The organism is Modestobacter sp. SYSU DS0657 (assembly GCF_054050925.1).
This window is the reverse complement of record NZ_JBJHAG010000032.1, coordinates 1-46,825: the sequence shown is the minus strand read 5'-3', so window position 1 is coordinate 46,825 and position 46,825 is coordinate 1. Positions and strand designations below refer to the sequence as shown.

39 protein-coding genes, 1 rRNA gene and 1 pseudogene are annotated in these 46,825 nt (G+C 74.2%); 9 read left to right on the top strand and 32 right to left on the bottom strand.

The features are described 5' to 3' along the window. Positions 1-161 precede the first annotated feature (161 nt). The 3 genes from ACI79A_RS17200 (at position 162) to ACI79A_RS17190 (ending at position 2,258) form a co-directional block, all read left to right on the top strand. Positions 162-815: an amino acid ABC transporter permease gene (locus ACI79A_RS17200; RefSeq protein WP_457084975.1), complete on the top strand. Its 654-nt coding sequence runs from the start codon at positions 162-164 to the stop codon at positions 813-815. Continuing rightward, on the top strand, positions 812-1,705 hold the full coding sequence (locus tag ACI79A_RS17195) for an amino acid ABC transporter permease (protein WP_457084974.1): 894 nt from the start codon (positions 812-814) through the stop codon (positions 1,703-1,705). The genes ACI79A_RS17200 and ACI79A_RS17195 overlap by 4 nt, the downstream gene beginning before the upstream one ends. 124 nt (positions 1,706-1,829) lie before the next feature. Continuing rightward, complete coding sequence (locus tag ACI79A_RS17190; RefSeq protein WP_457084973.1) at positions 1,830-2,258, top strand: hypothetical protein; 429 nt, start codon at positions 1,830-1,832, stop codon at positions 2,256-2,258. 126 nt (positions 2,259-2,384) lie between these two features. Here ACI79A_RS17190 and ACI79A_RS17185 read toward each other — a convergent pair whose 3' ends face one another. The 4 genes from ACI79A_RS17185 to ACI79A_RS17170 all read right to left on the bottom strand — a co-directional run bounded on the left by ACI79A_RS17185 (position 2,385) and on the right by ACI79A_RS17170 (position 5,143). Beyond that, complete coding sequence (locus ACI79A_RS17185; RefSeq protein WP_457084972.1) at positions 2,385-2,603, bottom strand: hypothetical protein; 219 nt, start codon at positions 2,601-2,603, stop codon at positions 2,385-2,387. A gap of 80 nt (positions 2,604-2,683) precedes the next feature. Next, positions 2,684-3,514 (bottom strand): regulatory protein RecX, encoded by an 831-nt coding sequence (locus tag ACI79A_RS17180; RefSeq protein ID WP_457084971.1) that lies wholly within the window; start codon positions 3,512-3,514, stop codon positions 2,684-2,686. Between the two features lie 8 nt (positions 3,515-3,522). Next, entirely contained in the window at positions 3,523-4,563 is a 1,041-nt protein-coding gene (gene recA, locus ACI79A_RS17175) for a recombinase RecA (RefSeq protein ID WP_457084970.1), read from the bottom strand. 193 nt (positions 4,564-4,756) lie between these two features. Next, on the bottom strand, positions 4,757-5,143 hold the full coding sequence (locus ACI79A_RS17170) for a winged helix-turn-helix transcriptional regulator (RefSeq protein ID WP_457084969.1): 387 nt from the start codon (positions 5,141-5,143) through the stop codon (positions 4,757-4,759). A 107-nt stretch (positions 5,144-5,250) separates the two neighbouring features. On the opposite strand from ACI79A_RS17170, the gene ACI79A_RS17165 reads away from it, so the two are divergent. Beyond that, complete coding sequence (locus tag ACI79A_RS17165; RefSeq protein WP_457084968.1) at positions 5,251-6,108, top strand: NmrA family NAD(P)-binding protein; 858 nt, start codon at positions 5,251-5,253, stop codon at positions 6,106-6,108. Positions 6,109-6,134: 26 nt separating this feature from the next. Here ACI79A_RS17165 and ACI79A_RS17160 read toward each other — a convergent pair whose 3' ends face one another. The 4 genes from ACI79A_RS17160 to ACI79A_RS17145 form a co-directional block, all read right to left on the bottom strand. Further along, the gene (locus tag ACI79A_RS17160) at positions 6,135-6,329 is read right to left on the bottom strand and encodes a DUF3046 domain-containing protein (protein ID WP_457076779.1); all 195 of its coding nucleotides are present in this window, start codon (positions 6,327-6,329) and stop codon (positions 6,135-6,137) included. Positions 6,330-6,469: 140 nt separating this feature from the next. Then, positions 6,470-7,735, bottom strand: a complete 1,266-nt coding sequence (locus tag ACI79A_RS17155) for an MFS transporter (RefSeq protein ID WP_457084967.1) — start codon at positions 7,733-7,735, stop codon at positions 6,470-6,472. Positions 7,736-7,799: 64 nt separating this feature from the next. Beyond that, the gene (locus ACI79A_RS17150; protein ID WP_457084966.1) at positions 7,800-10,358 is read right to left on the bottom strand and encodes a beta-glucosidase; all 2,559 of its coding nucleotides are present in this window, start codon (positions 10,356-10,358) and stop codon (positions 7,800-7,802) included. A gap of 182 nt (positions 10,359-10,540) precedes the next feature. Continuing rightward, entirely contained in the window at positions 10,541-10,762 is a 222-nt protein-coding gene (locus ACI79A_RS17145; RefSeq protein ID WP_457084965.1) for a KTSC domain-containing protein, read from the bottom strand. Positions 10,763-10,916: 154 nt separating this feature from the next. Here ACI79A_RS17145 and ACI79A_RS17140 point away from each other — a divergent pair, with 154 nt between their 5' ends. After that, entirely contained in the window at positions 10,917-15,506 is a 4,590-nt protein-coding gene (locus ACI79A_RS17140) for an ATP-dependent helicase (protein WP_457084964.1), read from the top strand. A 98-nt stretch (positions 15,507-15,604) separates the two neighbouring features. Here ACI79A_RS17140 and ACI79A_RS17135 read toward each other — a convergent pair whose 3' ends face one another. Beyond that, positions 15,605-16,186 carry an antibiotic biosynthesis monooxygenase gene (locus ACI79A_RS17135; RefSeq protein ID WP_457084963.1) on the bottom strand — a complete coding sequence of 194 codons (582 nt, stop codon included), beginning with the start codon at positions 16,184-16,186 and terminating at the stop codon, positions 15,605-15,607. 173 nt (positions 16,187-16,359) lie between these two features. Here ACI79A_RS17135 and ACI79A_RS17130 point away from each other — a divergent pair, with 173 nt between their 5' ends. Then, positions 16,360-17,211: an Fpg/Nei family DNA glycosylase gene (locus ACI79A_RS17130; protein ID WP_457084962.1), complete on the top strand. Its 852-nt coding sequence runs from the start codon at positions 16,360-16,362 to the stop codon at positions 17,209-17,211. Between the two features lie 64 nt (positions 17,212-17,275). On the opposite strand, the gene ACI79A_RS17125 is transcribed toward ACI79A_RS17130, so the two are convergent. The 13 genes from ACI79A_RS17125 to ACI79A_RS17065 form a co-directional block, all read right to left on the bottom strand. Beyond that, positions 17,276-18,133, bottom strand: coding sequence for a PspA/IM30 family protein (locus tag ACI79A_RS17125; protein WP_457084961.1), 858 nt, complete (start codon positions 18,131-18,133; stop codon positions 17,276-17,278). A 223-nt stretch (positions 18,134-18,356) separates the two neighbouring features. Beyond that, the gene (pgi, locus tag ACI79A_RS17120; protein ID WP_457084960.1) at positions 18,357-19,985 is read right to left on the bottom strand and encodes a glucose-6-phosphate isomerase; all 1,629 of its coding nucleotides are present in this window, start codon (positions 19,983-19,985) and stop codon (positions 18,357-18,359) included. Positions 19,986-20,119: 134 nt separating this feature from the next. After that, the gene (locus ACI79A_RS17115) at positions 20,120-21,382 is read right to left on the bottom strand and encodes an ABC transporter ATP-binding protein (protein ID WP_457084959.1); all 1,263 of its coding nucleotides are present in this window, start codon (positions 21,380-21,382) and stop codon (positions 20,120-20,122) included. Between the two features lie 75 nt (positions 21,383-21,457). Continuing rightward, a complete protein-coding gene (locus tag ACI79A_RS17110) occupies positions 21,458-22,291 on the bottom strand; it encodes a carbohydrate ABC transporter permease (protein WP_457084958.1) in 834 nt (277 codons plus the stop codon). Continuing rightward, entirely contained in the window at positions 22,291-23,250 is a 960-nt protein-coding gene (locus tag ACI79A_RS17105; RefSeq protein WP_457084957.1) for a carbohydrate ABC transporter permease, read from the bottom strand. Before ACI79A_RS17105 ends, ACI79A_RS17110 begins: the two co-directional genes overlap by 1 nt. Further along, a complete protein-coding gene (locus ACI79A_RS17100) occupies positions 23,247-24,500 on the bottom strand; it encodes an extracellular solute-binding protein (RefSeq protein ID WP_457084956.1) in 1,254 nt (417 codons plus the stop codon). Before ACI79A_RS17100 ends, ACI79A_RS17105 begins: the two co-directional genes overlap by 4 nt. A 184-nt stretch (positions 24,501-24,684) precedes the next feature. After that, a complete protein-coding gene (locus ACI79A_RS17095; RefSeq protein ID WP_457084955.1) occupies positions 24,685-25,956 on the bottom strand; it encodes a DUF4032 domain-containing protein in 1,272 nt (423 codons plus the stop codon). 194 nt (positions 25,957-26,150) lie between these two features. Beyond that, positions 26,151-26,867 (bottom strand): TetR/AcrR family transcriptional regulator, encoded by a 717-nt coding sequence (locus ACI79A_RS17090; RefSeq protein WP_457084954.1) that lies wholly within the window; start codon positions 26,865-26,867, stop codon positions 26,151-26,153. 257 nt (positions 26,868-27,124) lie between these two features. Continuing rightward, a complete protein-coding gene (locus ACI79A_RS17085; RefSeq protein ID WP_457084953.1) occupies positions 27,125-27,565 on the bottom strand; it encodes a helix-turn-helix domain-containing protein in 441 nt (146 codons plus the stop codon). Positions 27,566-27,673: 108 nt separating this feature from the next. Beyond that, complete coding sequence (locus ACI79A_RS17080) at positions 27,674-28,219, bottom strand: CinA family protein (RefSeq protein WP_457084952.1); 546 nt, start codon at positions 28,217-28,219, stop codon at positions 27,674-27,676. Next, positions 28,216-28,899, bottom strand: a complete 684-nt coding sequence (gene pgsA / locus ACI79A_RS17075) for a CDP-diacylglycerol--glycerol-3-phosphate 3-phosphatidyltransferase (RefSeq protein ID WP_457084951.1) — start codon at positions 28,897-28,899, stop codon at positions 28,216-28,218. Before pgsA ends, ACI79A_RS17080 begins: the two co-directional genes overlap by 4 nt. Before the next feature lie 4 nt (positions 28,900-28,903). Then, the gene (gene rimO / locus ACI79A_RS17070) at positions 28,904-30,448 is read right to left on the bottom strand and encodes a 30S ribosomal protein S12 methylthiotransferase RimO (protein WP_457084950.1); all 1,545 of its coding nucleotides are present in this window, start codon (positions 30,446-30,448) and stop codon (positions 28,904-28,906) included. A 206-nt stretch (positions 30,449-30,654) separates the two neighbouring features. Next, positions 30,655-33,171: a DNA translocase FtsK gene (locus tag ACI79A_RS17065; protein WP_457084949.1), complete on the bottom strand. Its 2,517-nt coding sequence runs from the start codon at positions 33,169-33,171 to the stop codon at positions 30,655-30,657. Positions 33,172-33,282: 111 nt separating this feature from the next. On the opposite strand from ACI79A_RS17065, the gene ACI79A_RS17060 reads away from it, so the two are divergent. Next, positions 33,283-35,235, top strand: coding sequence for a dipeptidyl-peptidase 5 (locus ACI79A_RS17060; protein WP_457084948.1), 1,953 nt, complete (start codon positions 33,283-33,285; stop codon positions 35,233-35,235). Positions 35,236-35,253: 18 nt separating this feature from the next. Here ACI79A_RS17060 and ACI79A_RS17055 read toward each other — a convergent pair whose 3' ends face one another. From ACI79A_RS17055 to ACI79A_RS17015, 9 genes and pseudogenes are all read right to left on the bottom strand, one after another. Continuing rightward, positions 35,254-36,693, bottom strand: coding sequence for a thioesterase domain-containing protein (locus ACI79A_RS17055; RefSeq protein WP_457084947.1), 1,440 nt, complete (start codon positions 36,691-36,693; stop codon positions 35,254-35,256). A 184-nt stretch (positions 36,694-36,877) separates the two neighbouring features. Then, positions 36,878-38,167, bottom strand: a pseudogene (locus tag ACI79A_RS17050) (AMP-binding protein); the annotation flags it as partial. Beyond that, entirely contained in the window at positions 38,164-38,928 is a 765-nt protein-coding gene (locus tag ACI79A_RS17045; protein WP_457084946.1) for a 4'-phosphopantetheinyl transferase family protein, read from the bottom strand. The pseudogene ACI79A_RS17050 and the gene ACI79A_RS17045, both read right to left, overlap by 4 nt. A gap of 42 nt (positions 38,929-38,970) precedes the next feature. Beyond that, on the bottom strand, positions 38,971-40,680 hold the full coding sequence (locus tag ACI79A_RS17040) for a ribonuclease J (RefSeq protein ID WP_457084976.1): 1,710 nt from the start codon (positions 40,678-40,680) through the stop codon (positions 38,971-38,973). Positions 40,681-40,685: 5 nt separating this feature from the next. Continuing rightward, positions 40,686-41,582 carry a 4-hydroxy-tetrahydrodipicolinate synthase gene (gene dapA / locus ACI79A_RS17035; RefSeq protein WP_457084945.1) on the bottom strand — a complete coding sequence of 299 codons (897 nt, stop codon included), beginning with the start codon at positions 41,580-41,582 and terminating at the stop codon, positions 40,686-40,688. A gap of 10 nt (positions 41,583-41,592) precedes the next feature. Continuing rightward, positions 41,593-42,198: a dihydrofolate reductase gene (locus tag ACI79A_RS17030; protein WP_457084944.1), complete on the bottom strand. Its 606-nt coding sequence runs from the start codon at positions 42,196-42,198 to the stop codon at positions 41,593-41,595. A 2-nt stretch (positions 42,199-42,200) separates the two neighbouring features. Further along, positions 42,201-43,055 carry a thymidylate synthase gene (locus ACI79A_RS17025; protein WP_457084943.1) on the bottom strand — a complete coding sequence of 285 codons (855 nt, stop codon included), beginning with the start codon at positions 43,053-43,055 and terminating at the stop codon, positions 42,201-42,203. A 33-nt stretch (positions 43,056-43,088) separates the two neighbouring features. After that, a complete protein-coding gene (gene thyX, locus ACI79A_RS17020) occupies positions 43,089-43,841 on the bottom strand; it encodes an FAD-dependent thymidylate synthase (protein ID WP_457084942.1) in 753 nt (250 codons plus the stop codon). Between the two features lie 27 nt (positions 43,842-43,868). After that, a complete protein-coding gene (locus tag ACI79A_RS17015; RefSeq protein ID WP_457084941.1) occupies positions 43,869-45,095 on the bottom strand; it encodes a winged helix-turn-helix domain-containing protein in 1,227 nt (408 codons plus the stop codon). Positions 45,096-45,167: 72 nt separating this feature from the next. On the opposite strand from ACI79A_RS17015, the gene ACI79A_RS17010 reads away from it, so the two are divergent. Next, positions 45,168-45,737, top strand: coding sequence for an N-acetyltransferase family protein (locus ACI79A_RS17010; RefSeq protein WP_457084940.1), 570 nt, complete (start codon positions 45,168-45,170; stop codon positions 45,735-45,737). Next, complete coding sequence (locus ACI79A_RS17005) at positions 45,734-46,411, top strand: DUF2461 domain-containing protein (protein WP_457084939.1); 678 nt, start codon at positions 45,734-45,736, stop codon at positions 46,409-46,411. Before ACI79A_RS17010 ends, ACI79A_RS17005 begins: the two co-directional genes overlap by 4 nt. Positions 46,412-46,737: 326 nt before the next feature. On the opposite strand, the gene rrf is transcribed toward ACI79A_RS17005, so the two are convergent. Further along, positions 46,738-46,825, bottom strand: a 5S ribosomal RNA gene (rrf, locus tag ACI79A_RS17000); the annotation flags it as partial.

Here is a 46,825-nt window from a genome sequence, read left to right as displayed (position 1 = left end):
CCCCCCCCCCCCCCCCCCCCCCCCCCCCCCCCCCCCCCCCCCCCCCCCCCCCCCCCCCCCCCCCCCCCCCCCCCCCCCCCCCCCCCCCCCCCCCCCCCCCCCCCCCCCCCCCCCCCCCCCCCCCGCCACTCCCACCACCCAGCTCCGGAGGACACCACCGCATGGGCGTCGTCGTCGCGAACTTCGACCTGTTCTGGTCGGGGTTCCTGCGCACCCTGCTGATGAGCGTGGTGGCTGGGGCCGTCGCGCTGCTGCTGGGCACCCTGCTCGCCGGGTTCCGGGTGTCCCCGGTGCCGCCGCTGCGAGCGCTGGGGACCGTGTACGTCAACGTCGTGCGCAACACCCCGCTGACGGCGGTGTTCGTGCTGGTGATCTTCGGGCTGCCGCAGGTCGACATCACCTTCGAGGACTACGTGCTCGCCGCCATCGTGGCGCTGTCGGTGTACACCTCGGCGTTCGTCTGCGAGGTGGTGCGGTCCGGCATCAACTCCGTCTCCGCCGGGCAGGCCGAGGCGGCCCGTGCGCTGGGCCTCACGTTCCGCCAGTCGCTGGGCACCGTGGTCCTGCCGCAGGCCTTCCGCACGGTCGTCCCCCCGCTGGGCAACGTCTGGATCGCCCTGGTGAAGAACACCTCGATCGCCGGCGGCGGCTTCGCCGTCGCCGACATCGCCTTCTACGGCCCCTCCATCATCCGGGACAACCCCGGCAGCGCCCTGTGGGTGTTCGCCGGCGTCGCCTTCTTCTACATGGTGATCACCGTGCCCTCGGCCTACGCCATCTCCGTCCTCGAACGCCGGACGGCGATCGTCCGATGAGCACCTCGACCACGGTCCTGTTCGACGACCTGGGCCCCCGGGGGCGCGCCCGTGTGCGCGCGGCCACCGTCGGCGGTTTCCTGCTGGTGGCCGCCGTCGTCGCCGTCGTGCTGTGGCGGCTGGGGGTCAACGGCCAGCTGGACGGGCAGCGCTGGGCGATCCTGTTCGACTCCCGGACCGGAGTGCCGCAGCGGTTGTGGGACGGCCTGCTGAACACCCTGGAGGCCGCCGGGTACGCCATGGTGCTGGCCGTCGCGCTGGGCGCCGTGCTCGCCGTGGGACGGCTCTCCGACCACCGGCTGCTCCGGTGGCCCTGCCTGCTGATCGTCGAGTTCTTCCGGGCGGTGCCCCTGGTGGTGCTGCTGCTGTTCCTGCTGCTGGGCGCACCCACGACCGGGCTGGACGTCAGCCGGCTGTGGACGCTGGTCTTCGGGCTGACGCTCTACAACATGGCCGTGCTGAGCGAGATCTTCCGCGCCGGCATCCTGTCGATCGACCGGGGGCAGAGCGAGGCCGCCTACGCGCTGGGCATGCGGAAGACCACCGTGATGACCACGATCCTGGTGCCCCAGGCCGTGCGCCGGATGCTGCCGGCGCTCATCAGCCAGCTCGTGGTGCTGCTGAAGGACACCGCGCTCGGGTTCATCATCGCCTACCCCGAGCTGCTGCAGTCCGCGTCGAACCTGGTCAACTTCTACGGCTCCCGCTACCAGCTGCAGCTCTACGCCGCGGCGGTGGCCGTCTACATCGTGGTGAACCTCCTGCTGTCGCTGTTGGCCACCCGGCTGGAGCGCCGGCTGGGCCGTTCCGCGCGGAGCCCCGCCGGGATCCCCGAGGACACCGACGGAGAGCCGGACGCTGTCGCCGGCCTGCCGCCGGCCCGGGGCTGACCGCGTCCGACCCGCCCGATCCGGGACTGCGGGGTCAGACAGGTCAGACAGCGCCGTAGTCGACGCGACGGCTTGGCAACTCCCGCCGGTGGGACCGAGGTCTCCCGCTGCCGAGAACTGGGGTGTGACCGCCTCCCCCCTCGCCGCGAGGTTCGACATGGACTACGACCTGGACCACACCTCGCAGCTGTTCGTGAACCGGCTCCGGACGTCCGCCGCGAACTTCGCCGCCGCCGCCGGCGCCGAGGAGGCGATCGTCCGCGAGGCGGTGCCCCCGGCCCGCCACCGCCGCTCCCGCTGCCGCGTCGTGCTGCGCTACCCCGGCGGCCGGGAGAACGACGTGACCTTCCTGGGACCGGTCGTCTCCCCGGACCTGGGCAAGTACCTGTCGATGTCGGAGTTCGACGCCTCCATCGAGCGGTGGCTGAGCTCGGGCCAGCAGCGCAGCCGCCGCTGGCTGGTGCCGGACGACGAGGCCGCCGACGGTGTCGCGGTCGACGTGACGGCCTGGCTGGACCGCGCCCCCGGCGCGTTCGTGCCGCGCCCTCGCTGACCCGTCGTGTCCGGCTCCGCGAGGGGGCGGATCCGGGCACCACGCACGCACTGCGAGCGCCTGACGACACGGGCCGGTGCGACGTCCTGGACGTCGCACCGGCCCCGGCGGCATTCGCGGCACCGCTCACCCGCCGGAGCCGCCCCCGCCGAGCATCCAGCTGCTCTTGTTGACCGCCCCGCGGGTGTCGGGCGCCTGGTTCTCCGCGCCCGCGCCGCGACCCGGCGGGTCGTTGCTCGGATGTTCCGGCTCGGACATCCGCTCCCAGCGACGCCGGCGGCTCCCCACATAGAGGACCGATGCGACCACCACTGCGACGGCGAGCAGCACGAGGACCCACTCCACAGACGACCTCCGTTCGACGGCCCACCGGCGGGCTCCTGTGGAACATGCCCCGCGATGTCGACGGGAACCGCCCCCGATCGTCAGGGGAGGGAGTCCTCCCAGACGTCGCCCGGCCGGGCCGCACGACGGCCGTGCCCACGCACCTGCCCCTCCCCCACCTCGGGGCCGGCGGACGGGCCCCCGTCATCCGCCTCGGCCGTGAGGTCGTCGAGCCGTTCGTCCTCGGCCAGCAGGTCGGCGGCGAGCGCGTCCAGCGCTTCCCGGACCACGTAGCCGGCCAGTCCACCGCCGTAGCCCTTCCGGGCCAGCATCCCGACCAGCCGGCGCTCGGCGGTGACCCGGTCCAACCGGCGCATCGACGGCAGCTTCCGCTCGACCAGCCTGCGCGCGGCGTCCCACTCGTCCTGCGGGTCGACCTCAGCGACCGCAGCGGCGGCCACCTCGTCGTCCACGCCCTTGGCCCGCAGCTCCGCGGCGAGCGCTCGGCGGGCCAACCCTCGGCCCGACTGCCGTGAGCTCACCCATGCGGCGGCGAACGCCGCGTCGTCGATCAGCCCGACCTCGGTGAACCGGTCGAGCACCGCCGCGGCGGCCTCGTCGGGGATGTCGCGCTTGGCCAGCAGGTCGGCGAGCTGCTTGCGGGTCTTCGACGCACCCGTGAGGGCGCGCAGGCAGATCGCGCGGGCAGCCTGCTCCGGGTCGCCCAGATCGTCCTCCGCGTGCCCCGGAGCCTCGTCACTTCCGGAGCGACGGCGCTCGGGTCGGGGGCGCCGCGCACCCCGGTCATCTCCTCCCGACCAGCCACCGGCCGACCGTCCGGAACGACGACGGCCGGCGCGGCGGGTCTCCCCGCCGGCCGGCCGTGCGTGCTCCTCGGCCGGCCCGTCGCTGGCGAACAGCGATTCGGACACGGCGGGGATCAGAAGTCGGCCGGGACGGCGTCCTCGGCCGGGGCGTCCAGCGGCGCACCGATGCCGAGCTTCTCCTTGATCTTCTTCTCGATCTCGTCGGCGAGGTCGGGGTTGTCGCGCAGGAAGTTCCGGGCGTTCTCCTTGCCCTGGCCCAGCTGGTCGCCCTCGTAGGTGTACCAAGCGCCGGACTTGCGGACGAAGCCCTGCTCCACGCCCATGTCGATGAGGCCACCTTCGCGGCTGAAGCCGTGACCCCAGAGCAGGTCGAGCTCGGCCTGCTTGAACGGGGCGGCGACCTTGTTCTTGACGATCTTCACCCGGACCCGGCTGCCGACCGCCTCGGTGCCCTGCTTGAGGGTCTCGATGCGGCGGACGTCGAGACGGACCGAGGCGTAGAACTTCAGCGCCCGGCCACCGGTGGTGACCTCCGGCGAGCCGTAGACCACGCCGACCTTCTCGCGCAGCTGGTTGATGAAGATCGCGGTGGTACCGGAGTTGTTCAGCGCACCGGTGATCTTCCGCAGCGCCTGGCTCATCAGCCGGGCCTGCAGACCGACGTGGCTGTCGCCCATCTCGCCCTCGATCTCGGCGCGGGGCACGAGCGCCGCGACCGAGTCGATGACGATGATGTCGAGCGCGCCGGAGCGGATCAGCATGTCGGCGATCTCGAGCGCCTGCTCACCGGTGTCTGGCTGGCTGACCAGCAGCGCGTCGGTGTCGACACCGATCGCCCGGGCGTACTCGGGGTCGAGCGCGTGCTCGGCGTCGATGAAGGCCGCGATGCCGCCGGCGGCCTGGGCGTTGGCCACCGCGTGCAGGGCGACCGTCGTCTTGCCGGAAGCCTCGGGGCCGTAGACCTCGACGACGCGGCCGCGCGGCAGGCCGCCGATGCCCAGGGCGATGTCGAGCGCGACGGAACCGGTCGGGATGACCTTCATGGCGATCTCGGGCGAGTCGCCGAGACGCATGACCGAGCCCTTGCCGAACTGCTTGTCGATCTGGGCGAGGGCCATGTCGAGGGCCTTGTCGCGGTCCAGGGTTGCTGCCATGGTGGCCACCTTCGGGTGTCGCTGTCTGCGGGTCGTCGCCGACGCTAGGACGGGGGTCTGACACTTTCGCCGGGCCGACCTCATCTGTGGACGAGCACCGGACCTGTGGACACCGTAGGCCGAACAGGTGTTCGAAGCCAGCGACACGCCGCCCGGCCGCCCCACGCGCCCCACCGGCCGGGGTCGGCACCCCTCAGCGGGCGGAGCGCACCTCGTCCGCCGCGGCCCGGGCGGCGTGCACGGCCGGCATCCGTCCCTCGACGAACTCGATGAGCGCCAGCAGGTGCGGCACCAGCTCGACCCCCGCGGCGGTGAGCCGGTACTCCACGTGCGGCGGGATCGACGAGCGCACCTCGCGGTGCACCCAGCCGTCGCGCTCGAGGGTCTGCAGGCTCTGGGCCAGCATCTTCTCGCTGACCCCCTCGATCCGGCGGCGCAGCTCGCCGAACCGGTGCGGGGACTCGGCCAGCGCCGAGAGCGCCAGCAGCGACCACTTCCCGGTGACGTGCTCGAGGGCCTCGCGCGACGTGCAGGCACGCCGGAAGACGTCCGCGACCAGCTGTTCGACCGCCTGCTCCACGGAACCCCTCCCCTCCGGTACCGCCTGCGAGTGTACGGTGCGACCGACCTGCACTAACGATTAGTTAGTGCCCGCCACCCAGCAGCCACCACCCATCGGAGGGCCCCTTGATCACCGTCACCGGAGCCAGTGGCCACCTCGGCCGGCTCGTCGTCCTCGGCCTCCTCGACGCCGGCGTGCCCGCCACCGAGGTCGTCGCCGTCGTGCGCACCCCCGCCAAGGCCGCCGACCTCGCCGACCGCGGCGTGCAGGTCCGCCAGGCCGACTACGCCGACCCGGCCGCCCTGGAGACGGCCCTGCAGGGCACCGACCGGCTGCTGCTGGTCTCCGGCAGCGAGGTGGGGCAACGCGTCGCCCAGCACGGCAACGTGCTGCAGGCGGCGAAGGCGGCCGGCGCGCAGCTGGTCGTCTACACCAGCGCGACGCGGGCCGACGACACCCCGCTGCCGCTGGCCCCCGAGCACATCGCCACCGAGCGGCTCATCGCCGAGGCCGGCATCCCCGCCGTCGTGCTGCGGAACAACTGGTACCTGGAGAACTACGACCAGCAGATCCAGCAGGCGGCCAGCACCGGGGAGCTGACCGGCAGCTCCGGCAGCGGGCGCATCGCCGCCGCCACCCGGGCGGACTACGCGGCCGGTGCGGTCGCCGTGCTCACCGCCGACCGGCCGGAGACCGGCGTGCTGGAACTGGGCGGGGACGAGGCGTTCAGCCTCGCCGACCTCGCCGCCGTCGTCGCGGCGCAGACCGGCCGCGAGGTCGTCTACCGGGACCTCAGCCCCGAGGAGCACCTGCGCACGCTGACCGAGGCGGGGCTGCCCGAGGCCACCGCCGGGTTCGTCGTGGCGCTGGACCAGTCGATCGCCCAGGGCGCGCTGGACACCGGCAGCACCGACCTGCACCGGCTCATCGGCCGGGCCCCGACGACCCTGGAGCAGTACGCCCGCACGGTCCTGGGCTCCTGAGCCGCCGGCGTCCCGCCGGAGCGGCCTCAGCGGTCCTTCGGCGGGACGTCGTACTCCTTGCAGATCTCCAGCCAGACGGTGCGCACCGGCACGCCGGCCTCGATGGCCTCGGCCGCCGTCCGCCCGCCGAGGGCACCGAAGGAGTGGTCGCGCACGACGCTCTGCGACCGCATCGAGCCGAACTGCTGCTCCATCCGGGACCAGAACTCCTGCAGACGCACGGCGAGCACGGTACCCGCCGGCGGCGCCCGGCCTATCCTCGGCGCATGGTCCCGAGCACCGGCTCCCCCACCTGGGACACGATCCTGGAGATCGGGATCGTGTGCGCACTGGTCGCCTGGCTGGTCCTGATGTGGCGCAGCTACCGCAACCGGCGCTGAGCCGCCCACACCACCACCAGCGGGACGACGAGCGCGGCGCTCACCGCCGCCACCAGCCCGAAGCCCCCGCCCGCCAGCAGCGGCCCGCCGACCGCTCCGGCCAGCGCAGCCCCGAGCCCCATCAGCAGGTCGGTGGCCCCCTGCGCGGTCGGGCGCAGTTCGTCGGGGACCGACTCGGTGACCAGGGTCGAGCCGGCCACCAGGCCGCACGACCAGCCGACCCCGAGCAGGAACAGCCCGACGCCGAGCTGCCAGGCGGCGCCCGGCGGGGCGGTGCCGGCCACCAGCGCCGCGAGCAGCAGCAGGGCACCGCCCAGCGCCACGGTCGCCGAACGGCCGAACCGGTCGGCCAGCCAGCCGACCACCGGGGAGAACAGGTACATCCCGGCCACGTGCACGCTGATCACCAGGCCGATGACCCGGAGCGTGGTGCCGTCGGCGTGCTCGCCGCCCGCACCCATGTGCACCGGCGTCATGACCATCAGCCCGACCATCACCGAGTGCGCGACGACGACGGCGGTGACCCCGAGCCGCCCGTCCGGCGTGGCCCAGACCGCGCGCAGGGCACCCATCGCGCCGGCCCGGGGCGCGGGCCCGACGGCGGGCGCGGTCGCCGCGAGGCGCCGGGCCAGCAGCAGGGGGTCGGGCCGCAGCAGGACCAGGACCTTCAGGACGACGGCGACGAACACGACGACCGGTAGCACGAACGCGCCACCGAGCGCGGGCAGGCCCAGGGCCCGGCCGAGGTCGTCCCCGGGGCCGGCCAGGTTCGGCCCGAGCACCGAGCCGATGGTGGTCGCCCAGACGACCAGGGACAGGGCGCGGCCGCGGTGCTCGGGCTCGGCCAGGTCCGCGGCGGCGTACCGCGCCTGCAGGCCGCTGGTCGTGGCCGCACCGAAGAGGAGCAGGCCGGGCAGCAGCAGCGCCAGCGACGAGAGCGCCGCCGCCGCGACGACGACCAGCGCCCCCAGCACGGCGACCCCGTAGCCGAGGGCCAGCCCGGCCCGCCGGCCGGCGCGGTCGCTGACCCGGGCCAGCGGCACGGCGATCAGCGCCGCGCCCAGCACGCTCGCGGTCTGCCCCAGGCCGGCCGCGGCGTCGCTGCCGGCGACCTCGCGGGCGAGCAGGCCGCCGACGGTGATGCCGACGGTCACCCCGAGTCCGCCCAGCGCGACTGCGCCGGACAGGACGGCGACCGTGCGGCGCTGCGCGGCCGCACGGTCCGGGATCGTCGTCGGCACGGTCACGGCGGCGAGTGTGCCGCAGCCGCCGACCCACCGGCGCAGGAGCACCGGCGGGTCGGCGGCACCGTCAGCGGATGCGCACCGAGTCGGTCAGCCGGACGTCGTCCGAGGCCGCACCGACCAGCACCGGGCGGGTGCCGCGAGCACGCTCCCACCGGTCCTTGCGGGCGTTCCACACCGACAGCTGCCGCTCGTCGACCTGGACGGTCACCCACTGACGCTCCCCCGGTGCGAGGGTCACCCGGTCGAAGCCCGCGAGCTGGACCGTCGGAGTGCCCGCGGCCGACCCCGACCCCAGGTAGACCTGCGGCACCTCGGTGCCGGTCACGACCCCGGTGTTGGTGAGCAGGAAGGACACCTCGACGCCGTCGCGACCGGTACGGGTGCGCAGCCGGGAGTAGTCGAACGACGTGTACGACAACCCGTGCCCGAAGGCGAACAGGGGTTCGGTGCCGGTGGCCTGGTACCAGCGGTGGCCGACGTCCGTGCCCTCGGTGTAGGTCTGCTCGTCCGGCACCCCGTCGCCGTCGGTGTCCACGCCCGGGTAGTTGACGGGGTCGCTGACCGGCGTCCGGGCCGGGTCGGCCGGAAAGGTCGTCGGCAGCTTGCCGGCCGGGACGGCGGCACCGGTGAGCAGGTCGACCGTGGCCTCGGCCCCCTCCTGGCCGGGGTACCACATCTGCAGCACGGCGGAGACCTCCGCCAGCCACGGCATCAGCACCGGGTCACCCGTGTTGAGCACGACGACGGTCCGCGGGTTGGCGGCAGCCACCGCGGCGATCACCTCGTCCTGGAAGCCGGGCAGTGCGAGCGACTCCCGGTCCTCCCCCTCGGTGCCCTCGTTGTAGCCGAAGACGACGGCGGTGTGCGCGTCCCGGGCGGCCGCCACGGCCTCGTCGATCCGCTGCTGCCGCAACTGCGGCGTCGTCCAGTGCAACCGCAGCTGGACCGGAGCGTCCGCGGTCGCGGTGCCGCTGACGGTGACGGCGACCTGCTCGCCGGCGGCGAGATCGACGGTCCAGCTGTCGTTGATGAAGCCGTCGGCGGTGGGGATCAGGCTGCCGCCGAGCGCACCGAACCGGTTCTGGGTGGACGCCAGCTGCTCCTCGCCCATCGTGACCTCGGCGCCGGGCCCCGTGGTCTGCAGGTGGAACGTGTACGTGCCGGCCGCGGGGGCGGTGACGGTGACCGCCTCGCCGAACTCCCCGGTGAAGGCCGCGTCGCCGGTGCGGTCCAGCGGGCTGCCGCTGCCCAGCGCGGCGCCGGGCACCAGCTCGCCCTCGAGGTCCTCACCGGTCGCCCACGTGAGGTCGGCACCGGCGGCCTCGAGCACCTCGACCACGCTGTCGACCGCGCCGGCGTCGGGGTTCACCCGGGCGCTGCCACCGCCGCCGATCAACGGGGTGGCCGCCGTGGGACCGACCACGGCCAGGCTGTCCAGCGCCTCGTCGGACAGCGGCAGGGCGCCCTGCTCGTTGCGCAGCAGCACCGCCCCCTCGGTGGCGACCTGCCGGGCCACCGCGGCGTTCTCCTCGACGGCCCGCTCGGGGTCGGCGGTCGCCTCGTCGAGCAGACCGACCTCGTCCATCGCGGTCAGCACGCCGGTGACCGCCCGGTCCAGTGCGGCCCGCACCGGCCGGGGGAGGTCCCGCTCGGTCACCTGGCCGTCGCCGTCGACGTCCTGGGCCAGCTCGGGGAAGGCCGCCGGCCGGGGCATCTCGACGTCCAGCCCGGCCTCCAGCGCGCCGGCCCCGTGGATGGCGAACCAGTCGGTCATGACGAAGCCGTCGAAGCCCCACTCCTCGCGGAGCACCTCGGTGAGCAGTTCGGCGTTCTCGCAGGCCTGCACCGAGTTCACCTGGTTGTAGGCGCACATCACCGCGCCGATGCCGGCGTCGACGACGGCCTCGAAGCCGGCCAGCTCGGTCTCGTGCAGCGTCCTCTCGTCGACGTGGACGTCGATGCCGGCCCGCCCGAGCTCCTGGTTGTTGGCCGCGTAGTGCTTGGCGGTGGCGATGACGCCGTGGTCCTGGATCCCCGCGACCTGCGGTGCGGCCAGGGCGGCGGTCAGCAGCGGGTCCTCGCTGAGCGTCTCGAAGTTGCGGCCGGCGTAGGGGGTGCGGACCAGGTTCATCATCGGCCCGAGCAGCACCTCCATGCCGAGCGCGTCGGCCTCCTGGCCCAGCACCCCGCCGTAGGCGGCGGCCAGCTCCGGGGAGAAGGAGGCGCCGAGCGCCACCGGCGCGGGGAGCGCGGTCGCCGGCTCCGCAGCCCGGACCCCGGAGGGCCCGTCGGCCATGTCGAGGGTCGGGATGCCGAGCCGGGGGACGCCGGCCAGGGCACCGGCGGCCCCGTTGCTGCCCGTCGTCCCGCCGAGCAGGCCGAACTTCTCCGGCACGGTCAGCTGCGCGACGAGCGCGGCGATCCGCCGGCTGTCCGGGTCGTCGTGCCCGTGCCCGTGCCCGTGCCCGTCCTCGTTGCCATGCCCGTTCGCCTGCCCGTTGGCGTGCCCGTGCCCGTCGCCGCCGGGCGCGGCGAGCGCGGGCGAGGCTCCGCTGGTGACGACGACCGCCGCAGCGGCGAGGGCGACACCGGCACGCAGGCGTCGAGTGCGGTGCGGTTCCATGAGCGACTCCTGTGTCGCGCCCGGGACGACCCCGATGTCCCCCGGGTCTGCAGCGCAGACAACCCGCCGCTCAGCCAACCCACAAGTGCGGTTCCGGCGAGTGGGACCGCCGCCCCTGCTCCGGGTGTGCGTCCAGGGCCGGCCGGTCACACTCCGCCACCGGCCCGGCGGGGACCTCCGGGTCAGGCCGCCCGGTGGACCACGCGGCAGCGGTACCGCGGCTTGATCTCCCCGTTGACGTAGCGCCCGATGCTGGCCGACTCCAGCATCGCGAGCGCCTCCTCCGGCGGGACGCCGAGGTAGTCGTAGACCCCGCCGCCGGCGAACTCGATCTCCAGCACCCGGTGGTCGAGGTCGTAGCCCACCGACCGCACGCTGGACGACTGCACGTGCGCCCGCTTCATCGGTCCTCCTGAACCACAGGGGCGTAGTTCCACCAGTGTGATCCCGTCCGGGGTCCGTCGACAAACCCACATGTCGACTCGTCGACCGCCCGAGCACGCTGCTGCCGCGCGCCGGGGGACGGCGAACTGTCGCACCCGCGGGGAGACTGGAGCCGTGTCCGCCCTCGAGCGCTTCTCCACGCCCACCCAGGCGTGGTTCACCGGCGCGTTCGCCGGCCCGACGCCGGCCCAGGAGGGCGCCTGGTCGGCGATCAGCAGCGGCGAGCACGCGCTGGTGGTGGCCCCCACCGGTTCGGGCAAGACGCTCGCGGCGTTCCTCTGGTCGCTGGACCGGCTGGCCGCCACCCCGCCGCCCGACGACCCGCTGGCCCGTTGCCGGGTGCTGTACGTGTCGCCGCTCAAGGCGCTCGCGGTCGACGTCGAGCGCAACCTGCGCGCACCGCTGACCGGCATCGGGCAGGCGGCCGCGCGGCTGGGGCTGCCGCGGCCGGAGATCAGCGTCGGCGTCCGCTCCGGTGACACTCCGGCCGACGAGCGGCGCAGCTTCGCCCGCCGGCCGCCGGACATCCTGATCACCACCCCCGAGTCGCTCTTCCTCCTGCTGACCAGTCAGGCGCGCGAGGCGCTGCGCGGGGTGGAGACGGTCATCCTCGACGAGGTGCACGCCGTCTGCGGCACCAAGCGCGGCGCGCACCTCGCGGTCTCCCTCGACCGGCTCGACGAGCTGCTCGAGCGCCCGGCACAGCGGATCGGGCTGTCGGCCACCGTGCGCCCGATCGAGGAGGTCTCGACCTTCCTGGCGGGCGGCCGCCCGGTGCAGGTGGTCGCGCCGCCGGCCAGCAAGCAGTGGGACCTGTCGGTCGTCGTCCCGGTCGAGGACATGTCGCAGCTGGGGCAGCCGACCGGTGAGCTGGAGGGCTCGGCGGCGGGCAACCAGCCGCGGACGTCGATCTGGCCGGCGGTCGAGGAGCGGGTGCTCGACCTGATCGAGGCCCACCGCAGCACCATCGTCTTCGCCAACTCCCGCCGGCTGGCCGAACGGCTCACCAGCCGACTCAACGAGCTGCACCACGAGCGGACGACGGGCGAGCCGTTGCCGCAGGGGGCGAACCCCGCGCAGCTGATGGCCCAAGCGGGTGCCGGTGGTGGGCTCCCGCCCGAGGTCCGCCCGATCGCCGCGGCGCACCACGGCTCGGTCTCCCGCGAGCAGCGGGCGGTCACCGAGGAGGCGCTGAAGTCCGGCCGGCTCCCGGCCGTCGTCGCCACCTCGTCGCTGGAGCTGGGCATCGACATGGGCGCCGTCGACCTGGTCGTCCAGGTCGAGTCCCCGCCCACCGTGGCGTCGGGGCTGCAGCGGGTGGGCCGCGCCGGCCACCAGGTCGGCGCGGTCAGCGAGGGCGTCATCTTCCCCAAGTTCCGCGGCGACCTGGTGCAGAGCGCCGTCGTCGCCGAACGGATGCGCGCCGGGGCCATCGAGTCCACCCGCTACCTGCGCAACCCGCTGGACGTGCTGGCCCAGCAGATCGTGGCGATGGTGTCCGAGCGGCCGCGCACGGTCGAGGAGGTGGCCGGGGTGCTGCGCCGGTCGGCGGCGTTCGCCTCGCTGCCCGACTCCGCGCTGCACGCGGTGCTGGACATGCTGGCCGGCCGCTACCCCTCCGACGCCTTCGCCGAGCTGCGGCCCCGGCTGACCTGGGACCGGGTCACCGACACCCTCACCGCCCGGGCCGGCGCGCAGCGGCTGGCGGTCACCAGCGGCGGCACCATCCCCGACCGCGGGCTGTTCGGCGTCTTCCTCGTGAGCGGCGCCGGCGAGACCGGGGGCAAGCGGGTCGGCGAGCTCGACGAGGAGATGGTCTACGAGTCGCGGGTGGGCGACGTCTTCCTGCTGGGGTCCTCCTCCTGGCGGATCGAGGAGATCACCCACGACCGGGTGCTGGTCAGCCCGGCTCCGGGGCTGCCCGGCAAGATGCCGTTCTGGCACGGTGACACGCTCGGCCGACCGCTGGAGCTCGGTCGCGCGCTGGGTGCGTTCCTGCGCGAGGTCGGCTCCGCGACCCCCGAGGCCGGCGCGGAGCGCGCCCGGGCCGCGGGCCTCGACGAGTGGGGTGCGGCCAACCTGCTCGCGTACCTGGCCGAGCAGAAGCAGGCGACCGGCCACCTGCCCGACGACCGCACGATGCTGGTCGAACGGTTCCGCGACGAGCTCGGCGACTGGCGGCTGGTCGTCCACTCCCCCTTCGGGGCGCAGGTCAACGCCCCCTGGGCGCTGGTGCTCGCCGCCCGGCTGCGCGAGCGCTACGGGGTCGACGTCGCCTCGATGCACTCCGACGACGGCATCGTGCTGCGGCTCCCCGACACCACGGGCGAGGCACCCGAGGCCGACCTGGCGATCCTCGACCCGGACGACGTGGAACGGGAGGTGACCGCCGAGGTCGGCAACTCGGCGCTGTTCGCCAGCCGGTTCCGCGAGTGCGCCGCGCGGGCCCTGCTGCTCCCCCGCCGCGACCCGCGCCGCCGCACACCGCTGTGGCAGCAGCGTCAGCGGGCGGCCCAGCTGCTCTCGGTGGCCAGCGAGTTCTCCTCGTTCCCGATCACCCTCGAGGCGGTCCGGGAGGTGCTGCAGGACGTCTACGACGTGCCTGGGCTGGTCGAGCTGATGCGCGACGTCCGGTCCCGCCGGGTGCGGGTCGTCGACGTGCAGACCCAGACCGCCTCGCCCTTCGCCCAGTCCCTGCTGTTCGGCTACGTCGGGCAGTTCATCTACGAGGGCGACGCCCCGCTGGCCGAGCGCCGCGCCCAGGCCCTCGCGCTGGACACCGGCCTGCTCGCCGAGCTGCTGGGCCGCTCCGAGCTGCGCGAGCTGCTGGACGCCGACGCGATGGCCGAGGTGGAGGCCGAGCTCCAGCGGCTGCCGGCCGAGCGGCACCCCCGCGACGTCGACGGCGCCAGCGACCTGCTCCGTGGCCTCGGTGACCTCACCGTCGCCGAGGCCGCCCCCCGGGGAGTGCCGGCCGAGTGGCTCGCCGAGCTGGTCGCCTCCCGGCGGGCCATCGTCGTGCGCATCGCCGGCGAGGAGCGGCACGTCGCCATCGAGGACGCCGGCCGGCTGCGCGACGCGCTGGGCACCGCGCTGCCGGTCGGGGTGCCCGAGGCGTTCACCGAGCCGGTGGCCGACCCGCTCGGCGACCTCGTCGGCCGCTACGCCCGCACGCACGGGCCCTTCGTGCCGGCCGACGTCGCCACCCGGCTCGGCCTGGGCGTCGCCGTCGTGACCGCCACCCTGCAGCGCCTGGTGGGCACCGGACGGCTGGTCACCGGCGAGTTCCGGCCCGGCGGCGTCGGCCAGGAGTGGTGCGACGCGGAGGTGCTGCGCTCGATCCGGCGGCGCTCGCTGGCCAAGCTGCGCCAGGAGGTCGAGCCGGTCCCGGTCGGCACCCTGGCCCGGTTCAGCCCCTCCTGGCAGTCGGTGGGCGGGCGGATGCGCGGGGTCGACGGCGTTCTCGCCGTCGTCGAGCAGCTGGCCGGCGCGCTGGTGCCAGCGTCGGCGCTGGAGTCACTCGTGCTGCCCTCGCGGGTGCGCGACTACTCCCCCGCGCTGCTCGACGAGCTGACCAGCGCCGGTGAGGTGCTCTGGGCGGGCGCCGGCGGGCTCTCCGGCGGCGACGGCTGGGTCACCCTGGTGCCGGCCGACCTGGCACCGCTGCTGCTGCCCGAACCCCCGGGTGGCGCACAGCTCGAGGGCGGGGTCGCCCAGCAGGTGCTGGACGAGCTCGCCGGCGGGCAGGCCCTGTTCTTCCGGTCGCTGTCGGACCGGGTCGGCTCCACCGACGACCAGGCGCTCTCCGAGGTGGTCTGGGACCTGGTGTGGAGCGGGGCGCTGACCAACGACACCCTCACCCCGCTGCGGGCGCGGCTCTCCGGAGGCGGGGCGCACCGCAGGGCTCCGGCCGCACCCCGTGCCCGGCTCGACCGAACCCGCTACGGGCGCACCCGCCTGGGCCGCCCGGCGATGCCCAGCCGCACCGGGCCGCCGGCGATGGCCGGGCGCTGGTCGGCGCTGCCGGAGCTGGAGACCAACGCCACCAAGCGGACCACCGCGCGGGCCGAGGCGCTGCTGGAACGACACGGGGTGCTCACGCGCGGCGCGGTCCAGGCCGAGCAGGTGGTCGGCGGGTTCTCCGCGGTCTACCCGGTGCTGCGCGCCTTCGAGGAGAACGGCCGGGCCCGGCGGGGCTACTTCGTGGAGACCCTCGGCGCGGCGCAGTTCGGCACGTCGGGTTCGGTCGACCGGCTCCGCAGCTTCGCCAGCCCCGACCGCGCGCAGGCCGGGCCGGTGGTGCTCGCCGCGACCGACCCGGCCAACGTCTACGGCGCGGCGCTCCCCTGGCCGGAGCGGCCCACCGGTGCGGACGACGCGGTCGACCTCGGCGAGGGCACGGGCTCCCGCCGCACCGGGCACCGGGCCGGCCGCAAGGCCGGTGCGCTGGTGGTGCTGGTCGACGGCGAGCTGGTGCTCTACGTCGAGCGCGGCGGCAGGACGCTGCTCTCCTGGACGGAGGACGAGACGGTGCTCAAGGAGGCGGCCACCGCGCTCTCCGGCGCCGTCGCCTCCGGCGCGCTCGGCCGGATGACGGTGCAGAAGGCCGACGGCGCCTCGGTGCACGAGGCGAGCGCGCTCTCCGCCGCCCTGCAGGCGGCCGGCTTCGCGGCCACCCCGCGGGGCCTCCGCCTGCGCGGCTGATCCCTGCACCCCGATGGCCCACGATCGGTCGCGTCGTGGGCCACCGTTGCCCGATCGTGCCGGTCCGGCCCGGTCGAGCCCGGTCCAGCCTGGCCGCGTCAGCTCCGGCGGGACCCCTGCAGCCAGGGGGCGAGCCAGCGGCTCAGCCGCGGCATGAGCACGCGCAGCGCGGTCACCACGTAGACCGCCGACAGCAGCAGCCGCAGCGGCCACGGCCAGTCGCCGACGAACGGCACGGCGAGCAGCTGGAAGGTGCTGGTGAACGCCAGCACGACCGCGACGGTCAGCAGCCAGCTCCGCCACACCGGACCGGGGCGCGGCGGCACCGCGAAGAAGGTCTGCAACCCGACCGCGCGGGCCACCCGCTCGTCCTCCACCAGCCGGTGCACGCGGTCCAGCGCTTCCCGCCGCTGCGGCGAGCGCTCCCAGACCGCGAGCGACTCGTCGTCGGCGAACCGGTAGACCAGGTGGTACTCGTCGCTGGCCGGTCCGGGCCGCAGCAGCGAGGAGCCGAGGTGCCCGGGGAAGGTGGCGACGAGCTCCTGCACGTCGGCGGCCCAGCGCTCGAACGCGTCGTGCTGCTCGGGGCGCACCACCCGGGCCACCGTCACGGTGACCGGCTCGTGCGCCGGCTCCCGGACGACGCCGGTACCGGTCAGCTGCCGCAGTCGCGAGGTCACGTCCACGGCATGCCCAGCGCCGACGGACCGCAGGCTCTTCCCGCCTGTCGGCCCACTCACAGCAGGCCACCCCGACGAGGGAGCCGCACGACCTTCGGCACGACGCCTGCCCGGGCCGGCGAGCGCTGCGGTGAGACCCAGCACCCCGGCGTCCGGCAGGGGATCATGGACAGGTGCCCGAGGGAGACACCGTCTGGCTGGCGAGCCAGCGGATGCACACCGCGCTGGCCGGGGCCACCCTGCGCCGTGGCGAGCTGCGGGTGCCGCAGCTCGCCACCGTCGACCTGACCGGGGCCACCGTCACCGAGGTGGTGCCGCGCGGCAAGCACATGCTGATCCGCTTCGCCGACGGTCGCACGCTGCGCACCCACTACCGGATGGACGGCAGCTGGCACGTCTACCGGCCCGGCGCGACGTGGCGGGGAGGTCCGGCGTTCGCCGTCCGGGCGGTGCTCGCCACCGACGAGTGGGAGTGCGTGGGCTACCGGCTGCACGACATGGCGCTGGTGCCCACCGCCGACGAGGCGCAGCTGGTGGGCCACCTGGGCCCCGACGTGCTCGGGCCGGACTGGGACCTCGACGAGGCGCTGCGCCGGCTGCGCAGCCACCCCGACGAGCAGATCGGCGTCGCCCTGCTCGACCAGCGCAACCTGGCCGGGATCGGCAACCTCTACAAGGTCGAGTCGCTGTTCCTCGCCGGGGTGCACCCGTGGACGCGCGTGGCCGACGTCCCGGACCTTGCCGGCCTGGTCACCCGGGCCCGCACGCTGATGCAGGCCAACAAGCACCACCCCGAGCAGAGCACCACCGGCAGCACCCGACGCGGCGAGGACCACTGGGTCGCCGGCCGCAAGGGCCGCCCGTGCCGGCGCTGCGGCACCACCATCCTGCTGGGCGACCAGGGGCCCGACACCCAGGAGCGGGTGACCTGGTGGTGCCCCCGCTGCCAGGCCGCGCGCAGCCCCATCGCCCCGGCCGCCCGCACCGGCGAGCGCGACCACCCGCCGACGCTGGCCGGCCGCTGAACGACGACCGCCCGGTGCCGGACGTCGTCCGGCACCGGGCGGTGCGTGTCCTGCGGGTGGGTGCTCAGGCCTGCTCGGGGCGCTCCGCCGGCTGGGCGGCCGGCTGCTCCGCGCCGGGCACGGCACCGGTGCCCTGCTCGATGGCCGCGGCCTGCTCGCCGCCGGTGACCGCCTGCTGGCCGCCGCCCCCCACGGCCTGCTGCCCGCCCATCGAGGCACGGATCTCGGCGAGCCGGGAGGAGCCGGCGACGTCCAGCGTCGCCTTCTGCACGTCGAGCATCCGGCCCTCGACGGAGTCCTGCGCGAGCTCCGCCTGACCGAGCGCGTTGGCGTAGCGGGCCTCGATCTTGTCCCGGACCTCGCCGAGGCTCGGGGTGTTGCCCGGCGCGGACAGCTCGTTGACCTGCCGCAGCGAGTCCGAGACCCGCTCCTGCATCTTCGCCTGCTCCAGCTGGGACAGCAGCTTGGTGCGCTCGGCGAGGGTGGTCTGCAGCCGCATGCGGCTGGTCTCCACGGCGCCCTTGGCCTGCTCGGCGGCCTGCAGCGCCTCGTCGTGGCTGCGCTTGAGGTCCTCCATCGCCTGCTCGGCGCTGACCAGCTGGGTGGCGAACGCCTGCGCCGCCTGCTCGTACTCGGCGGCCTTGGCGGCGTCACCGGCAGCGCGGGACTGGTCGGCCAGGACGAGCGCCTGCCGGGCGGAGGCCTGCATCTGCTCGACCTCGCTCAGCTGCCGGTTCAGGCGCATCTCCAGCTGACGCTGGTTGCCCAGGACAGCCGCGGCCTGGTTGGCCAGCGCCTGGTGCCGCTGCTGCTCCGACTCGATGGCCTGGGCGATCTGGACCTTGGGGTCTGCACGCTGGTCGATCTGCTGGTTGGCCGACGCCGTCAGGTACTTCCACAACTTCACGAACGGGTTGGGCATGGTTCCTCCTGTCCGGCGCACCGGTCCACCGGGCGGCGGATGGTGCGGCACGGGCGACGTCGTCGTCGATCATCGTCCCAGTCGGTCGCGGAGGTCAGCCACCGCAGGCCCCCGGGCGTCGTCCTGCTGGTTTCCAGGCCCACCGCGAACGTGGGCCCTGGAACGGCCCCTCTGCAGGGTCCCGCGCCGAGCCTGCGAGGCGTGGGGGCAGAGGGGCCGTTCCTCACACCGGGCGGTTGCGCAGCCTCCGGTAGTGCTCGACCAGCGCCACCGTCGAGTCGTCCTGGTCGATCTCCGGAGCGCCCTCGCTGGTCAGCGCCGGAGCGAGCTCGCGGGCCATCACCTTGCCCAGCTCGACGCCCCACTGGTCGAAGGAGTCGATCTGCCAGATGACGCCCTCGGTGAAGACGGTGTGCTCGTAGAAGGCCACCAGCTGCCCCAGCGTCGCCGGGGTGAGCTTCGGCGCCAGGATCGTCGTCGACGGCCGGTTGCCCGGCATCACCTTGTGCGGGACGACGTCGGCGGCGGTGCCGTCGGCGGCGACCTCCTCGGCGGTGCGCCCGAACGCGAGCACGGCGCTCTGCGCGAACATGTTCGCCATCAGCAGGTCGTGCATGTCCGCGATGTCGTGGTTGGGCTCGCCGAAGCCGATGAAGTCCGCCGGGACCAGCGATGTGCCCTGGTGCAGCAGCTGGTGGAACGCGTGCTGGCCGTTCGTGCCCGGCTCGCCCCAGTAGACCTCGCCGGTGGTGGTGGTGACCGGATCGCCGTCCCAGCGGACCGACTTGCCGTTGCTCTCCATGGTCAGCTGCTGCAGGTAGGCCGGCAGCCGGGACAGGTACTGGCTGTAGGGCAGCACGGCGTGGGTCTGGGCGCCGAAGAAGTTCGTGTACCAGACGTTGAGCAGCCCCTGCAGGACCGGCAGGTTCTCCGCCAGCGGTGCCGTGCGGAAGTGCTCGTCGACGGCGTGGAAGCCGGCGAGCATCTCGTCGTAGTGGTCCGGGCCGATCGCGACCATCAGCGACAGGCCGACGGCGGAGGTGAAGGAGTACCGGCCGCCCACCCAGTCCCAGAAGCCGAACATGTTGTCGGTGTCGATGCCGAACTCGGCGACGGCGTCGGCGTTGGTGGAGACGGCGACGAAGTGCTTGGCCACCGCGGACTCGTCGGCGCCGGAGTCGAGCAGCCAGGCCCGCGCCACCTTCGCGTTGGTCAGCGTCTCCAGCGTGGTGAAGGTCTTGGAGCAGACCACGAACAGCGTGGTCGCCGGATCGAGGTCGCGGGTCTTCTCGGCGAAGTCGGTCGGGTCGATGTTGGACACGAAGCGGGCGGTGATGTCCCGGTCGCTGTAGTCGGCCAGCGCCGTGTAGGCCATCGCCGGGCCGAGGTCGGAGCCGCCGATGCCGATGTTGACCACGGCGCGGATCCGCTGCCCGGTGTGGCCGGTCCACTCCCCCGACCGCACCCGGTCGGCGAAGCCGCGCATCTTCGCCAGCACCTCGTGCACGTCGGCGGACACGTCCTGCCCGTCGACCACCAGCTGCTGGTCGGCGGGGGCGCGCAGCGCGACGTGCAGGACGGCGCGGTCCTCGGTGGTGTTGATGTGCTCACCGCGGAACATCGCCTCGATCCGCTCGGGCAGGCCGGCCCGCTCGGCCAGCGCGACGAGCAGCCGGACCGTCTCGTCGGTGACCCGGTGCTTGGACCAGTCGACGTGCAGGTCCCCGGCGGTGCCGGTGAGGCGATGGCCCCGGCCCGGGTCGTCGGCGAACAACTGCCGCAGGGTGGTGCCCTCGATCGCGGCGTGGTGGGCGGCGAGCGCGCCCCACTCGTCGGTCGCGGTGATGTCCAATGCTGCCTCCTGGGTCGACCGAGGTCTGTCAGGACACAGGTGTGCACCACCGGGTCCGGACAAACGCTGCGGGGGCAGCATGTCGCACCGGAGCGCCGGTCCCCCATCCGGGGAACCGGCGCCCCGGTGCGACGTCAGGCTGCGCTGTCGCTGCGCTCGCTGATCGACCCCTGGGCGTCGGCGACCTGCTCCTCGCGGTCCTGGGCGGCCATCCGGGTCAGCTCGGCGCCTGCCTCGGCGTCGCGGGTGAGGTTCTCCCCCGACGCCGGGTCGAAGACGTGCACCTTGCGGCTGTCCAGCCAGAACTCGGCGTCCCGCCCCTCCCGGATCCGGCTGGTCGCGTCGATGGAGACGATCGCCTGGGTGCGCAGCTCCTCGGCGTCCAGCTCCCGGGACAGGTCGCGCAGCTGGGCGCGGATCTCCTCGGGCGCCTCGTAGGGGATGTAGGCGAACTGCGAGTCGCCGAGCCACTCGGTGACGTCGACCCGGGCGGTGAAGACCGAGCCGAGCGGCCGCTTGGCCTCGTCGACCAGCGACGCGTCCTCGAAGTACTCCGGCCGGATGCCCACCAGCAGGACGTCCCGCCCGGCGACCGCCGCGGCGCGACGCTCGTCGAGCTCGATCGTCCCGAACGGCGTGGTCAGCGTGCGGTCGTCCAGGGTGGCGGGCAGGAAGTTCATCGGCGGGGAACCGATGAACCCGGCGACGAAGAGGTTCACCGGCTGCTCGTAGAGCTCCCGGGGGGAGGCGACCTGCTGGATCTTGCCCTTGCGCAGGACGCAGACCCGGTCGCCGAGGGTCATCGCCTCGGTCTGGTCGTGGGTGACGTACACCGTGGTGATGCCCAGCCGGCGCTGCAGCCGGGCGATCTCGGTGCGCATCTGGCCGCGCAGCTTGGCGTCCAGGTTCGACAGCGGCTCGTCGAAGAGGAACGCCTCGGCCTGGCGCACGATGGCCCGGCCCATCGCCACCCGCTGGCGCTGACCACCGGAGAGGTTCGCCGGCTTGCGCTCCAGGTGCTCGTGCAGCTCCAGGACGTCGGCGGCCTCGTTGACCCGCTTCTGGACCTCGGCGTCGTCGACCTTGGACAGCCGCAGCGGGAAGGCGATGTTCTCGAAGACCGTGAGGTGCGGGTAGAGCGCGTAGTTCTGGAAGACCATCGACAGGTTCCGCTCCCGCGGCGCCAGGTCGTTGACCCGCTTGCCGCCGATGACCATGTCGCCGCTGGTGATGTCCTCCAGCCCGACGATCATCCGGAGCAGGGTCGACTTCCCGCAGCCGGAGGGCCCGACCAGGATCATGAACTCGCCGTCGGCGATGTCCAGGCTGACGTCGTTCACCGCCGGGAACCCGTCCCCGTACTTCTTGACGATGTTCTTCATCTCGATGGAGGCCATCGGTGTCCGTCCCCTTCGTGGGCGTGTGTGCAGTTCGGTGGGTGGGCGCGCTGGTCCGGGGGCTGCGCGGAGGGATCAGCCCTTGACGGCGCCGTTGGTGAGGCCGGCGACGATGCGCCGCTGGAACAGCAGCACCAGGACGACGACCGGGATGGTGACGATCACCGCCGCCGCGGCGATGGCCCCGGTCGGGTCCTCGAACTGCGAGGCGCCGGAGAACAGCCCCAGGGCCGCGGGCACCGGCCGGGCCGCCTCCGTGGAGGTCAGCGAGATGCCGTAGACGAAGTCGTTCCAGGCGATGAAGAAGGCGATGATCGCCGTGGTGAAGACACCGGGTGCGGCCAGCGGGACGATCACCTTGCGGAACGCCTGCCAGCTCGTCGCGCCGTCGACCTGCGCGGCCTGCTCCATCTCCCAGGGGATCTCCCGGAAGAACGCCGACATCGTCCAGATGGAGATCGGCAGGGTGAGCGACAGGTACGGGATGATCAGCCCCGGCCAGGTGTCGTACAGGCCGATGTTCCGCCACAGGTTGAACAGCGGCGTGACGATGGAGATGACCGGGAAGATCGCCACCGCCAGGGCGGTGCCGAGGATGAATTTCTTGCCCGGAAAGTCCAGCCGGGCGATCGCGTAGGCGGCGAACATCGCCAGGATGCAGGAGATGAACGTCGCGATCAGGCAGATCCCGAACGAGTTCCGCAGCGCCGGGAGGAACAGGTCGCTGGCATCGCCGGTGAGGATCAGCGAGTAGTTCTCCGTCGTCGGGGTGCTCGGGAAGAACGACTCGTTGGCCAGGTCGCTGGGCGCCTTGAACGACAGCGAGACGATCCAGGCGATCGGCGCCAGGCAGTAGAGGACGATCCCGACCCCGGCAACGATCCACCAGGTGCGTTCCTTCGTGGACATCAACGACCCCCCGCCTGCGACAGATCGACCTTGAAGCCCTTGATGAAGCTGAACGCGATGAGCACCACCGCGAGGAACAGCAGCACCGAGACCGCCGACCCCAGGCCGATCTCCAGCCGCGAGATGGTCTGCCGGTAGGCCAGGAACGACACCGATTCGGTGGCGTTCGCGCCGTTGGTCATGATGAAGATGCTGTCGAAGACCCGGAAGGCGTCCAGGGTGCGGAACAGCAGGGCCACCATGATCGCGGCCTTCATGTTGGGCAGCGTGACCCGGCGCATGCGCTGCCACCAGCTGGCGCCGTCGACCTTGGCCGCCTCCTGCAGCACCTCCGGCACCTGCGCGAGCCCGGCCAGCAGCAGCAACGAGATGAACGGCGTGGTCTTCCAGATCTCAGCCAGGCAGATGACGAACAGCGAGCTCCAGGTGCCGCCGAACCAGTCCGTGTCGCCACCGATCCCCGGGATCCACCCGAACCAGCTGTTGATGAAGCCCGTCTGGATGTCGAAGGCGAACTGCCACGCGAACGCGGACACGACGGTGATCACCGCGTACGGGATGAGGATCGCCGCGCGCAGCACCGGGCGGATGGCGCTGAGCGCCTTCGCCATCACCAGGGCCAGCGCGAAGCCCAGCACCAGCTCGACGGCGACGGTGACCGCGGTGATGAACAGCGTCACCAGGATGGCCCGCCACCACAGCCAGTCGCTGAGGATGACGGCGTAGTTGGAGAACCCGGTGAAGGACCGGTTGTCCGGGTCGGTGAGCCGGTAGTCGAACAGCGACTCGTAGAACGCCTGCGCGATCGGGTAGGCGGTCACCAGCAGCATGACCACCAGTGCCGGGCCGGCCAGCAGCCAGCCCAGCCGGCGTTCACCGCGACTGCGGTCGCTGGTCGTGCCCTCCGGCGCGGAGACCGGCGCGGTCTTCTTGACCGGCGGGAGCGTTGTCTGGGTCACAGCAGTTGCTCCTTCCGCAGCACGGCGGTGATGAGCTCGGTCGCTTCCTCAGGTGTCCGCTGGGGGTCGACCGACGACGGCGGGTGGTACGACCGCTGGATGCCGCCGGACACCTCGCTGTAGTAGGGCGTCTGCGGCCGCGGCGCCGCCTGCTCCAGCGAGTCACGGATGACCGGGGCCATCGGGAACTCCTCCAGCACCGCCGGGTCGTCGTAGACCGTGGTGTCCGAAGCCGGGTTGCCGTTGGTGACGAAGTAGTACGACTGGTTCTCCGTCGAGGTGATGCACTCGGTCGCCTCGTAGGCGAGGTCGGGGTGCTCGCTGAAGGCGCCGACCCCGAGGTTGATCCCGCCGTACGGGGGCGCGCTCGGGGTGCCCTCGTCGACCTGCGGGTAGAGCGCCCAGCCGTAGTCCTCGGGCACCGAGGGATCCATCGTCCCGGCCTCCACGGCGCCCAGCGCACGCGGCCACAGGAACGGGTAGTTGACGTTGAACCCGCCCTCGGGGCCCTCGAAGGCGGTCGCGGTGGAGTCCTCGTTCGCCGTCGACAGCGCCGGGCCGGCCGTCCCGCTGGTGGCGATCATCCGCATCACCTCGGTGGCCCGCACCCCCGCCTCGGAGTCCAGGCCCAGCACGATCTCCGACGGGTCGGTCGAGTTCTCCGCGATGATCGAGCCACCCGCGGACTCGATCAGGGCGTTGAACCACACGGTCAGCGCCTCGGCCCGGATGCCCTGCACGCCCACCTGGACGCCCTGCTCCTGCGCGGCCTGGACGATCTGGTCCCAGGTGACCGGCTGGCTCATGTCCAGCCCGGCGGCCTCGGCGACCGACTCGCGGTACCAGAGGATCTGGGTGTTCGCCCAGAACGGGACCGCGACCAGCTCGTCGTTCCAGGTGGAGCCCTCGATCGCGCTCTCCACCACGTCCTCGGTCACCCGCTCGGCGACGTCCTCGGGCACCTCGGCCAGGAACCCGGCCTCGGCGAACTCGGGGATGAACGGCGGGTCCAGGCTCATGATGTCGATCGAGGAGTCGTTCGCCGCGAGCCGCCGGATCAGCTGCTCCCGCTGCTGGGATGCCTCGCGCGGCAACTGTGCGGTCTCGATCCGGTAGCGGCCCCCGGCCGCCTCGGTGCACCGGGCGGCGATCTCCGCCTGCCCTCCCGAGTCGGGGTTGGTGTACCAGGTCAGCGTGGGGGCGCCGCCCCCGTCGCCGCCGCAGGCAGCCAGGGCCGAGCTCAGCACCACCGCCGCGGCCGCCCCGCCCAGCCCCCGCCTCAGCGCCCTCCGGGGCGCCGACCGGGCCGGCCCGGCCCGTTCTCCGTCGGGACCGACTTCGTGAACATCGCCCACCGTCCACCGCCTCCGTTGGCGCCGGGGCGATCCGATGATCGCCGTGGATCTCGGAGAGTGGCCCAGCCCACAAAGACTGTCAAACGGGCGGAGACCCCTCGGTGACCATCTCGCTCCCGACCGCCGAACGGTGCGCCATCACCGACGGCGTGGTCAGCGCCGCCGGGGTGCGGGGCAGCTCGTGCTGGACGTAGGAACGCGCCGCCGTCCAGGTGCCGACGTCGAAGCCGGCCCGCTCGGAGAGGAACCAGCGGTGCTCCAGCACCTCGTGGAAGACCTCCGCCGGCGCCAGCCGGCCGGCCAGCTCCTCGGGGATCGCGTTGATGACGGGCTGGTACACCTCCGCCAGCCAGCGGTGGCCCGCGACCGTCTCCGGCACCGGCTCCCCGGCCCGCTGCTCGAGGTAGGCGCGGTAGGAGCGGACGTCGTTGAGCAGCCGCCGGGCCTGGTTCTCCTGCACCTCCAGGCCGGTGAGCCGGAACAGCTCGCGGCGGTTCTCCCCCGGCTCGGCGACGCGGGTCTCCACCCGCAGCCGGGCGCCCTCCGCGGAGGTGACCAGCTCGATCTCACCGACGTCGAAGCCCAGCTCGTTGATCCTGGCCAGCCGCTCGGCGACCCGGATGGCGGACTCGTCGAGCCGGAAGACCTCCTCCCGGGTCACCTCGTCCCACAGCGCCTCGTACCGGTCGGGGAGGCTGTTGGCGACCTCCAGCGGGTCGATCTCCTCGGGCAGCAGCTCCCCGGCCTGGAGGTCCATCAGCTCGGCGCCCACCCGCTCGCGGGCCAGTTCGACGTCGTAGGAGCGCTGGCCGTTGGACAGCCGGGGGTGCCGCTCGGCCGTCTCGGCGTCGACCAGGTACGCGGTGTACGCGCCGGCGTCCAGCCGGAACAGCGTGTTCGACAGCGAGCAGTCGCCCCAGTAGACGCCGGCCAGGTGCAGCCGGACCAGCAGCTGCACCAGGGTGTCCAGCAGCCGCTCGGCCGAGTCCGCGGCCCGCGGGCCGGAGAACAGGTAGCGGTAGGACATCGAGTACTCGAGGTACCGGGTGACCAGGATCGCCTCCTGGTCACCGGGCCGGTCGACGCAGATGCCCAGCACCGACACCGACGGGAGCCCTTCCTCCTCGAACTCGGTGAGCAGCGCGTACTCGTGGCGGGCCAGCGGCTCGGCGATCTCCTTGAGCGCGTAGACCCGCCCCTCGGCCACGGTGAACCGGACGACGTGCCGGGAGATGCCGCGCTGCGGGACGTCGAGCAGCAGGCTCTCGTTCCACTCCTCCAGCGGCTGGTCCCAGGGCAGGGAGAGCAGCCCGGCGGCCTCGGTGGCGGGTGGGCGGAAGAGGTACCGCATCAGGTCCTCCAGAGGGTGTGCGGACGGCGGATCGGCCGGGTCCGGGCGGGACGCCGTCGTCCTGGCGTCACGATGCCACGCCGATGGTGCGGCGAGCGGGCGCGGGCGCCGTCCTGGCTCACGCCACGTGCTCCTGGCTCACCTCGCACCGTGAGCCAGGAGCACGCACGATCAGCTGACCTGATCCCGGGCCGTCAGCCCAGGATCTGGCCGGTGATGACCGCTGCCTGCGCGGCCCGCTCCGCCGGCGTACCGGGCTGCAGCACCAGGCCGAGCAGCCACCGGCAGACCAGCTCGGCCTCCGGCCGGGAGATCCGCAGCGCCGAGGCCAGGGTGAGCACCACGTCGGTCCAGCGCCCGGCGTCCAGCGCCATCATCTGCACCAGCGTCTCGGGCTCGGCCTCCGCCAGCCGGCGCAGCACCGGGTGCGCACCGACCTCCTCGGCCAGGGCCGGGACGGCGACGGTGAGGGGCAGCTCCGCGGCCAGCGCGGCCAGCCGGTCCAGCTCGAAGGCGATCAGCGCCTGGGCGACGTCGTCCTTGGTGCGGAAGTGGTTGTAGAGCGTCGCCTTGGCCACGCCCGCCGCCGCCGCGACGTGCTGCATGGTGGCCTTGCGGACCCCCCGCTCGGCGAACGCGATCCGGGCGCCGTTGAGCAGGCCACGCCGGGTGCGGCTCATCGCGGACCCGGTGCGGATCGGCGCCCGGCGGGGGTCATGGGCGGCGGCGGGCGCCGTCGGGCGGGGAGCCGGGACGGCGACGGCGAGCGCGGGCACCGGCGCGGTCAGGTGGTGGCCGGGGACCGGTGGCTGGATCCGGCCAGCGCCCACCGGCACCGGGGTGGTCAGGTGCTGCCCGCCGGAGACGGCCGCCTCGGCGGCAGCGGCCTCGGCAGCGTCGGCCTCCAGCACGGTGGCCGCACCGCGACCCGCATGGGGCGCCGGCGACGCGGCGGACGACGACTGCGGAGAACGAGATCCCGGGGAAGACATGGACACTTTGTGCCCTCCCGGTCGCACTGGGTCAAGGATGTGGACGTCGAGCGCAGTTCGTGTCGCACCGCCGCGGTGACCGGTCCTGCCTCCTGGACGGTCGGGGGCGCACACGTCCAGGGCGCGACGGCTCCACTGCAGGGGCCCGCGAAGCGTGGGGGCAGCGAGGCCTTCCCTCAGGCGGCGAGGGAGACCGCGCCCGAGGCGCGGGCGGCGCGGGCCGGCTGCCCGCCGCCGACCAGGGCCAGGGCCGGCTCGGCGACCGGGGCGTCGCCAGCGGCTCCCGCCTGCTCGGTCGGCTGCGCCGCCTCGTCGCCGGCGGTCTCCTCGGCTCCGGCGCCGGGGACCGGGAGGGCCACCGGACGGACCGTGCGCCGCGCGGGCTCGGCCAGCCGCATCTCCAGGCTCACCTCGGCGAGGAGGTCGGCCAGCTCGACGTCCAGGGCGTCGCAGATGGAGGCCAGCAGCTCCGAGGACGCCTCCTTCTGCCCGCGCTCGACCTCCGAGAGGTACCCCAGGCTCACCCGGGCAGCGCCGGACACGTCTCGCAGCGTGCGCCGCTGCCGCAGCCGGTGTCCCCGCAGGGTGGTGCCGAGCTGGGTGCGCAGCAGCGTCATGGCCGTCTCCTGTCCACTCATCTCGAGCAGTCGCAACGAGCAGCTGCGGCGTCGACCGGCCGGGCCGGGAGGACGCCGTGCGCCCACGGTACGCGGACCGGCCCACCCTCACGCGCCGGGTCGGGCTCCGTCCGCTCCTGGCGTAACGCCCCGGCCACCGTCCGGCTTCCCGGGGTCCAGGCGCGCCAGCAGCCGCTGCGCCGCTGCCGCGACCGCACCCGCCCGCACCGCCGCCCGGTCGCCGGGCAGGTCGAGCTGGTGCACCTCGGTCCGCGCGCCGTCGCTGATGCCGACGTAGACCCGGCCGGGGCCGTGGCCGTCGACCGGGTCGGGGCCGGCCACGCCGGTGAGCCCCACGCCCCAGGTGGCCGCGCAGCGTTCCCGGATGCCCTCGGCGAGCGCGGCGGCGGTGGGCTCGCTGACCGGGCCGGCGGCGGCCAGCAGGTCCGCGGGCACCCCGGCCAGCGTCGTCTTCAGGTCGGTGGCGTAGACGACGGCGCCGCCGCGCAGCGTGCCGCTGGCCCCCGGAACGGCCGCCAGCGTGGCGCAGAACAGCCCGGCGGTCAGCGACTCGGCGGCCGCCACGCTCTCCCCGCGGGCCAGCAGGGCGGCGTGCAATCGGGCCACGGCGCCCTCGGCGGGCGGGCCGCTCACGCCGCGTTGTCCCGGCGACCGGGGTCGCCGGGGGTGGTGCCGCCGCTGCGCCGATCGGCCGCCTCGCGCATCGCCCGGGCGCTGGTACGGCGCAGGGTCAGCGCCCGGTAGACGTAGTCGATCCCGGTGATCACCGTGAGCACCAGCGCGGCCGCCATCACCCACCAGCGGGCCGACGCCAGCACCCCGGTCAGCGGCAGCATGTACAGCCCGATCGCCAGCGACTGCAGCACCGTCTTGGCCTTGCCGCCGCGGCTGGCCGCGATGACCCCGTGCCGGATGACCCAGAAGCGCAGCACGGTGACCCCGAGCTCGCGGAACAGGATCACCACCGTCACCCACCAGGGCAGCAGCCCCAGGATGGACAGCCCCACCAGGGCCGTGCCGGTCAGCGCCTTGTCCGCGATCGGGTCGGCGAGCTTGCCGAACTCGGTGACCTGGTTGGTGCGGCGGGCGATCATCCCGTCGTACCAGTCGGTGATGATCGCCAGCACGAAGAAGACCGTGGCCCAGATCCGGCGGTCGTCGTCCATGCCGCCGTCGGTGAGCAGCAGCAGGGCCAGCAGCGGCACCATGAGCAGCCGCAGCACGGTCAGCGCGTTGGGCAGGTTCACCAGCCGCGTGGACTGCGGGGGTGTGGCGGCCGGGTCGGCCCCGCCCTCGGGCACCGCCGCGCTCACGAGCTCAGGCTCCGGCCGCGGCGAGCGTCGAGGTGGCCGCGGCGAGCACCGGCGCCACCGCGACGGCGATCAGGTCGATGCCCTCGGTGTCGACCACCTCGGCCCGCACCAGCTGCCCGGCGACGGCGCCGGCCGGCACCCCGGAGAGGGTCGTCGTGCCGTCGGCGTCCGGGTCCTGGTGGGCGGCGTGGCCGGACCAGACCCCGGCGCCGTCGGTGGCGGAGAGGTCCTCGGTGAGCAGCACCTCGACGGTCGACCCGATCCGGGCCTCCGCCCGCTGGGCGGTGAGCTCCTCGACCAGGTCGGTGATGCGCCGGACGCGGGCGTCGATCTCGGCCTGGTCCAGCTTCCCGTCCAGCCGCTCGCCCTCGGTGCCCTCCTCGTCGGAGTAGCCGAAGACGCCGACGGCGTCCAGCCGGCCCTCGACGAGGAAGCGCTCCAGCTCGGCGACGTCGGCCTCGGTCTCCCCGGGGAAGCCGAGGATGACGTTGGTGCGGAAGCCGGCCTCCGGGGCGAGGGACCGGGCCCGTGCCAGCACCGCGAGGAAGTCGTCGGTGCCGCCGAATCGGCGCATCCGGCGCAGCAGCGTCGGCGAGGAGTGCTGGAAGGACAGGTCGAAGTAGGGCGCGACCCCGGGCGTGCCGGCGATGACCTCCAGCAGCCCCGGGCGCAGCTCGGCCGGCTGCAGGTAGGCGACCCGCACCCGGACGATGCCGGGCACCGCCGCCAGCTGCGGCAGCAGCTTCTCCAGCGAGCGCAGGTCGCCGGTGTCCTTGCCGTAGGAGGTGGAGTTCTCGCTGACCAGGACGATCTCGGTGACGCCCTCGGAGGCCAGCCACTGGGCCTCGCCCAGCACCTCGGCCATCGGGCGGGAGACGAACGCGCCGCGGAAGGTGGGGATCGCGCAGAAGGCGCAACGCCGGTCGCAGCCGGAGGCGATCTTCAGCGCCGCGGTCGGGCCGCTGGCCAGCCGACGCCGGCGCAGCCAGTCGTGGCCGGGCAGCGCCGGGACCGCGCCATCGCCGGACCGGCCCGACGCCACCACCGCGGTCCGCTCGACGGGGCTGATCGGCAGCAGCGTGCGACGGTCGCGCGGCGAGTGCGGCACGAGCGGCCGGCCGGAGAGCACGTCGTCGAGCCGGTCGCCGATCGCGGCGTAGTCGTCGAACCCGAGCACGGTCGCCTCGGGCAGTGCGCCGGCGAGCTCGTTGCCGTACCGCTCGGCCATGCAGCCGACGGCGATCACCTCGGCACCGGAGTCGGTGGCCTCCAGGATCGCGTCGAGGGAGTCCTTCTTCGCGCTCTCGATGAAGCCGCAGGTGTTGACCAGCACGGCGTCGGCGTCGTCGGCGTCCTCGACCAGCTGGTAGCCCTCACCGGCCAGCCGCCCGGCGAGCTCCTCCGAGTCGACCTCGTTGCGCGCGCAGCCCAGGGTGACCACCGCCACCCGGCGCGGCGCGGCGCCGTCGGCCGGCGGCTCCCCCGGCTGGCCACCGCTCCGACGATCGGTCGGGGCAGGGGCGGGAACGGAGCGGGGCAGAGCTGGCACCCGACCATCGTAGGCGCCGCTCCGCCGATCCCCCTCCCCGCCGGCGGGTGGTTGCCCACCCGACCCCGGCAAGACCCGCCCGCCGGCCACGCTGCAGGGTCCCGCGCCGAGCTCGCGAGGCGTGGGGGCAGCGTGGTCCTTCTAGTCGCCGCCGCGCAGGGTGAGCCCGGCGACGACCTCGCCCCCTGCCGCGGCCGCCAGCGCGATCAGCCCTCGCCGCCGCGCAGGGTGAACAGCACGCTCTCCAGCTCGTCGGGCTTGATCAGCACGTCGCGGGCCTTGGAGCCCTCGGAGGGGCCGACGATGCCGCGGCTCTCCATCAGGTCCATCAGCCGGCCCGCCTTGGCGAACCCGACCCGCAGCTTGCGCTGGAGCATGGAGGTGGAGCCGAACTGGCTGGTGACCACGAGCTCCACGCCCTGCACCAGCAGCTCGAGGTCGCCGCCGATGTCCTCGTCGATCTCCTTCTTCTCACCGGCCGCCGCGGTGAAGACCTCTTCCCGGTACTCGGGCTCGGCCTGCCGCTTGGTGAACTCGACGACCGCCTCGATCTCGGTGTCGGAGACGTAGGCGCCCTGCACGCGCATCGGCTTGCCCGCGCCGATCGGCAGGAACAGCGCGTCACCCATGCCGATGAGCTTCTCCGCGCCCGGCTGGTCGAGGATGACCCGGCTGTCGGTGAGGCTGGAGGTGGAGAACGCCAGCCGCGAGGGCACGTTGGCCTTGATCAGGCCGGTGACGACGTCGACCGAGGGGCGCTGCGTCGCGAGCACCAGGTGGATGCCGGCGGCGCGGGCCTTCTGGGTGATCCGGACGATCGACTCCTCGACGTCCCGCGGGGCGACCATCATCAGGTCGGCGAGCTCGTCGACGATGGTGAGGATGTACGGGTAGGGCTGGTAGACGCGCTCGCTGCCCGGCGGGGCGGTGATCTCGCCGCGCTCGACCTTCTTGTTGAAGTCGTCGATGTGCCGCACGCCGGTGGCCCGCATGTCCTGGTACCGCTGCTCCATCTCCTCGACCAGCCAGGCCAGCGCGGTGGCGGCCTTCTTGGGGTCGGTGATGATCGGCGTGATCAGGTGCGGGATGCCGTCGTAGGGCGTGAGCTCGACCATCTTCGGGTCGACCAGGATCATCCGCAGCTGGTCCGGGGTGGCCCGCAGCAGCAGCGAGGTCAGCAGCGAGTTGATGCAGCTGGACTTACCGGCACCGGTCGCGCCGGCGACCAGCAGGTGCGGCATCTTCGCCAGGTTGGCGCAGACGAAGCCGCCCTCGATGTCCTTGCCCAGCCCGACCAGCATCGGGTGCGGGTCGGCCTTGGCCACCTGCGAGCGCATGACGTCGCCGAGGCTGACCGTCTCGCGGTCGGTGTTGGGCACCTCGACGCCGACCATGGACTTGCCGGGGATCGGCGCCAGGATGCGGATGTTGTCGTTGGCGACGGCGTAGGCGAGGTTCTTCGTGAGCGCGGTGATCTTCTCGACCTTGACCGCGTTGCCCAGCTCGATCTCGTACCGGGTGACCGTCGGGCCGCGGGTGAAGCTGGTGACGGCGGCGTCGATGTTGAACTGCTCGAGCACCCCGGTGATCGCCTCGATGGCGACGTCGTTGGCCTTGGACTTGGCCCGCGGTGGGGTGCCCGGGCGCAGCACGCTGACCGACGGGAGGGTGTAGGTGCCCTCGACGGGCTGGATCCGGAGCTGCTCGGGCTCCTCGATCGGCGGGAGCTCCTCGGCCGGAGCCGTGCGGTCGACGACGGCCGGCCGGCGGACCGGCTCCGGCGGCGGAGGCGGCTCGTGCACGACCGCCTCGGGCGCGCCGTCCAGGGCAGCGGTGTCGATGACCCCGGTGTCCAGGGTGTCCTGCACGGCCGCGGCGGCGGTCTTGCGCCCGCGGCGGCTCCGCGGCGCGGGCTCCTCCTCCGGCTCGTCGTCGTAGAGCTCGTCGTAGTCCTCGTCGTACTCGTCGGTGTCCCGGCCGAGCTTCTCGTCGAGCCAGCCGCGCAGCCGCTCGGGCACCTGGTGCACCGGCGTGGCGGTGACCACGAGCAGGCCGAAGAAGGCCAGCAGCACCAGCAGCAGCACGGTGACCACCGGGCCGACCCCGGCCACCAGCGGGGTGCCGACCGCCCAGCCGAGCAGGCCGCCCGCCCCGCTGCGGTCGCCGTCGTTGAGGTCCGGGCCGGTCACGTGGGTGATGCCGACCACGGCGGCGGCGACGCAGACCCACCCGATGGTCAACCGGCCGCGGATCTCCGGCTGCGGTGGGTGGCGCAGCAGGCGCAGGGCCACCAGCAGCAGCACGACCGGCAGCGCGGCGGTGAGCACCCCGATGGCCCAGCGGACCCCGTCGGCCATCCCGGCGCCCACCGGGCCGATGCCGTCGGTCCAGGTCGCCGCGCCGAGCACGATGGCCAGGCCGAGCACGAACAGGCCGACGCCGTCCCGGCGGTGCTCCGGGGCCAGCGGCTCGGCCTCCGGGGGCCGGGCGACCGAGCGGGCCAGCCCCCCGGCGCCGCGGGCCAGCAGCGACCAGGCGCCGACGGCACCGCGCATCAGCGAGCCGCTGAGCGTGCTCTTCTTCTTGGCCGCCGGCCGGCGGGCGGCGGTGGAGCCGCCGCGCTTGGCCGGGGGACGCTTCTTGGCAGTGGACCCGCCGGAACGCGGGCGGGAGGAGGCCCCACCACGCGCCGGCGCCCGGTTCGACGTCGCGCGAGCAGGCATGCGTCGACGGTAATGGCCTGCGGGGTGGTGGTGGATGATCCCGGCCCCGCGTGTCCACCTCGGGCTTAGCCGGCACCCAGCGCGGGCGGTGCGCTGATTACCGTGCCCAGGGTGACCGAGATCCGCCCGTACGGCAGCTGGCCCACCCCGATCACCTCCGAGCTGGTGGTCCGCACCTCCGCGCGGCTGGGCGAGGTGGCCGTCGACGGAGCCGACGTCTGGTGGGCCGAGGGCCGCCCCGGCGAGGGTGGCCGGACGGTGCTCGTCCGCCGCTCCCCCGACGGGACGACGACCGACCTGCTCCCGCCGCCGTGGAACGCGCGCACCCGGGTGCACGAGTACGGCGGTGGGGCGTGGACCGTCGCCGACGGCACGGTGTGGTTCACCTCCTTCGCCGACCAGCGGCTGTACCGGGTGCCCCCGGGCGGCGAGCCGGTGGCGGTCACCGCCGAGCCGGCGATCCCGGCCGGGGTCCGGTTCGCCGACCTGGCTGTGGTGGACGGCGGCGCGGCGGTCCTCGCCGTCCGGGAGACCCACTCCCCCGGCGGCACGGCGGCGGACGTCGTCCACGACGTGGTCCGGGTCGGCGCCGACGGTGCGACCGAGGTGCTGGTGTCCGGCAACGACTTCGTCTCCGACCCGCGCCTCTCCCCCGACGGCCGGTCGCTGGCCTGGTTGCAGTGGCAGCACCCGGACATGCCCTGGGACGCCGCCGAGCTGGTGGTCCGCGGGCCGGACGGCGGCGAGACCGTGGTCGCCGGCGGGCGGTCGGGTGCGCAGCCCGAGTCGGTGGTGCAGCCGACGTGGGCGGCCGACGGCTCGCTGTGGTTCCTCGCCGACCGCACCGACGTCTGGTCGCTGTACCGCTGGCCCCCCGGTGGCGAGCCGGAGCTGGTGGTGGATGCCGGCACCGACATCGCGGGGCCGCAGTGGGTGTTCGGGCAGAGCCGGTTCGCCCTGCTGCCCGGCGGGCGGGTCGCGCTGGCGTACGGCCGGGACGGCGCCGACCGGCTGGCCGTGCGCGAGCCGGACGGGACACTGCGCGAGCTGCCGCTGGAGTACGCGTCCTTCGGTCAGCTGCGCGCCGACGGCGACGGCGTGGTCTGCGTGGCCGGCGGCCCGGCGGCGGAACCGGTGGTGCTGCGGGTCGCCCTGGACGGTCGGGCCGAGGTGCTGCGTCCGGCCCGCGACCTCGGGCTGGACCCGGCCTGGTTCTCCCGGCCGGAGCACGTCGTCTTCCCCACCGAGGACCGCGGCAGCGGGGTGGCCGAGGCCCACGCGCTGGTCTACCCGCCGACCAACCCGCAGGTCGACGGCCCGGACGGGGAGCTCCCGCCGTTGCTGGTGCTCGTGCACGGCGGACCGACCGCCGCGGCGTCGCCGGTGCTCTCGCTGGCCGTGCAGTACTGGACGTCCCGGGGCTTCGCCGTCGCCGACGTCGACTACCGCGGCTCGACCGGCTACGGCCGGCGCTACCGGGAGGCGCTGCGGGGACGCTGGGGCGTCGCCGACCTGGACGACGTCGTCGCCTGCGCGCGCTTCCTGTCCGGGCAGGGGCGCGTCGACCCCGCCCGGATGGCGATCCGCGGCGGCTCGGCCGGCGGGTACACGACCCTGGCGGCGCTGACCTTCCGCCCCGGCGTGTTCGCCGCCGGTGCCAGCCACTACGGCGTCGCCGACCTGGCCGCGCTGGCGGCCGACACGCACTCGTTCGAGTCCCGCTACCTCGACGGCCTGATCGCGCCGTGGCCGGCGGGCGCCGACGTCTACGCCGCCCGCTCGCCGATCCACGCCACCGACGCGCTGGACACCCCGCTGGCGGTGTTCCAGGGTGACGAGGACGCCGTGGTGCCACCGGCGCAGGCGGAGCTGATGGTCGCCGCGCTGCGGGAGAAGGGGGTGCCGCACGCCTACGTGCTGTTCGCCGGCGAGCAGCACGGGTTCCGCAAGGCCGACAACATCCGGGCCGCGCTCGACGGCGAGCTGTCCTTCTACGCCCAGGTGCTCGGCTTCGAGCTGCCCGCCGAGGAGGGCATCACCCCGATCGCCGTCGTCCGGCCCTGACCCGGCCCGTGCCCCTGCTCAGCGGAGGGTGGCCGACACCCGGGCGGCCAGCTCGTCCAGGTGCTCGGCGGCCAGCAGGTCCCAGTGGTCGCCGGGCACGTCGGTGGTCACCAGGTGAGGGGCCACGCGGAGCCAAGCGGCCATCGTGTTGCCGACGACGGGCAGCCGCTCGCGGGCCTGGTAGTAGGTGACCATCCCGTCGTAGCGGGACAGCTCGTGGTCCTCCACGGCGGAGAAGAGCCCCCGCACCATGGCCTGCACCGGGTCGGCGAACCGCCGCCGGAGGCCGGCCGGCAGGTGCCGGGCGAGGGCCTTGCGCGCCTTGGTGGCCGAGCGGGCGGTCTGCACCCGGCCCGCCCAGGAGTGGGCGCGGCGCTCGGCCGGCGTCAGGTTCGCCGCCGGGGGCAGGACGTCGAGCAGACCGACGTAGGGCACCTCCGCGCCGGCTGCCCGCAACCGGACCGCCGCCTCGTAGGCGACCAGCCCGCCGAACGAGTAGCCCAGCATGCTGTACGGGCCCTGCGGCTGGACCTGGTGGATGCCGGCCAGGGCGTCGTCGACGACGTCGGCGAGGGGCCGGCGCCCACCCCGGGCGTCGGTGACCGACAGCCGCAGGCCGTGCACCGGCCGGGCGGTGTCCAGCCGGCGCACCAGCCCGGCGTAGGAGTTCAGCTGCCCCCAGGCGTCGGCGACGACGAACACCGGCCGGCCGGTGCCCGGGCGCATCGGCTCGACCACCTCGGGGGTGGCGGCGCGGGCGGCGGCGGCGAGCCGGGTGAGCCCGGCCAGCGTGGGGTGGCGGGCGAACTCGTCGATCGGCACCTCGGCGCCCAGCTCGGTCCGCAGCCGCCGCAGCAGGTCCACCGCCTGCCGGGAGGTGCCGCCCAGGTCGGTGAAGTCGTCGTCCGGCTCGGCTGCGCGGAGCCCGAGCGCGGCGCACCACTCCCGGGCGACCCCGCGGCGCAGCTCCTCGTCCCCGTCGCCCGGGGTCGCCCCGCTGACCGAGCGCTCGACCGGAGGCGCGGCCGGTGCGGCGGACGGCCGTCCCGCCACCGGGACCGCGGCGCGGATGGCGGCCACGCAGCCCGGGTCCCGCAGCGCGTCGAGGTTGGGCACCGGGTCGCCGTTGACCGCGTCCCGCGCCGCCCGGTACGACTGCTTGCCGTTGTGGGTCACCGGCAGGCCCGGAACGGCGACCACGAGCGCCGGCACGTGCGCCGCGGACGCCTCCCGGCGCAGCGTCCGCCGGATCGTGCGGTCCAGCGCGGCGTCCAGCTCGGCGCCGGGGGCGAGGACGACGAGCAGCACCATCCGGGTCCGCCCCGGGTGAACGGGGTCGCGCTGCTCGACCGGCATGGCGTCGGCCACCTCGGGCACGGCACGCAGTGCGGCCACCACCTCGGCGGGGCCGATCCGGACGCCGTCGACGTTCAGCACCCCGTCGGAGCGGCCGTGCACGCGGGCGACCCGTCGGCGGCGACGTCCACCAGGTCGCCGTGGGTCCAGCTGCCCGGGTGATCGGCGAAGTAGGCGGCGTGGAACCGGGCGCCGTCGGGGTCGGCGAGGAAGCCGACCGGCCCACGACGGGCTCCCCCCGCTCGTCGACGGCGGCCACGTCCAGCCCCAGGCTCAGCGACTGGGACCGCCCCCGCCGCACGGGGAGCTCGGGGTGGCCGAGCACGAAGCAGCCGATGATGTCCGTCCCGCCGGAGATCGACTGGAGGGGCTGGGGTCCCACCGACTCGGCCACCCAGTCGAACTGCCACTCGTGCAGCACCGACCCGGTCGACAGGACCGCGCGCACCGCGGTGAGGTCGACCCGGTCACGCGGGCGGTAGCCGGCGTCCTCGCACAGCTGCAGGTAGGCCGGGCTGGTGCCGAAGACGGTCACGCCCTCCTCGGCCACCAGCTCCCAGAGGGTCTGCGGCCCGCGAACGGGACCGTCGTACAGCACCACGGACGCACCGACGGCGAGCGCGGACAGCTGCCAGTTCCACATCATCCAGGCGGTCGTGGTGTGGAAGTACATCCGGTCCGCCGGACGCAGGTCACCGTGCAGCCGGTGCTCCTTGACGTGTTCCAGGAGCGTGCCGCCGGCGCCGTGCACGATCGCCTTCGGGGGCCCGGTGGTGCCCGAGGAGAACATGACGAACAGCGGGTGGTCGAAGGGCAGCCTCGGCCAGTCGTGGTGCCGCCCGCCGGCGGCCCGCGCGACCAGGTCGGCGAGGCGGTCGACCGGGACGACCGGGTGCTCGGGCAGCGGACCGTCGTCGAGGACCAGCACCCGGCGCACCGTCGGCAGCCCGCCCAGCAGCTCCGCGAGGGCTGCCGTTCCGGTCTCCGGCCCCGCGGACCGGTCCAGCAGCAGGGTGGACGGCTCGACCTGCCCGAATCGTCCCAGCAGGGTGGCGGTGCCCATGTCCGGGGTGGACGTCGACACCGTGGCACCCACGGCGGCCAGGGCCAGCACCGCGACGGTGACCGCACCGTCGTTCGGCCCGATCACCGCGACGCGGTCACCGGGGCCGATGCGCAGGGCGGCCAGGGCATCGGCCGCGCCGGCGACCGCCTCGCGGAGCTCCCGCCGGGACCAGCGCTGGGCCGGGGCCGCGGCGTGCAGCGAGGTGAGCGCGGGGGCGTCGTCGTCGACCCAGGGCAGCGGCGCCAGGAGCGCATCGGCGTAGTTGAGCGTGACCGCGGGGAAGAACCGGGCGGTCTCGACGTCGTCCCCCGTCAGCGCGGGGTCGGCCGACCCCGACCAGGGCAGGCCCGACCACTCCAGCAGGAGACGCCAGAACGCCTCGGGCCGCGCCACCGAGAAGGCGTGCAGGTCCGTCGAGCTGTCCAGGGGTTGCCCGGCCAGCTGCTCGCAGGCCACCCGGAAGGCGGCCAGCTGGGTGGCGGTGGACCGCTCGTCGGCGATGGACGTCATGGGGTGCTCCCTCCTGCGGGGACGAGTTCGAGCGGCCGGGGCACCAGCGGACCGCGGTGCAGCGGTCGGCGGCGCGAGCAGGCGAGCCGGCCGACCGTCCCCGGCGGCGTGACCAGACCCGTCACCGCCCACCCGCCCACCCGCACGGGTGTGCCGGCGAAACCGGGCTCGACCAGCGCGGGGGCGACCGTCAGGCCCCACCCGCCCGCCTTGAGGACGGCCTCCTTGCCGGCCCAGGCACGGGCGGCCGCGGTCGCCCGCTCGCCGGCGGGCAGGGCGAGCAGCGCGACGGCCTCGCGCTCGGACAGCCAGCCGTCCCCGAGGAGCTCCGGAGCCCAGGGGGTCACGCGCTCCAGGTCGATCCCGACCCGGACACCGCGGCCCACCGCGACCAACCCCGTCGTGCCCGAGGCGGTGCAGGTGACGTCGAGCCCCGCCGCCGGTCCGGGCACCTCGGGCCGCCCGGACGGTCCGGTGGTGAGCGGCACCTCCGCCGGCGAACAGCCGAGCTCGCGGGCGGCCGCCGTGCGCAGGGCAGCGCGCAGCGCGATCCGCCGCCGACGGACCGGTTCGGTCCCCCGGTCCGCCCGGGCCCGCTCGGGAGGCGAGAGCAGCGCCGACGCGGCCTCCAGGGCGTCGTCCGGCAGGTCGAGGGCCGCCTGCCAGACGGCGACCGCACCGCTCCGGTCGCGGCGCGGGACGGTGCCGCACGCCCCGATCCGTCCGCCGTCCCCGGGACACCGGCGGGCTCCCCGGACCACGACGGAGGCCGGGCCCCCGTGGCCCCGGGGACACCGCCCGGGTCAGACCTCGAGGACGGTGGGGATGATCATCGGGCGACGGCGGTGCCGGTCACTCACCCACTTGCCGACCGTGCGGCGGATGACCTGCGAGAGGCGGTGCGGATCGACCTCGCCGTCGGCCAGGGTGCGGCGCAGGTTGTCCTCGACCAGGGCGAGCACCTCGTCGAAGGCCGACGGGTCGTCGGAGAAGCCCCGGGTCGACAGGTGCACCGGCCGGACGATCGTGCGGGTCGAGGGCTCGATCACCACGGTGAGCGCCACGAAGCCCTCGTCGCCGAGGATCCGCCGGGCCTGCAGCGACTCCTCCCCGACGTCCCCGACGTTGACCCCGTCGACGTAGACGTTGCCGATCGGCACGCTGCCGACGATCGCGGCCTTGCCGTCGACCAGGTCGACGACCACACCGTCCTCGGCGAGCAGGATCCGGTCTCGGGCCATGCCGGTCTGCTCGGCCAGCGCGGCGTGCGCCCGCAGGTGCCGCCACTCACCGTGCACCGGCATCAGGTAGCGGGGCTTGGCCACGTTGAGCAGGGTGCGCAGCTCACCGGCCGGGGCGTGCCCGGAGACGTGCACCCGCGCCGTCTCCTTGTGCACCACGGTGGCGCCCAGGCGGGCCAGCTGGTTGATCACCTTGTAGACGGCGGTCTCGTTCCCCGGCACCAGCGAGGAGGCCAGGATGATCGTGTCGCCGGCCTCGATGGTGATCTGGTGGTGCTCCCCGCGGGCCATCCGCCCCAGCGCCGACAGCGGCTCGCCCTGCGAACCGGTGCTGACCAGCACCACCTGCTCCGGCGGCATGGCGGCGGCCTCGTCGAGCTTCACCATCAGCCCGGGAGCGACGCGGAGCAGGCCGAGGTCCTGGGCGACGCCCATGTTCCGCACCATCGACCGGCCCACGAGGGCGACCTTGCGGCCGTGCTTGACGGCGGAGTCGAGCACCTGCTGGATGCGGTGCACGTGGCTGGCGAAGCTGGAGACGATCAGCCGCTGGGTGGCGCGCTCGAACACCGAGTCCAGCACCGGGCCGATCTCCCGCTCCGAGGTGACGAACCCGGGCACCTCGGCGTTGGTGGAGTCGCTCAGCAGCAGGTCGATGCCCTCGACGCCGAGCCGGGCGAAGGCGCCCAGGTCGGTGAGCCGGCCGTCCAGCGGCAGCTGGTCCATCTTGAAGTCACCGGTGTGCACCAGCGTGCCCGCGGGCGTGTGCACCGCGACCGCCAGCGCATCGGGGATCGAGTGGTTGACGCTGATGTACTCGGTGTGGAACGGGCCGGCCACGTGGTCGTCACCGGCGGCGACCTCGACCAGCACCGGGTCGATGCGGTGCTCGCGCAGCTTGGCCTTGACCAGGGCGAGGGTGAACCGGGAGCCGATGAGCGGGATGTCGGCGCGCAGCCGCAGCAGGTAGGGGATGGCGCCGATGTGGTCCTCGTGCCCGTGGGTCAGCACGACGCCGGCGACGTCGGCCAGCCGGTGCTCGATGACGCCGAAGTCGGGGAGGATCAGGTCGACCCCGGGCTGCTCGGCCTCCGGGAAGAGGACGCCGCAGTCGATCACGAGCAACTGCCCGTCGAATTCCAGGACCGCCATGTTCCGGCCGATCTCGCCCAGCCCGCCCAGGGCCATCACCCGCAACCCGCCGGACGCCAGCGGCGGCGGGGCCTTGAGGTCCAGGTGCGGCTGCAGCGCCTGCTGGCCGGGCGGGGGCATCGAGGTCACAGCTGAACTCCTCCGTGGGCGAGGTCCTCGCGCAGCTGCGCGAGCTCCTCGGGTGTCGCGTCGACCAACGGGGGGCGCACCGGGCCGGCCGGCAGGCCGAGCTCACGCAGCGCCGCCTTCACGGTGATCACGCCCTGGGTGCGGAACACACCGGTGTAGACCGGCAGCAGGCTCTGGTTGACGGCGCGGGCCGTGGCGAGGTCGCCGGACTCCACCGCGGCGACCAGCTCGGCGAGGCGCGAGCCGACCAGGTGGCTGACCACGCTGACCACCCCGACGGCCCCGACGGCCAGCAGCGGCAGGTTGAGCATGTCGTCACCGGAGTAGTAGACGAGGTCGGTGCGGGCGAGGGTCCACTGCACCGCGCCGAGGTCGCCCTTGGCGTCCTTGACCGCGACGATGTTCGGGTGCTCGGCGGCCCGCACCAGGGTGTCCACGGCGATCGGGATCCCCGAGCGGTGCGGGATGTCGTAGAGCATCACCGGCAGGTCGGTGGCGTCGGCGACCGCGGTGAAGTGCCGGAGCAGCCCGGTCTGCGGTGGCTTGTTGTAGTACGGGGTGACGACGAGCAGCCCGTCGACGCCGAGCCGGGCAGCGGACTGCGCCTTCTCGATGGAGTGCGCGGTGTCGTTGGTGCCGACGCCGGCGATCACGGTGGCCCGGTCGCCCACGGCGTCGAGCACCGCCTCGAGAACCGCGTGCTGCTCGCTGTCGCTGACGGTGGGCGACTCCCCCGTCGTCCCGAAGACGACCAGGCCGTCGTTGGACTCGCGGTCGACGAGGTGGGCGGCGAGCTCCTGGGCGCCGGCGAGGTCGATCGTGCCGTCCTCGGCGAGCGGGGTGACCATCGCCGTGATCACGCGCCCGAAGGGCCGGGCGGGGTCGGTGGTCATGCCCGCGAATCTACCGGCCCGCGCCGACGCCGCCGTCGGACCGTCCGGCCACCGCCCACTGCTGCCGGTGCTCGGCCAGCACGGCCGGCACCGGCCCGGTCGGCGGGGTGCCGCGCCGCCACGACGAGACGCGGAACCGGAGGCCGCCGGCCGAGGTCACCCACCCGCTCGCCGGCACCCGCGGGCCCTGCACCCAGGCGGGCCCCAGCGGCGGGGCCCAGGTGTCACCGGGCAGCTGCACGTCCACCTCGGTGACGACCACCTCCGCGGCGTGCGGCAGGAACGCCGCGTAGACCGTGCCGCCGCCGATCACCCACAGGTCGTCGTCGCGGGCGAGGACCTCCTCGACCGACCGGGCCACCGGGACCCCGGCGTCGGCCGGGTCGAGCGTGCTGCTCAGCAGCAGGTTGGTGCGCCCGGGCAGCGGCCGGGCGCGCGGGGGCAGCGACTCCCACGTCCGCCGCCCCATCACCACGGTGCCGCCCAGGGTCAGCGCCTTGAACAGCCGGAGGTCCTCCGGCAGGCGCCAGGGCAGGTCGCCGTCGGTACCGATGACCCCGTCGGTGGTCTGCGCCCACACCATCCGGATGGTGCGGCCCGCGCTCGACGACGCCACGGTCAGACGGCCACCGCGCCGCGGATCGCCGGGTGGTGCCGGTAGTCCAACAGGTGCAGGTCCTCGTAGGTGTGGTCGAACAGCGACGGGGCCGGGTCGGTGGTCAGCCGCGGGAAGGGCAGCACCTCGCGGGAGAGCTGCTCGCGCACCTGGTCGACGTGGTTGGTGTAGACGTGGCAGTCGCCGCCGACCCAGATGAGGTCGCCGGGCTCCAGGCCGACCTGCTGGGCGACCAGCTGGGTGAGCAGGGCGTAGCTGGCGATGTTGAACGGCACCCCGAGGAACATGTCGGCGCTGCGCTGGTAGACCTGGCAGGACAGCCGTCCGTCGGCGACGGCGAACTGGAACAGCGTGTGGCACGGCGCCAGGGCCATCTCCGGCAGGGCGGCGACGTTCCACGCCGAGACCACCATCCGTCGCGAGTCCGGATCGGTGCGCAGGGTGTCCAGCACCGCGGCGAGCTGGTCGACCGTGCCGCCGTCGGGGGTGGGCCAGGAGCGCCACTGGACGCCGTAGACCGGCCCCAGGCTGCCGTCCTCGGCGGCCCACTCGTCCCAGATGGAGACGCCGTGCTCCTGCAGCCAGCGGACGTTGCCCTCCCCGCGCAGGAACCACAGCAGCTCGTAGGCGACCGACCGGAAGTGCACCTTCTTCGTGGTGACCAGGGGGAAGCCGGCGGAGAGGTCGTAGCGCAGCCGCTCGCCGAACAGGCTCAGCGTGCCGGTGCCGGTGCGGTCGGACTTCGGCGTGCCGGTCTCCAGCACCCGGCGCAGCAGGTCCTCGTACTGGGTGTCGACGGCAGGGCCGGAGCCGGGGGCGTCGGAGCGGGAGGTGTCGAGCTGGGCGGCCTCGGCCATGGTCTCTTCCTTCTCTCGATCGTCGGTGCGCACTCAGCCCTCGGTGACGTAGGGGCTGGCCGCCACCTCGGTGCCGTCGGCCAGCGCGCTGACCCGGAAGTCACCGAACACGGAGGGGGCGACCCGCTGCAGCTCGCGCAGGCAGGCGACGGCGAGCTCGCGGATCGCCACGTCGGCGTGCTCGCTGGCGCGCATGGCGACGAAGTGCCGCCAGGCACGGTAGTTGCCGGTGACGACGATGCGCGTCTCGGTGGCGTTCGGGAGGACCGAACGGGCCGCCTGGCGGGCCTGCTTGCGGCGCAGGGTGGCGTTGGGGACGTCGGCGAACCGCTGCTCCAGCCCGTCCAGCAGTTCGGCGTAGGCGGCCAGCGCGGCGTCGGTCGCGGCCAGGAACCGCGCGTGCAGCTCCGGGTCCTCGGCGATCACGGCCGGCTCGACGACGGCAGCGCCCCGGTCGGGCACGTGACGCTGGGAGAGCTGGCTGTAGGAGAAGTGCCGGTGCCGGACGAGCTCGTGGGTGAGCGACCGCGACAGCCCGGTCAGGTACATCGTCACGCTGGCGTGCTCGAGCACCGACAGGTGACCGACCTCGAGGACGTGGCGCAGGAACCCGGCGTTGGTCGCCGTCGCGGGGTTCGGCTTGTCCCAGGACTGGTAGCAGGCGCGGCCGGCGAACTCGGCGAGGGCCTGACCGCCGTCGGCGTCGGTCTCCCAGGGGACGTCGTCCGGCGGGGTGAACCGGGTCTGGGCGATGACCTGCACCTGGAGCGGAGCGATCGCGGGCACCTGTCGAGGGTACGGGGGCGGCACCGCTCAACCTGCCGATGCCCGGACGGCGAGCGCGGCCGTCAGCCCCGGCGAGAGGTCCCCGGCACCGGCCACCGTGACGTCGGCCAGCGCGAGCCAGCCGGCCATCAGCCGCAGCTCGGCGGCGAGCTCGGCCGCCACGGCACCGTGGTCGACGCCCGGCTCGGCGTGGGCGGCCTGCACCCGGAGCACCTCGGCCTGGCGGTCGGCCTTGAGGTCGACCCGGGCGACGAGCCGGTCGCCGAGGAGGAACGGCAGCACGTAGTAGCCGTGCACCCGCTTGTGCGCGGGGGTGTAGATCTCCAGCCGGTAGCGGAAGCCGAAGACCCGCTCGACCCGGGGGCGTTCCCACACCAGCGAGTCGAACGGGCTGAGCAGCGCCCGCGCCCGGGTCCATCGCGGCCTGCGGGCCAGCGGGTCGACCCACGCCGGCCGCCCCCAGCCGGCCACCTCCACCGGCTGCAGCTCCCCGGCGTCGGCGAGCTCGGCGATCGCCGTCCGGGCGTCGACCGGGGCCAGCCGGAAGTAGTCGCGCAGGTCGGTCTCGGTGGCGACACCGAGCGCGCGGGCGGCGGTGCGCACCAGCTCGCGGATGGCGTCGGCCCGGTCGGGGGTGGGTGTGTCGACGACTGCGGCGGGCAGGACCCGCTCGGTCAGGTCGTAGACCCGCTCGAAGGAGGCGGTGCGGGCGCGGGCGGTGAGCGCGCCGGTGAAGAACAGGTACTCCAGGGCGGCTTTGCCGGCGTGCCAGTTCCACATGCTCCCGGGGCGGTTCGGGCGCGCCTCCTGCAGCTGGCTCGCCCGCAGCGGCCCCTCCTCGCGCACCCGGTCCAGCAGGGCTGCCACGTACTCCGGCCGTTCGCGCTGCACCCGGGTCATCGAGCCCCAGGCCTCACGGTCGGCGGCGCCCATGCGCCACCTCAGGCAGGGCTGCAGGCGGGCCGGCAGGAACGACGCCTCGTGCGCCCAGTACTCGAACAGGTCGTGCCGGCGGTTGGAGAAGGCGTCGAGGGCCGCCCGGTCGTAGGGACCCAGCCGGCTGAAGTAGGGCAGGTAGTGCGACCGGGACAGCACGTTGACCGAGTCGATCTGCACCACGGCCAGCCGCTCTGCGGTACGCCGGAGCTGACGGGTGCCGACCGCGCCGCTGGGACGTGGGTCGGCGAACCCCTGGGCGGCCAACGCCATCCGCCGGGCGAGGGCGGCGGGGAGCCGCTCGACAGCCGTGGTCACGCGCTCGATCCTGCCCTGGGGGTACGACGAGCGCGGGTCGGGCCGGAGCCGCCGACGACCTAGGCTGCCGGAGTGCACCTGCCCCCGCTCCCCGGCCCGCGCGGTCGCGCAGAGGTGTCGGTGCGCCCGGCCGTGGCGGACGACGCAGCGGCGATCGCCCGGGTGCAGGTCGTCACCTGGCGCACCGCCTACCGCGAGGTGCTGCCCGACGAGGTGCTCGACGGGTGGGACGACGACGCGGCGGCGAGCACCTGGCGCCGGGCCGTGGACACCCCGCCGTCGCCGGCCCACCGGGTGTTCGTGGCCCAGGAACGGGAGTCCGTCGTCGGGCTGGCCGCCTGCGCCCCCGCGGACGACGATCCCGGCTCCGGTCTGCTCGAGATCGTGGCGCTGGCCGTGGAGCCCCGCTGGGGACGGCGGGGGCACGGCAGCCGCCTGCTGGCCGCGGTCGCCGACGCGGCCCGATCGCTGGGCGCGCCCGGACTGGTGATGTGGCTGCCGGCGGCAGACACCGTCACCGCCCGCTTCCTGGCCGGCGCCGGGTGGGCACCCGACGGGTGGACCCGCATCCTGGACGCGGGCAGCGCGACGGTGCCCCAGGAGCGGTGGCACAGCTGGTTCGACGACGACACGCGACCGTGAGGAGCAGGGTGGGCTTCAGCGGCTTCCCCGACGAGGGCCTCGTCTTCTACGAGGGCCTGGAGGCGGACAACAGCCGGGCGTACTGGACGGCGCACCGCGCCGACTGGGAGGCCCACATCCGCGGCCCCATGCAGGCGCTGGTCGACGAGCTCACCGGTGAGTTCGGCACCCCGAAGCTGTTCCGCCCCTACCGCGACGTGCGCTTCAGCCACGACAAGACGCCGTACAAGACGCACCAGGGCGCGGTGCTGCACCCGCACGGAGCGGGCCTGGGCTCGGTGTACGTGCAGGTGTCCGCGGACGGGCTGCGGGTGGCCGGGGGCTGCTGGCGGCTGCAGCCCGATCAGCTGGAGCGCTTCCGGCGGGCCGTGGCCGACGACCTGCAGGGCCCACGGCTGGTCGCCGAGGTGGAGCGGCTGCGTGCGGCAGGGTTCGACATCGATGGCGACCGGCTGGTGCGGTCTCCCCGTGGGTGGCCGGCCGACCACCCACGCATCGAGCTGCTCCGGCACAAGGCGCTGCACGGGTCCCGGCAGTGGGAACCCGCTGAGTGGCTGCACACCGCCGCGGCGCTGGACCGGGTGCGCGACGCCTGGCATGCGTTCGCCCCGTTGAACCGGTGGTTGGACGACAACGTCGGCGCGACGACGGCGCCACCGGATCGTCGCCGTTGATGGGATGCGGCGCCACCGCGTGTCCGGGGGTTCTTCCGTCACGTGACGCCGATCAGCGGGTGCCCGCGGGCCCGGGACCGTCGTGCCCCTTCTCGGCGCCGAACGCGGGCGGGGGCTGTCCGCGTGGACTCCACCGTCGATGTCGGGGCCCGGGCTGCCGCGTGGAAGGCGCGTGAGCCCCACCGCCGCGCTGCCGCTCCTGGCGCGGACGCCGGGCCCTCGCCCGGTCGGTGACCGTGCCCGGAGTCCGTGCGGCCGGTGACCGACCCCGGAAACGCCGGAACGGAGCCGCAGCCTGTGGCTGCGACCCCGTTCCGGGAAAGATTGTCCGGCGGCGTCCTACTCTCCCACCCGGTCCCCCGGGCAGTACCATCGGCGCTGAAAGGCTTAGCTTCCGGGTTCGGAATGAGACCG

Coding starts and splice junctions, on each gene's coding strand:
- ACI79A_RS17200 (WP_457084975.1), top strand. CDS start 162: ATGGGCGTCGTCGTCGCGAACTTCGACCTGTTCTGGTCGGGGTTCCTG.
- ACI79A_RS17195 (WP_457084974.1), top strand. CDS start 812: ATGAGCACCTCGACCACGGTCCTGTTCGACGACCTGGGCCCCCGGGGG.
- ACI79A_RS17125 (WP_457084961.1), bottom strand. CDS start 18,133: ATGCCCAACCCGTTCGTGAAGTTGTGGAAGTACCTGACGGCGTCGGCC.
- ACI79A_RS17065 (WP_457084949.1), bottom strand. CDS start 33,171: ATGCCTGCTCGCGCGACGTCGAACCGGGCGCCGGCGCGTGGTGGGGCC.
- recA (WP_457084970.1), bottom strand. CDS start 4,563: ATGGCAGCAACCCTGGACCGCGACAAGGCCCTCGACATGGCCCTCGCC.
- ACI79A_RS17145 (WP_457084965.1), bottom strand. CDS start 10,762: ATGAAGCGGGCGCACGTGCAGTCGTCCAGCGTGCGGTCGGTGGGCTAC.
- ACI79A_RS17095 (WP_457084955.1), bottom strand. CDS start 25,956: ATGCGGTACCTCTTCCGCCCACCCGCCACCGAGGCCGCCGGGCTGCTC.
- ACI79A_RS17110 (WP_457084958.1), bottom strand. CDS start 22,291: ATGTCCACGAAGGAACGCACCTGGTGGATCGTTGCCGGGGTCGGGATC.
- ACI79A_RS17115 (WP_457084959.1), bottom strand. CDS start 21,382: ATGGCCTCCATCGAGATGAAGAACATCGTCAAGAAGTACGGGGACGGG.
- ACI79A_RS17040 (WP_457084976.1), bottom strand. CDS start 40,680: ATGCCCCCGCCCGGCCAGCAGGCGCTGCAGCCGCACCTGGACCTCAAG.
- dapA (WP_457084945.1), bottom strand. CDS start 41,582: ATGACCACCGACCCCGCCCGGCCCTTCGGGCGCGTGATCACGGCGATG.
- ACI79A_RS17150 (WP_457084966.1), bottom strand. CDS start 10,358: ATGGAACCGCACCGCACTCGACGCCTGCGTGCCGGTGTCGCCCTCGCC.
- ACI79A_RS17025 (WP_457084943.1), bottom strand. CDS start 43,055: ATGGCCGAGGCCGCCCAGCTCGACACCTCCCGCTCCGACGCCCCCGGC.
- ACI79A_RS17085 (WP_457084953.1), bottom strand. CDS start 27,565: ATGACGCTGCTGCGCACCCAGCTCGGCACCACCCTGCGGGGACACCGG.